Origin of the sequence: Methanofastidiosum sp., assembly GCA_035362715.1 — an archaeon.
GTDB lineage: Archaea > Methanobacteriota_B > Thermococci > Methanofastidiosales > Methanofastidiosaceae > Methanofastidiosum.
Genome location: DAOSDU010000005.1, coordinates 55,713 through 106,837, shown reverse-complemented (window position 1 = coordinate 106,837; position 51,125 = coordinate 55,713). Strand labels below are relative to the sequence as shown.

Annotated in this window: 52 protein-coding genes (1 of these 52 only partly in view); 29 read left to right on the top strand and 23 right to left on the bottom strand. The window is 31.9% G+C overall.

Annotated elements, in window-relative coordinates:
- On the bottom strand, positions 1-669 hold a 669-nt coding region (locus tag PLI06_05000; protein ID HOI76954.1), incomplete at its 3' end, for a hypothetical protein.
- A gap of 153 nt (positions 670-822) precedes the next feature.
- On the bottom strand, positions 823-1,725 hold the full coding sequence (locus tag PLI06_04995; protein HOI76953.1) for a DUF4897 domain-containing protein: 903 nt from the start codon (positions 1,723-1,725) through the stop codon (positions 823-825).
- An 86-nt stretch (positions 1,726-1,811) separates the two neighbouring features.
- Between PLI06_04995 and PLI06_04990 the strand changes: the two genes are divergently transcribed.
- From PLI06_04990 to PLI06_04975, 4 genes are all read left to right on the top strand, one after another.
- Positions 1,812-2,495, top strand: a complete 684-nt coding sequence (locus tag PLI06_04990) for a DUF4013 domain-containing protein (protein ID HOI76952.1) — start codon at positions 1,812-1,814, stop codon at positions 2,493-2,495.
- Positions 2,496-2,563: 68 nt separating this feature from the next.
- Positions 2,564-3,922 carry a deoxyribodipyrimidine photo-lyase gene (locus PLI06_04985; GenBank protein ID HOI76951.1) on the top strand — a complete coding sequence of 453 codons (1,359 nt, stop codon included), beginning with the start codon at positions 2,564-2,566 and terminating at the stop codon, positions 3,920-3,922.
- On the top strand, positions 3,900-4,403 hold the full coding sequence (locus PLI06_04980) for a hypothetical protein (protein ID HOI76950.1): 504 nt from the start codon (positions 3,900-3,902) through the stop codon (positions 4,401-4,403). Before PLI06_04985 ends, PLI06_04980 begins: the two co-directional genes overlap by 23 nt.
- A 2-nt stretch (positions 4,404-4,405) precedes the next feature.
- Positions 4,406-5,386, top strand: coding sequence for a DUF523 and DUF1722 domain-containing protein (locus tag PLI06_04975; GenBank protein HOI76949.1), 981 nt, complete (start codon positions 4,406-4,408; stop codon positions 5,384-5,386).
- Position 5,387: 1 nt separating this feature from the next.
- Here PLI06_04975 and PLI06_04970 read toward each other — a convergent pair whose 3' ends face one another.
- The gene (locus tag PLI06_04970; protein HOI76948.1) at positions 5,388-5,873 is read right to left on the bottom strand and encodes a pyridoxamine 5'-phosphate oxidase family protein; all 486 of its coding nucleotides are present in this window, start codon (positions 5,871-5,873) and stop codon (positions 5,388-5,390) included.
- Positions 5,874-6,019: 146 nt separating this feature from the next.
- On the opposite strand from PLI06_04970, the gene PLI06_04965 reads away from it, so the two are divergent.
- The 3 genes from PLI06_04965 to PLI06_04955 all read left to right on the top strand — a co-directional run bounded on the left by PLI06_04965 (position 6,020) and on the right by PLI06_04955 (position 9,556).
- Complete coding sequence (locus PLI06_04965; GenBank protein HOI76947.1) at positions 6,020-7,417, top strand: MATE family efflux transporter; 1,398 nt, start codon at positions 6,020-6,022, stop codon at positions 7,415-7,417.
- A gap of 98 nt (positions 7,418-7,515) precedes the next feature.
- A complete protein-coding gene (locus PLI06_04960) occupies positions 7,516-9,168 on the top strand; it encodes a DUF5711 family protein (protein HOI76946.1) in 1,653 nt (550 codons plus the stop codon).
- Between the two features lie 49 nt (positions 9,169-9,217).
- A complete protein-coding gene (locus PLI06_04955) occupies positions 9,218-9,556 on the top strand; it encodes a nascent polypeptide-associated complex protein (GenBank protein HOI76945.1) in 339 nt (112 codons plus the stop codon).
- Here the strand turns inward: PLI06_04955 and PLI06_04950 are convergent, their stop codons facing one another.
- Both PLI06_04950 and argJ read right to left on the bottom strand, forming a co-directional pair.
- A complete protein-coding gene (locus tag PLI06_04950; protein ID HOI76944.1) occupies positions 9,557-10,726 on the bottom strand; it encodes an aspartate aminotransferase family protein in 1,170 nt (389 codons plus the stop codon).
- 9 nt (positions 10,727-10,735) lie between these two features.
- On the bottom strand, positions 10,736-11,923 hold the full coding sequence (argJ, locus tag PLI06_04945; protein HOI76943.1) for a bifunctional glutamate N-acetyltransferase/amino-acid acetyltransferase ArgJ: 1,188 nt from the start codon (positions 11,921-11,923) through the stop codon (positions 10,736-10,738).
- 194 nt (positions 11,924-12,117) lie between these two features.
- Here argJ and PLI06_04940 point away from each other — a divergent pair, with 194 nt between their 5' ends.
- Positions 12,118-12,771 carry a molybdopterin-dependent oxidoreductase gene (locus tag PLI06_04940; GenBank protein HOI76942.1) on the top strand — a complete coding sequence of 218 codons (654 nt, stop codon included), beginning with the start codon at positions 12,118-12,120 and terminating at the stop codon, positions 12,769-12,771.
- A 46-nt stretch (positions 12,772-12,817) separates the two neighbouring features.
- Positions 12,818-13,624 carry a hypothetical protein gene (locus PLI06_04935; GenBank protein ID HOI76941.1) on the top strand — a complete coding sequence of 269 codons (807 nt, stop codon included), beginning with the start codon at positions 12,818-12,820 and terminating at the stop codon, positions 13,622-13,624.
- Positions 13,625-13,705: 81 nt separating this feature from the next.
- On the opposite strand, the gene PLI06_04930 is transcribed toward PLI06_04935, so the two are convergent.
- The gene (locus PLI06_04930; GenBank protein ID HOI76940.1) at positions 13,706-13,837 is read right to left on the bottom strand and encodes a hypothetical protein; all 132 of its coding nucleotides are present in this window, start codon (positions 13,835-13,837) and stop codon (positions 13,706-13,708) included.
- An 11-nt stretch (positions 13,838-13,848) separates the two neighbouring features.
- Positions 13,849-14,520, bottom strand: coding sequence for a rhomboid family intramembrane serine protease (locus PLI06_04925; protein HOI76939.1), 672 nt, complete (start codon positions 14,518-14,520; stop codon positions 13,849-13,851).
- Positions 14,521-14,795: 275 nt separating this feature from the next.
- Here PLI06_04925 and PLI06_04920 point away from each other — a divergent pair, with 275 nt between their 5' ends.
- Positions 14,796-15,341 carry an arginine decarboxylase, pyruvoyl-dependent gene (locus PLI06_04920; GenBank protein ID HOI76938.1) on the top strand — a complete coding sequence of 182 codons (546 nt, stop codon included), beginning with the start codon at positions 14,796-14,798 and terminating at the stop codon, positions 15,339-15,341.
- 82 nt (positions 15,342-15,423) lie between these two features.
- On the opposite strand, the gene PLI06_04915 is transcribed toward PLI06_04920, so the two are convergent.
- From PLI06_04915 to PLI06_04895, 5 genes are all read right to left on the bottom strand, one after another.
- Complete coding sequence (locus PLI06_04915; protein HOI76937.1) at positions 15,424-16,806, bottom strand: PAS domain S-box protein; 1,383 nt, start codon at positions 16,804-16,806, stop codon at positions 15,424-15,426.
- Positions 16,807-16,902: 96 nt separating this feature from the next.
- A complete protein-coding gene (locus PLI06_04910; GenBank protein ID HOI76936.1) occupies positions 16,903-17,631 on the bottom strand; it encodes a 4Fe-4S double cluster binding domain-containing protein in 729 nt (242 codons plus the stop codon).
- A 46-nt stretch (positions 17,632-17,677) separates the two neighbouring features.
- Positions 17,678-18,562: a DMT family transporter gene (locus PLI06_04905; GenBank protein HOI76935.1), complete on the bottom strand. Its 885-nt coding sequence runs from the start codon at positions 18,560-18,562 to the stop codon at positions 17,678-17,680.
- Positions 18,563-18,598: 36 nt separating this feature from the next.
- Positions 18,599-19,312 carry an alanyl-tRNA editing protein gene (locus PLI06_04900; protein HOI76934.1) on the bottom strand — a complete coding sequence of 238 codons (714 nt, stop codon included), beginning with the start codon at positions 19,310-19,312 and terminating at the stop codon, positions 18,599-18,601.
- A gap of 46 nt (positions 19,313-19,358) precedes the next feature.
- Positions 19,359-20,681 (bottom strand): sodium-dependent transporter, encoded by a 1,323-nt coding sequence (locus PLI06_04895; protein ID HOI76933.1) that lies wholly within the window; start codon positions 20,679-20,681, stop codon positions 19,359-19,361.
- A 270-nt stretch (positions 20,682-20,951) separates the two neighbouring features.
- Between PLI06_04895 and PLI06_04890 the strand changes: the two genes are divergently transcribed.
- On the top strand, positions 20,952-21,401 hold the full coding sequence (locus PLI06_04890) for a fasciclin domain-containing protein (GenBank protein ID HOI76932.1): 450 nt from the start codon (positions 20,952-20,954) through the stop codon (positions 21,399-21,401).
- 48 nt (positions 21,402-21,449) lie between these two features.
- On the opposite strand, the gene thsA is transcribed toward PLI06_04890, so the two are convergent.
- Positions 21,450-23,081 (bottom strand): thermosome subunit alpha, encoded by a 1,632-nt coding sequence (gene thsA / locus PLI06_04885; protein HOI76931.1) that lies wholly within the window; start codon positions 23,079-23,081, stop codon positions 21,450-21,452.
- 333 nt (positions 23,082-23,414) lie between these two features.
- Here thsA and PLI06_04880 point away from each other — a divergent pair, with 333 nt between their 5' ends.
- The 3 genes from PLI06_04880 (at position 23,415) to PLI06_04870 (ending at position 25,766) form a co-directional block, all read left to right on the top strand.
- A complete protein-coding gene (locus PLI06_04880) occupies positions 23,415-24,734 on the top strand; it encodes a 4Fe-4S binding protein (GenBank protein ID HOI76930.1) in 1,320 nt (439 codons plus the stop codon).
- A 157-nt stretch (positions 24,735-24,891) separates the two neighbouring features.
- Complete coding sequence (locus tag PLI06_04875) at positions 24,892-25,380, top strand: hypothetical protein (protein ID HOI76929.1); 489 nt, start codon at positions 24,892-24,894, stop codon at positions 25,378-25,380.
- A 17-nt stretch (positions 25,381-25,397) separates the two neighbouring features.
- Positions 25,398-25,766 carry a roadblock/LC7 domain-containing protein gene (locus PLI06_04870; GenBank protein HOI76928.1) on the top strand — a complete coding sequence of 123 codons (369 nt, stop codon included), beginning with the start codon at positions 25,398-25,400 and terminating at the stop codon, positions 25,764-25,766.
- A gap of 14 nt (positions 25,767-25,780) precedes the next feature.
- On the opposite strand, the gene PLI06_04865 is transcribed toward PLI06_04870, so the two are convergent.
- Positions 25,781-27,367, bottom strand: coding sequence for a hypothetical protein (locus tag PLI06_04865; protein HOI76927.1), 1,587 nt, complete (start codon positions 27,365-27,367; stop codon positions 25,781-25,783).
- A gap of 208 nt (positions 27,368-27,575) precedes the next feature.
- Here PLI06_04865 and PLI06_04860 point away from each other — a divergent pair, with 208 nt between their 5' ends.
- The gene (locus PLI06_04860; protein ID HOI76926.1) at positions 27,576-28,298 is read left to right on the top strand and encodes a HAMP domain-containing sensor histidine kinase; all 723 of its coding nucleotides are present in this window, start codon (positions 27,576-27,578) and stop codon (positions 28,296-28,298) included.
- Positions 28,299-28,306: 8 nt separating this feature from the next.
- Here the strand turns inward: PLI06_04860 and PLI06_04855 are convergent, their stop codons facing one another.
- Complete coding sequence (locus PLI06_04855) at positions 28,307-29,161, bottom strand: DMT family transporter (protein HOI76925.1); 855 nt, start codon at positions 29,159-29,161, stop codon at positions 28,307-28,309.
- Between the two features lie 82 nt (positions 29,162-29,243).
- Here PLI06_04855 and PLI06_04850 point away from each other — a divergent pair, with 82 nt between their 5' ends.
- Together PLI06_04850 and PLI06_04845 are read left to right on the top strand one after the other, a co-directional pair.
- Positions 29,244-30,062 (top strand): tyrosine-type recombinase/integrase, encoded by an 819-nt coding sequence (locus PLI06_04850; protein HOI76924.1) that lies wholly within the window; start codon positions 29,244-29,246, stop codon positions 30,060-30,062.
- A 40-nt stretch (positions 30,063-30,102) separates the two neighbouring features.
- Positions 30,103-30,741: an adenylate kinase gene (locus PLI06_04845; GenBank protein HOI76923.1), complete on the top strand. Its 639-nt coding sequence runs from the start codon at positions 30,103-30,105 to the stop codon at positions 30,739-30,741.
- A 16-nt stretch (positions 30,742-30,757) separates the two neighbouring features.
- Here the strand turns inward: PLI06_04845 and PLI06_04840 are convergent, their stop codons facing one another.
- From PLI06_04840 to PLI06_04825, 4 genes are all read right to left on the bottom strand, one after another.
- Entirely contained in the window at positions 30,758-31,357 is a 600-nt protein-coding gene (locus PLI06_04840) for a DUF4130 domain-containing protein (GenBank protein ID HOI76922.1), read from the bottom strand.
- A complete protein-coding gene (locus PLI06_04835) occupies positions 31,342-32,580 on the bottom strand; it encodes a putative DNA modification/repair radical SAM protein (protein ID HOI76921.1) in 1,239 nt (412 codons plus the stop codon). Before PLI06_04835 ends, PLI06_04840 begins: the two co-directional genes overlap by 16 nt.
- 91 nt (positions 32,581-32,671) lie before the next feature.
- A complete protein-coding gene (locus PLI06_04830) occupies positions 32,672-33,454 on the bottom strand; it encodes an isopentenyl phosphate kinase (protein HOI76920.1) in 783 nt (260 codons plus the stop codon).
- 42 nt (positions 33,455-33,496) lie between these two features.
- Positions 33,497-33,805, bottom strand: a complete 309-nt coding sequence (locus PLI06_04825) for a hypothetical protein (GenBank protein ID HOI76919.1) — start codon at positions 33,803-33,805, stop codon at positions 33,497-33,499.
- Positions 33,806-34,071: 266 nt separating this feature from the next.
- Here PLI06_04825 and PLI06_04820 point away from each other — a divergent pair, with 266 nt between their 5' ends.
- On the top strand, positions 34,072-35,496 hold the full coding sequence (locus tag PLI06_04820; GenBank protein HOI76918.1) for a response regulator: 1,425 nt from the start codon (positions 34,072-34,074) through the stop codon (positions 35,494-35,496).
- Between the two features lie 23 nt (positions 35,497-35,519).
- Here PLI06_04820 and PLI06_04815 read toward each other — a convergent pair whose 3' ends face one another.
- From PLI06_04815 to PLI06_04805, 3 genes are all read right to left on the bottom strand, one after another.
- Positions 35,520-35,702: a YegP family protein gene (locus PLI06_04815; GenBank protein ID HOI76917.1), complete on the bottom strand. Its 183-nt coding sequence runs from the start codon at positions 35,700-35,702 to the stop codon at positions 35,520-35,522.
- 56 nt (positions 35,703-35,758) lie between these two features.
- A complete protein-coding gene (locus tag PLI06_04810) occupies positions 35,759-38,227 on the bottom strand; it encodes a hypothetical protein (GenBank protein HOI76916.1) in 2,469 nt (822 codons plus the stop codon).
- Between the two features lie 78 nt (positions 38,228-38,305).
- On the bottom strand, positions 38,306-38,929 hold the full coding sequence (locus PLI06_04805) for a GyrI-like domain-containing protein (protein ID HOI76915.1): 624 nt from the start codon (positions 38,927-38,929) through the stop codon (positions 38,306-38,308).
- Between the two features lie 117 nt (positions 38,930-39,046).
- On the opposite strand from PLI06_04805, the gene PLI06_04800 reads away from it, so the two are divergent.
- The 11 genes from PLI06_04800 to PLI06_04750 all read left to right on the top strand — a co-directional run bounded on the left by PLI06_04800 (position 39,047) and on the right by PLI06_04750 (position 49,871).
- Positions 39,047-39,535, top strand: coding sequence for a hypothetical protein (locus PLI06_04800; protein ID HOI76914.1), 489 nt, complete (start codon positions 39,047-39,049; stop codon positions 39,533-39,535).
- A gap of 130 nt (positions 39,536-39,665) precedes the next feature.
- Positions 39,666-39,956 carry a PAS domain-containing protein gene (locus PLI06_04795; protein ID HOI76913.1) on the top strand — a complete coding sequence of 97 codons (291 nt, stop codon included), beginning with the start codon at positions 39,666-39,668 and terminating at the stop codon, positions 39,954-39,956.
- A 104-nt stretch (positions 39,957-40,060) separates the two neighbouring features.
- Positions 40,061-41,827, top strand: coding sequence for a PAS domain S-box protein (locus PLI06_04790; protein ID HOI76912.1), 1,767 nt, complete (start codon positions 40,061-40,063; stop codon positions 41,825-41,827).
- The gene (locus PLI06_04785) at positions 41,820-44,495 is read left to right on the top strand and encodes a PAS domain S-box protein (protein ID HOI76911.1); all 2,676 of its coding nucleotides are present in this window, start codon (positions 41,820-41,822) and stop codon (positions 44,493-44,495) included. The genes PLI06_04790 and PLI06_04785 overlap by 8 nt, the downstream gene beginning before the upstream one ends.
- Before the next feature lie 20 nt (positions 44,496-44,515).
- Complete coding sequence (locus PLI06_04780; protein ID HOI76910.1) at positions 44,516-45,070, top strand: ATP-binding protein; 555 nt, start codon at positions 44,516-44,518, stop codon at positions 45,068-45,070.
- Between the two features lie 12 nt (positions 45,071-45,082).
- A complete protein-coding gene (locus tag PLI06_04775) occupies positions 45,083-45,526 on the top strand; it encodes a response regulator (protein HOI76909.1) in 444 nt (147 codons plus the stop codon).
- A complete protein-coding gene (locus tag PLI06_04770; GenBank protein ID HOI76908.1) occupies positions 45,527-47,467 on the top strand; it encodes a PAS domain S-box protein in 1,941 nt (646 codons plus the stop codon).
- A gap of 116 nt (positions 47,468-47,583) precedes the next feature.
- Positions 47,584-48,294, top strand: coding sequence for a class I SAM-dependent methyltransferase (locus PLI06_04765; GenBank protein ID HOI76907.1), 711 nt, complete (start codon positions 47,584-47,586; stop codon positions 48,292-48,294).
- Positions 48,295-48,430: 136 nt separating this feature from the next.
- Positions 48,431-48,619, top strand: a complete 189-nt coding sequence (locus PLI06_04760; protein ID HOI76906.1) for a 4Fe-4S binding protein — start codon at positions 48,431-48,433, stop codon at positions 48,617-48,619.
- A 12-nt stretch (positions 48,620-48,631) separates the two neighbouring features.
- Positions 48,632-48,790, top strand: a complete 159-nt coding sequence (locus tag PLI06_04755; protein ID HOI76905.1) for a hypothetical protein — start codon at positions 48,632-48,634, stop codon at positions 48,788-48,790.
- A 19-nt stretch (positions 48,791-48,809) separates the two neighbouring features.
- Positions 48,810-49,871 carry a hypothetical protein gene (locus PLI06_04750; protein HOI76904.1) on the top strand — a complete coding sequence of 354 codons (1,062 nt, stop codon included), beginning with the start codon at positions 48,810-48,812 and terminating at the stop codon, positions 49,869-49,871.
- 141 nt (positions 49,872-50,012) lie between these two features.
- Here the strand turns inward: PLI06_04750 and PLI06_04745 are convergent, their stop codons facing one another.
- Positions 50,013-51,125: the 3' portion of a glycosyltransferase gene (locus tag PLI06_04745; GenBank protein HOI76903.1), read on the bottom strand. It continues 315 nt past the right edge of the window; 1,113 of the gene's 1,428 nt are visible here — the last part of the coding sequence; the start codon falls outside the window, past its right edge; the stop codon is at positions 50,013-50,015.

The window sequence follows — 51,125 nt, the reverse complement described above, 5'->3', positions numbered from 1 at the left end:
TTCTGACTTTTCTTTTTTTGATAATGTAAAGGCTTTAATTTCGTCCTTTAAGAAATATAGATCAATTTCTTTCTTTGCAATTTCGTAGTATTTTTCGCCAGATGTTTTATAGAATTCAAAATATTCTGAAGTCGCATGGTTCAAATTTTCGATAATATTTTTTTCATTTACAAAAAACATAGGTGCATTAAGACTATCAAATATAGTTAGATACTTATTTTTTTCATTAGTCATATACCGATTCTTAGATTGGAGGTCTTCAATAAGGTCTTTTTCACCTGATTCGCTCCATTCACTTGAAAATCCTATTTCTAGTCTGTCGAAGAATCGATTTATATATTTTAAATATTTGTTCTTATCGTTATTATCAAAATCCGTTTGTGATATTAAATCCAAGTAACTTTGCCTATAATATTTCATTAGCCCTAAAAACATTGAAAGAGTGACGCCTCTACTCCTATGTCTTTGTGCTTCGAGAATACCAAACGCAGCGATAGTGTCTTTAGAATAATCTTCATCAGGGCTTAAGTCTGGAATACCATTGTATTTTTTCAAACCTTCAATAAAACTTTCAGAAAGGCCAGATATAGAAAGTCTCCACGCTTCAACCAACGTTGAGGTATATTTAGTATAATCATTAGCTTTCGCATAATCAAGAATTCTCTGCATTAGCCAATCTCATTTGAAGATATTAAATCAATTAATTTGTTCATGGTTCTTAAAACAACTTACTATAAGTCTTTTTAATCTTTTCGAATTGATTATTTATATCATGATATTAGTAATATCATAATCATTTAAAATAATGATCCAATGAAAAAATTAATTCTTTAGGATTATTAAATTGTTTTTTCCATATTTCTGTTTAACTATTAATTCATTTTTCTCCATTTCAGAAATAATTTGGCTGATTTTGGATTTAGACATACCGGATTGCGAAACAATATCATTTTGAAAGCATTTACCTCCTGATGACCTTAGAATACTGATGACTTTTTCTTGATCAGATAGTAATATGGGCGTATTTTTCTTTTTTTTGTTCATGACAAAATAAAATGTCAGAACTATAACAATTACCAAAATACCGATAAAACCAAATAGAAAGATATTCAAAGAACCCAGTAATGATTTCTTTTCCAAGACAATTTTTGGTTCATTATTTAATAAGATTTTTGGACCGTACCAGAATATTGAATTTTCTCTTCTTTCGTTTGGCTCTGGATTAAGGCTAACAATTGAATATTCCTTGGGATATTCAATTACAAGAACTTCTCCTTCCTTCAAATGACTGCCTTCACTAAATGAGTCGCCTATCTGGATTATGTCTTTGTCTTTAAGGCCAAAGCCCTTCCACAAGAATTTGATATTTACAACACCATATTTTTTATTAATTGAATCAATAATCTGATAGTTCAAAGAAATATTCTCAATAGTCATTTCTCTTCCTGAAGAATAAGCTACTCTGTTTATTATGTTTTGAAGCGAATCTTTCTTTTTTTGAATAATAAAATTCTTATCCTCTTCTAATGCAGCCATGTATTCATTAAAGAAGTCAATATCTGCTTGAGTTTTTAGTTCAAATCTAGTTTCCAGATTCCACAATGCACTTCCATCTTCGTAAATTTTTATGTAGATGCTATTAGTTTCTTCACAAATCACACCGGGTACAGAAGAAAAAAATAAAATTGCGAAAATTCCAAATAGTGCTATGGCTTTATTTTTCATATTACCAACTTTTAATTGAATCTTATTAAACTTACTATGAAAATGATTCAAAAAACATATAAATGAATTTTTTTATCTTTCGTCTGATGGTAGACTATAATTTATCATTCAAAAAACCATTTTCTGACTTCAGAAAACTCCTTATTGGGATAGTTATCAATATAATCCCAATTGTGAACTTAATCTCGTATGGATACATACTTGAAAGTTCAGATATAAAGAGAGGAGAGCAGACTGACAAGATGGAAGAATGGGAAGATCTGGGTGGATTCTTTGTTAAAGGGCTTATGGCCTTTATAGTTTCATTGGTCTATGGTATCCCGGCTTTGATTGTTGCCGCCATTGCTTTCTTTGTAGCGTTTGGACCTTTGTTCGGCCAACTTATATCCATGGGAGCCCAAAGAGTTGAAATGATGAATCCCGAAGAGTTCATTCCAATGTTCATGCCATATTTATTGGCGGCATTGCCGTTGATAATAATTGTAGTTATCCTCATATTGATAGCTACATATGTGGCACCTGTTGCTGTTCTAAAATACATTAAAACAGATAAATTCTCCGAAGCTTTCAACTTCAAAGAAATATCCAAATATATATTTACTGGAGACTATATAATTGCATGGCTCTTAGTCTTGGTATTAAATTTAGGTTTAGTTGGGATATTATCAAATGTACCCTTCGTTGGAACTGCAATAGCATCTTTCATAACTGGCATGATAGGATTCTCTTTATACGCTGGAGTCATGATGGAAATAGATAAAAAGAATTAATTTTTATATTTTATTTTTTAACCGAAAATCATCTATACTTGAAAATCAATTTATTTTAAGGTGCAGAATTGATCCAAAATGAGCGAATAAAATTTTTAAATAACAAAAAAGAAAAAAACGGAGATTACGTTTTATACTGGATGCAAGCATCTCAAAGAACAGAGTACAATCATGCCCTAGAATATTCGATTATAAAAGCTAATTCTCTTAAGAAGCCAATTGTCGTATTTTTTGGATTAACAGAAAAATTTCCAAATGCAAATCTCAGAAACTTTTCTTTTATGCTTGAAGGATTATATGAAGTTGGAGAATCTTTGAAAGATATAGGAATTAAATTTGTTATTCAGAATATTTCTCCAGAAATCGGAGCAACAGAGATATCAAATGATGCATCACTTGTGATTGTAGACATGGGATATCAAAGAATTGAACGTCATTGGAGAAATTATGTTGCAAATAATATTGATTGCCCCTTAATTGAGATTGAAACTAACACAGATGTCCCCGTAGAAGAAGTTTCAACAAAAGAAGAATATGCTGCTGCTACTATCAGGCCAAAAATAAAAAAATTGCTAGACCGATATATTGTTCCTGTAGATTCGATTAAATCAATTAAAAGTTCTTTATCAATGGACTTTGACTCTTTAGATATAGACGACCCCGAGGAATTAATTAAATATCTAAAGATAGACAGAAGCGTAAAAGTTGTACCTAATTTATTTGGCGGGACATCAGAAGCCAAAAGCCATCTTGATTCCTTCATAAAAAATAAAATTGATAGATATGACGATTTAAGAAATAATCCAAATCTTGATTATTTATCAAATATGAGCCCATACCTACATTTTGGCCAAATATCTCCTCTCTACATTACATTGAAAATTATACAGGCTGAAAGCCCTGGAAAGGAATCCTATTTGGAAGAATTAATTGTAAGACGAGAACTTGCTATGAACTATGTATATTATAATCCTAACTATGATTCATATAAAGGATTGCCTGATTGGTGTAGACGAACATTAGAATTTCACGAAAAAGACCCTCGTGATTATATCTATTCTCTTAAAGAATTGGAAAATGCAAACACCCATGATCCATACTGGAACGCTGCCCAAAAAGAAATGGTATACACCGGTAAAATGCATGGATATATGAGAATGTATTGGGGGAAGAAGGTTATCGAATGGTCTAAATCCCCTATAGATGCATATAAAATCTTAATTCATTTGAATGATAAATATGAGTTAGATGGGCGTGATGCAAATGGGTATACTGGAGTTGCTTGGTGCTTTGGAAAGCATGATAGGCCATGGGCTGAGAGAAAAATCTTTGGGAATATCCGATATATGAACGATAAAGGATTGAAGAGAAAATTCGACCCGAATGCCTATGCGAAAAAGATAAATGACCATAGTACCAATATTTAGCTATGGAAAATCAAGAATTAATTGGAAAAATATTCCAAAAATAACTGCTTATTCTCTTGCTAAAACTGAAGTCAGGCTTCCAGATATGGCAATAGGAAAAGTCACTCTAATTGCAATTGCATTTGTTCGTCAGGCTCAAGAAATGATTGATTCTTGGGCTATTCCGTTTGAGAATAGATTTTCTAACAAAGAAAAGTATGCCTATTATGAAATACCGATGTTAGGTGGCATCTGGAGGGTATTCCGTGGTTCGATAGATGGGGGAATGAGGGCAGGGATTCCTAATGAAAAACATAAGAACGTCTTGACACATTATGGCAACTATAGAGACTATACTTCCTATCTTTTAATTGATAATCTAAATAATGGTCATGTTTTTCTTTTAGATAGAGAAGGTTTAATAAGATTCAGAGGAATGGGATTTCCATCTGAAAAAGATATAATAGAACTGATTCAAATTGTAGAAAGATTGGGTGAATAAATTTGAAAGATTTTTTAAAACCAAGAATTGTTATCAGCAAATGTATAGAGTTTGACGCATGTAGGTACAACGGGCAGATAATATCAAGTGATTTTGTAGAAAAATTAAAATCTTTTGCGGAATTTATCCCAATATGTCCTGAATTTGAAATAGGGCTTGGTGTGCCAAGAGACCCAATCAGAGTTGTTTCATTTGAAGGAGATTTAAAGCTGATACAACCAAAGACTGATGCAGACGTTACAAAAAATATGGTTGAATTTTCTAATTCTTTTTTAGACAAATTAACGGATATTGATGGATTTATTTTAAAATCAAAATCGCCTTCTTGTGGGATTAAAGATGTTAAGATTAATGCAGGAAGTGGAACTCCACCAAAAGAGTCCAAAGGCTCAGGATTTTTCGGCAAAGCTGTCTTAGAAAAATATCCCAATCTTGCGATAGAAGACGAGGGTAGATTACTCAATTCTAGGATAAAACAGCATTTTTTAACAAAGATATATTCATTAAGGAGGTTTAGAGAAATCAAAAAAGCAATGTCAAAGAAAGATTTAGTTGAATATCAGTCATACAATAAATTGTTGTTTGGTGCATACAGTCAAAAAGAAACAAGAGAACTGGGAAGAATTGTTGCAAATATGGATAAATATCCTCTGGAGAAAATATTTCAAAATTATGAATCTCATCTTTACGCTCTTTTTGATAAGCCTCCAAAATGCTCTCCTAATATAAATATACTGTTGCATGGATTTGGATATATATCTAAAAATCTAAATAAAAAGGAAAAGGAATTCTTTTTTGAAACTATAGATAAGTATAGAAATGGAAATGTGTCTCTAAGCGTACCAACTACTATTCTTAAATCCTGGGTTTTGAGGTTTGATGAAAAATATCTAGAAAATCAGAGTTTCTTTGAGCCATATCCTGATGAATTGTTATCTGTTGAAGATATTAACTCATGCGAAGTAAGGGACTATTGGGGATAGACTAGCTTTTCTTAAATGCTTTTATTTCTTCAACATCAGTTAGTTTCCAGACTATGCTCCTTTTTTCGTTAACAAGAGACTCTAAAGGTTCTTTAGGAGAATGACCGAGAGCTATCATTATATCTTTTGATAGATTTCTTTCTTTTATCATTTTAACAAAGCCTTTTCTGATTTCTTCATCATTTTTTTCATCATCAATCTGAACAAGTTTCCCTGAAAGAACCATGAAACTAAAATCCGAGAAATCCTTTTCATATTCCTCTATTTCTACAAGGACGTAAGGATACTCTCTAAAAAATGATATTTTTTTACCATAATTTGTTGATAAAAAGTACATATGACTCCCATCAAAAATATATAAAAGTGGTGCAATATATGGATATTTGTCTCCTCTAAAGGCAACTCTACAGAGGTATTGTTTTGAAATAAGTTTGTCATATTCTGTTTTCTCCATTTTTGGGAGTTTTACAATCTCATTCTTAATCATAATTACTATTAGGAATAAAACTATTAAAAATCTTTTCTTAAATATGTATTATATGGGATATTATTTAATATAATTTTTGCAAAAAATAGATAGATTTATAATTAGGATTTAGATTTGGAAGTCTATTAATTTGTATAGGCTTTCTTATGTCGGAAAATATTATTCAGAATCAACAAAAAAAACATACAGAGGGCATTAAGACACTTCTTGGTGATCCTAAAAGAGCAATAATAAAGTTAGCTATGCCGATGATTATAGCCATGTTTGTTCAAACTTTATACAATTTCGCTGATGCGTTGTGGGTTTCCTTTTTGGGGCCTGATGCGCTATCTGCAGTTGGATTTTTCTTTCCCTTCTTTTTCATGATTATGTCAGTTGGTTCTGGTATAGGGATGGGGGGAAGTGCTGCAATATCCCGATTTATTGGATCCAATAAGAAAGAAGAAGCCGATAATGTTGCCGCGCATACTATTGTATTAATGGTAATATTGGGAATTATTATTACAATCCCTTTTGTTGTATTTTCAAGAAATCTCTTTGATATAATGGGCGCTGGAAATGTAATTGACGACGCCACTATTTATGCTCAGATTATGTTCGCTGGGACATTACTTATCTTCTTCGCAAATGTTGCAAATTCGATCCTTAGGGGGGAAGGCGACGCAAAGAGGTCTATGTACGCAATGGCGTTTGGATCTGTATTGAATATAATACTTGATCCAATATTCATATATCCTCTGAAGATGGGGGTTGCAGGCGCAGCTTGGGCATCAATTATCTCAATGGCAATATCCTCTATAATCCTATTTTATTGGCTTTTCATCAAGAGGGATAGTTATGTTTCAATCAATCTTTCTAATTTTAGATTCCATAAATTTATTTTGTTAGATATATTAAGAGTGGGCGTTCCTTTCACATTATCTCAGTTACTTATGTCATTTTCTTTTTTAGGATTGAACTTAATTGTGGTAGCTGTTGCGGGAACAGATGGAATTGCAATATATACAACTGGATGGAGAATAGTAATGTTTGGATCACTACCCTTAATTGGGATGTCCACAGCAGTCACTGCTGTTACAGGTGCAGCATACGGTGCAAACGAAATAAAAAAATTAGATATTGCTTATATCTATTCTGTAAAAATAGGATTTTTAATAGAAACATTTGTTGCGGCAATAGTTTTTATCTTGGCACCACAAATTGCTTGGGTATTCACACAATCTGAAGGAGGATTTAGAATTCTTGAAAATCTTATCAGCTTCTTAAGAATAACTGCAATTTTTTATCCATTTGTGGCTTTTGGAATGTTTTCTTCAGCTTTGTTTCAGGGAACAGGCAAAGGGGTCAATTCTCTTATAGTTACTCTTTTTAGGACAATAATATTCTTGGTCCCTTTTGCTTATTTATTTGCTATACTTATGGATATGGGAATTAACGGCGCTTGGTGGGGGATTGTTACCGGAAATATTTTGGGAACATCAATTGCCTTCATTTGGGCAAGGCTATATGTTAAAGGATTATTCAAAAAGAAGTCTATTTCTTAATTTTCTATTAACTTGGTATATATTTTAACAATTTTCAAATTTGAATTGTTAATAGATAAATTCTTATACTAGTGTTTCTAAATATAATTGGTGTTTTAATGAAAAAAGTGTTAACTCAATCAATAGGAATTTCAATAGCATTAATATTGACTTTGTCTGTTTTGACTGTTTGTCTAGCAGATGAGACAGAAAGCACTTTTTGTTATCAAGTGCCTGACACTGTAAGAAGTCTATCTTTAGTTGCAAATGGATACTATACAGCAGCTGCAGCAGTAGGTGAAGATCCAGAAATATTCATTTGTGATAAAGATGGAGTTATATGGGGATGTAAAAAACGTGCCTTGGCCATACTTCTTACTTCTGATGGGAGATATACTGTTGTAGGAATGAACGATGGTGTAGAATTATATGATAACTCTAAAGCAGTGGACATTACAAAGAGTAGTTCTAGAGAAATTGTGGGGGGGCATTGGGAGCCATATTTGCCGGGAGATCCAGATTCAAGATATAGGTGGGTAGAGGATTATCATACAACCCAGAGCGCAAGTTATTCTTGTAATCCTTTATGGAAATATACTACTAAATTAGAAACAAGAATTCTTGCAATCAATGAAACTGCTTCATATATCCCTGTGGGAGCCGCCGATAAAGTATTTGTATTGGATAAACAAGGTAAATTATTCTGGGAATATCAAACAGACAGTTCAGTAAACTATATTTCAATAGTTGAAAACTATATCGCAGTAGGATCTCAGAAATCCGTTTATTTGTTCAAAACAAATGGAGATCTAATATGGACTTATTCTGTTAGCGGAACACCCGAAACAATAGCTATAAGTAGAACTGGGCCATATGTTAGTGTTGGAACAAATACCGGTAATATTTATTTACTTGATGCCGGAGGCATTCTTAAATGGAGCTATAAAAATAAATCTGCCATCAATACCATATCTATAACAGGATTAGGAACTTACATTGTTGCAGGTAGTGCTGACGGTTCAATCTTTTATTTTAATAGAGAAGGGACTAAATTATGGACATACAAGACAAATGGGCCTGTAAACAATATAGATATCTCTTCACAAGGGCAATACATTGCAGCAGGCGCAGATAAGGATGGATACTACCTCTTTGATTGGAACGGAAAGAAACTTTGGAACAGTTCAAATAAAGAGGTATATTTCTGGGCGATTCATGTAGCAGACGACGGGAAATGGCTTCTTGGGGGAAATGGAAAATATATGGGCGGTAATCCAGATATGAAAAATAGCAATAACGTTTGTTTCTTTAATACCGTTAATTTCGCTAAAGCTGGAGAACAACCAGATAAGAATACTGAAGTATCAACAACTCCTCAAGAAACTACCACCACTACTCAAACTACAAATAAATTTCCAACTGCAAACGCCGGAAGCGACTTTGAAACAAAAGTTGGCGATGCAGTTCATTTTGACGGAACAAAATCTACTGATGATGACGGAAACATAGTGGCGTACAAATGGGACTTTGGAGATGGTACTTCTTCAAATGACGCAGAACCCCTTCACCAATATGCAACAACAGGAGTATTTAAAGCAACACTGACAGTCACAGACGACAAAGGAGGCACTGGGCAGGATGTAATGTATGTAACTGTAAAAGAGGCGCAGTCCCAATCTCCAATCAAAGGCGTTCCTGGATTTGAACTACCAGGATTACTTGGGGGATCCACAGTTGCTTACTATTTAATATCCAAAAGAAAGAGAAAATAAATAGTTAACTTTATATTTTTTCTTTTATTTTAATTTTTTAGGTGATATAATGTATCCAAAGATGGATCAAAGAAAAATGCAGAAGATGATGAAACAGATGGGAGTATCTACAAAAGATATCCCTGCGGAGAAAGTTATTATTTTTACAAAAGATAAGAAAATGGTCTTTGAAAATCCTCAATTAACAGAAACTACAATGATGGGTCAAAAAACTTATCAACTTGCTGGTAACTACAGAGAAGAGCTAAAAGAAGTAGAGATTGCAATAAATGACGATGATATAGATCTAGTAGTTGCCCAAACAGGTGTAGATAAAGAAAAAGCAAAAAATCTTTTATTAAAAAATAAAGGAGATATTGCCGCTACTATCATGGAGCTTCAGAAATAATTATAATGATTTTTTCATTATTTCTATGGCTTCATCAATCTCCTTTTTTGATACTATTAATGGCGGAACAAGTCTAATTACTTTGTCTCGTGTGCAATTTATTAGTAGATTATTGTCAAAACATCTTTTTACAAAATCACTGCATAAATCATCAAATTCTATTCCAACCATAAGGCCCATACCTCTAAGATCCTTAACGTGGGGCATATCCAACATAAATTCTAGTTTATTAAGTAAGTAATCCCCCATCTTTTTAGAATTTTCAATTAATTTTTCTGATTCGATAGTGTTCATTACCGTTACTCCAACAGAGGTAGCTAGAGGATTTCCCCCAAAAGTAGTCCCATGATCTCCTGGTTTTAAAACATCAGATACTTCTTTTTTTGCAACAATCGCCCCTATTGGCACTCCTCCGCCAAGGGCTTTGGCTAAAGTCATTATATCAGGCTCAATATCATAGTGCTGGAATGCAAACCATTTTCCAGTTCTGCCTATACCACACTGTACTTCATCAAAAACAATCAATATTCCTTTATCCTCTCTAAGGTCAGAAAGTGTTTTCATGAATTCTTTTGAAGCGATATTAATTCCACCTTCCCCTTGAACAGGCTCAACTAAGAAAGCAGCAGTTTTACTATTAACTTTCTCAGCAATATCATTTACATCATTAAATTCTGCTTTAACAAATCCAGAGGGGAACGGTCCAAATCCTGCCCGATATTTGTCCTTGTCAGTGGTCATTAGTGTTGCAATTGTCCTCCCATGAAATGAATGTGAAAAATAAATTATCTCATCTTTTCCTTTCTGGGATTGAAAACGTCTTGTAAGTTTTATTGCTCCTTCATTAGCTTCAGCTCCACTATTACAAAAGAATGCCCTGTCAAGGCCAGACGTTTCACACAGTTTTTTCCCCAATAGGTACTGGGAAGGAATATGGTAAAAGTTACTCACATGAATTACTTTTCTCACCTGTTCGGATATACTTTTTACAATTTGTGGGTGTGCGTGTCCAAGACAATTAACGGCAATACCTGCTAAAAAGTCAAGATATTTTTTACCGTCTGTTGAATATATATAGCACCCTTCTCCCTTTTCCACTACCAATGGAAATCTTCCATATGTATTAAACACATAATTACTTTCCAATTTTTTTGCTTCTTCTAAGTTCATAATCTCACCTTAAGTATGGTATTCCGCATTAATTTTAACATAGTCATATGATAGATCGCAGCCCCAAGATTTGGAGGAATAATCCCCTAAGTTCATATTTATTACTATTTTAACAAAAGCCTTTTGTAGTGCTTTTCTCGATTCACTTTTGGGAACACCTGCTGCCTTTCCATTTTTTACAATCAATAAATCTCCGATCCATACGTCTAATTGAGTTAGGTCCATTTCAGCTCCTGAGTACCCCACGGCCGCTACAATTCTGCCCCAATTTGGATCTTCTCCAAAAATAGCGGATTTGACTAGGCTTGAGGAAATAACTGCTTTCGATGCTATATCTGCATCTTCTTGACTTTTGGCACCAATGCATTCACATTCTACTAGCTTTGTCGCCCCTTCTCCATCTCTTGCAATCTTCTTAGCTAACTCTATGCAGACATAGTCCAAAGATTTTTTAAAACTGTCAATTTTTTCTTTTGAATCAATATTTACGTTTGAAAGACCATTGGCCATTATAATCAATGAATCATTTGTGCTAGTGTCACCATCAACAGAAATGCGATTAAATGATTTGTTTACTGAGGATAAAAGTGATTCTTTTAGAATATCTGAAGGAACATTGGCATCTGTAAAAATAAAACATAACATAGTTGCCATATTTGGATGTATCATCCCACTTCCTTTTGTAATTCCAGATATTATATACCCGTCATTTTCGATTGTTATCTCTTTTTTAACAAGGTCAGTTGTTAAAATAGCTGTTGCTATATTCTCTGAAGCACAAGGAGAACTCTCAAGCATCGGTACAGTTTTTTCAATTGCACTTTTCATTACGTCCATTGGTATGGGCACTCCTATTATACCTGTAGAAAATACAAGACAGTTTTCATTTTTTATTCCTAATTTTTTACTTGCATACTCTGCCGTAAACAAAGCGTCTTTTATTCCTTCATCTCCTGTGCAGGCATTTGCAAACCCGCTGTTGCATACGATTGCTTGTGCCTTTCCATCAGAAAGAAACTCACGATCCACCATAACAGGGGCGGCCGCTGCTTTATTTTTAGTAAATACACCTGCAGCATTACACAATTTTTCAGAATAAATAATCGTGAAATCTAGTTTTTCTTTTTTAAAGCCGGCATGAACACCTTGGCCCTTTATTCCTTTTACCTTTGTGATACCACCATCCATAATATTCATTAAATCCCCTTTAATTAAGTATAATGAAAGATATATAAGATTAATGTTAATTTACTGACATTTTGAATATAAAAAATAAAAAAAGATAGGTATTTGAAATAAATTCTACGAATATATCTTCTAAATGTTTTATTTTATACGAAATACTGTTTTATAAATAAAAATATAACAATATAGCGGTATAAGGGGATAGTTTGAATAAAATAATTCTAGTAATTACTTTTTGTGCCGCAATATTGGCATCTGGATGTGCATCTCAAGAGAATATTAAGGAGTTGAAGTCTGTTGAGATTAGAGAATACAACGGAGAAAATCTTTCTTCATTTATAGAAGTTAGAGATGTTTCCATTAAAGGGCCACAGAAGATAGATATATCCACTTATAGATTGGAAATATCTGGATTAGTTAAAGAACAAAGAATTTACACATATGATCAAGTCATAAATACTCATCAAAAGTATCAGAAAGTTGTCCAAATAAATTGTGTTGAAGGCTGGAAATCAATAAATCTTTGGGAAGGAATATTACTAAAAGATATTTTTGATGAAGTCAGTCTAGACCCAAAAGCAAAAACCGTAATATTTTATGCATATGATGGTTATTCAACTTCACTTCCATTGGATTATATAATTAATAAAGACATAATCATCGGGTATAAAATAAATGGCGTAACGCTCACCCCCGATATAGGTTATCCATTCATTTTAGTTGCCGAAGATAAATGGGGATACAAGTGGGCAAAATGGATTACAAAAATTGAAATATCTGATAATCAGGATTTTAGAGGATACTGGGAGAGTAGGGGCTACAGTAATGATGCAGATCTAAACAACTCATTTTTTGATTAATTCACTTCTTAGAAAACCTTAAATCTTGTGCATTATACTTAATAACATGATGAATCCAAATAAAAAATCATTATTACAAATTTTTAATCTATTGGCAGTTTTTGCAACTATTTTTGTTAACTTTCTTGCAAATGCCCTTCCCTTGAATGGAAAGTATACTGGGGAGCTTTCTGATTCTTATCCAAATCTCTTCGTACCTGCGGGGCTTACCTTTGCAGTATGGGGGCTTATATACCTCCTTTTAATATTTTTCGGATTTTATCAGGCAAGAGATTTATTTAAAAAAGAAAAAATTTCTATGCCATTCTTAGATAAAATATCGTATTATTTTATCCTAGCAAGTATTGCCAATATCTTGTGGATTTTTGCTTGGCATTACGAAAAAGTGGCGCTGTCCTTAATACTTATGATGGTGCTTTTCTTATCACTTCTTACAATATTTTTGAGATTAGATATTGGGAAAACAATACTAGCAAAAAAAGAAAGATTTTTTGTCCAGATGCCATTCAGTGTTTATTTGGGATGGATCACAGTTGCAACAATTGCAAATGTTACAGCTCTCCTAGTATCAATTAACTGGGATGGATTTGGGGTCAGTCAAGTAATTTGGACAATGATTGTAATTATTGTTGCCCTAATTATCACGCTTTTGATGATTATCACAAGAAAGGATGTGGCTTATAGCCTTGTTGTAGTCTGGGCATTATTAGGAATTTACATTAAGAGAACTGATATCTCCTCTGGAATCCAAAATGATATAGCATTGACAGCTGCAGTATCTGCAATACTGATAGTCTTGGCAATAATTGTAGAAGTTGGAATGGATACCTTTATGAAAAAACAAAAATCTTAATTTTTATTCTTTTTCTTCACATTCAATGTGCACACATTAATAGGCATTATACTCCGATTGACTTATAGCTTTAACCATATCTTATCGTAATATTCCAGCTTTTAGTTCCGCAAGATTCTTTTCAATTGCAACATATATCAATGAGACTATAGAAGAATAAAAACTCCGTACTGATCTTCTTTTGTATAAGAGATTCAAAGGATTCTTCCTCATGAATAGTATCTTTAAGCTTTATCATAACGATTCTCCCATGTATACAGGGAATCGTTTTGAGCTCTTTTCTTTCTTCCACCAAATAGTATTATTAAAATAGCGCCCCCAACAAATCCACCAAGATGCGCCATATAAGCAACTCCTCCATATGGATCAGTAAAATTGAATAATAACTGTAGAACAAACCATATCACAAGGTAATAAAGGGCCTCAACTTTATATATTCTAATAAATCCAAAAGGTATTATTGTGCTAATTTTATTTTTTGGGTAAAGAATTATATATGCGCCTAGAACCCCCGATATCGCCCCGGATGCACCTACCGTTGGGATAATTGAATCAATATTAAATGCCATATGTGAAAAGGCAGCGATAATCCCACAGAGTAGATAAAAGATAAGGTATTTTGCCTTTCCAATAGTTGCTTCAATATTATCGCCAAATATTATAAGAAACCACATATTTCCTAAAAGATGGCCCCACCCGCCATGCATAAACTGATGAGTAATAATTGTCCAAGGTTCTATACCTAAAAGAAAATTTTTTGGAACAAAAGCAAATATGTTGTTTAATGAGTCTCCAGTAAGAAAATTAATTGCATATAAGACAATATTTGAGATTATCAATCCATATGTGATATAAGGTCTTTCCACCGAAAAATTTTCGTCTGCAATAGGGAACATATTACCTTGTCATTAATTAATATTTATAAGGTTTTAGAATATTAAAATAAATCTAATTTATTTACCCTTAAAAAGATTAATAATGAATTATAATTAGATTCTAAGTTATAAAATAACTCTATTTCTGATTTAAAGTTATAATTAATGTTTTATCTTTTTTTAATTAAGTTATTAGTAATCAATTTGATTAATACTTTCTATTAAAGGATTAAAGGTGTATTTGTCTAATAATTACGGCACAAAACGCTTAAATACCCATATTATAGTTTTGAATCATGGTGCCTAAAAGAGTGTTCTTTGTTAAAGGAAAAGGAGTTCACAAAGACCAACTTCAGTCTTTTGAGCTTGCACTAAGAGAAGCCGGAATAGAAAAATGCAATCTTGTTTATGTATCAAGTATTCTTCCCCCTCATTGTGAGATTATACCGAGAGAGGAAGGACTTAAATGCTTGAAAGCTGGACAAATCACTTATTGTGTAATGGCAAGAAATGCTACAGATGAGCCTCATAGACAATTATCCTCTGCAGTAGGTCTTGCTGTGCCAGCAGAGAAAGGAACTTATGGATATTTAAGTGAAGTCCACATGTTTGGGCAAGATGAAAAGTTTTCTGGAGATTATGCGGAAGACCTTGCCGCTACGATGCTAGCAACGACTTTGGGTATAGACTTTAATCCAGATACGGCTTGGGATGAAAGAAACGAGATATACAAAGCAAGTGGTAAAATAATTGACAGTGAAAGCATTGCCATTGCAACTAAAGGCGACGCATGTGGTAAATGGACAACCGTCTTAGCTGCTGCAATATTCTTGATGGATTAACATTTCTTTTATTTATTATAATACTAATTTTTATATCAACAATAAGACATTTATTATTTTCTATTTATATTTTCCAAACGAATTACATGAAACTTCTTAAAAAATCTTTTGTGTCTTCTGAATCAATCCATCCCCTGTCTAATCCCTCTATCAAATCTTCAATTTTGTCTACTTGATTTAGTATTCTTTTATTCATTCTTTCATCTTCTATTTTAAGTTCGGCGTAGCCACTTATAATAGATAAGGGATTCCTTATGTTGTCAATTAAAAAGGCAATATATTGTATATTTTCTTCAAGTTGAAGCTGAGCTTTTTTTCTATCTGTAATATCCATAATTGCGATAATGTTTCCATTTTTAGGATTTGATGGATCCAGGGGACTGCTTCTAAGATGGCAATCAAAAACACTTCCATTTTTTCTTTTCCATCTTGTTTCTATATCTACCATTTTATTTTCTTCGTGGCTCATTTCTAGTTCTCTGCCTACATGAGTATATTCTTTTTCTTGTTCATATAATAATTTAGTATCGTTATTATTAAGCTCTTCATAAGAATAACCAGTCATTTCGCACATTCTTGGATTACACCATTGTATTTTTCTATCATTAATAAGTCCAATACCAATAGGGGCGGCTGCGAATATTCCATTTAGAGTGTTTTCTCTTGTTTGAAGTTCTTCTTGAATTTTTTTCCTTTCTGTTATGTCAATGCCCATTTCTACAGTAAGCATAGTTCCATCATAATCTTTGAATGGAAAATCGTAAATTTGGTAAGTTTTTCCATTGATTTGAGTTCTTTCACTAATATTTATTTTATTAGTTGAGAACACACCTAAAACAGGGCATGATGAACACGGCTCTTGGCTTCTATCTTCTAAACCATGGAATATCTTATGACAACTTTTTCCATCAGCCAAATCAAAATTATCTCTTAGATATCTATTCACGAATTTCATTGAAAGATCTGGGCCATAAACACATACATATGCAGGTAATTCTTCCAATAGAGAATACAATCTTTGCCTACCTGCAGTTATTGCTTCTAGTACTGTTCTTTTTTCCTTAATATTATTTAAAATTAAATGGCCCTTTATGCAATGCCCTTTACTATCATAGGCAATTTTGCCATTAATAGAAAACAAAATTTTTTTGTCACACTTCTTTAATATTTCAAACTCTACATTTTTTGCAACACCTTCTTCAAGGAAATTGTCTAAAAAATTTGTAAAATCATCAAGATAGTCGGGGCTAATAAATTTATTTAAATAATTTCCAATAAGTTCTTCTTCAGAATAATTTAAGTATTCAAGACAGATTCTATTAGCTTTTATAATCCTCCCGTGTTTATCAATTGAGATATAACCCAGAGGGGCGTTATCAAAAAGAAATTTGTAGCATTGATAATCTTCTTTGAGTTGTGCGATATCTTCTAACAATTGTTCTTTAGATTTCTCTTCATCTTTCATTTATGTATTCCCTGCCTAAGATATATAAATATTTTAACATTATAGAATACTTTGTATTAGGATTTTTTGCATGCCAATTTATTTATATAACTCCAACTATTTATTAATTCTTCCCCAAGGGCACACCTTTAAACATATGCCACAAACCATAACATCTAAATCAGGATCTTTTGAAAATTCTTGAAGTTTCGAAACACATTTATCTATGTCAAGGGCAATTTCTCTTTTCTTGGGATAGTCCTTGAAACTAGTAATTTTTAATGCTCCAACAATGCAGCTATCAATGCAATTTTGACATTCGCCACATTTGTTCTCTAAAGGTTTCCCCATTTCAAGAGGGGCATCTGTCAATATTGATGCAAAACGGATTCTTGGGCCATATTCTTTGGTTATTAAATTTAATGATTTTCCAATCCAGCCTACGCCAGCAGTTCTTGCAATAGCCCGGTGGGATATAAAACTCCTCCATTTCAAGTCTTTGAGAGGTTTTGATGCAGGTATGGGGAGCGCTTTATATTTTTTGGATTCTAAAAATCTTGAAAGACTGTAAGCTATAAAATCTAATCTGTCATTAATCATAACATAATGTTTTGCATAGATTGGCCTACTTTCTGGAAGTTTTTCAATAACTTCGTCCGGAGCTTTTAATCCTATGCTAATACCTCTGGAATAGTTTTCTAGTAGATTTTTGGGGTGGGTGTCATATTCTCTTAGTAACTCTAGATCTGCAATTCCAAATGTGTCGACACCAAGTTTATATGCCTGCTCTATTAATTCGCAAGTTAGATCAGAATCAATTCCCTCAGACGTTTCACTTTTTTTCATATGAATAACGTTATTATACGTTATATAAATATATTGCAATCTTTTATTACTCTTTCATTGCCAAATAATTTGATATAAGAATTAATCCGCCGCCTACAAATATACTTGAATTAAGATACTGGCTAAATACTAACATGGCTACGATAGATGCAACAACTGGCTCCAGAAGGAGTATTATACCGGCTTTAGATGCTTCTACTTCTTCGATAGCTTTGTAAAATAAGGAGTTTGGCACGAATACAGCAATTAGACAAAATAAACCAAAATACGCCCAATAAATAGTTGGGAAATTATAAGACAGTCTTGTTAGGTATTCATTATTATAGAAAATTTTAATTACGGGGAATAAAACTATTAACCAAATTAGCGATATAAAAGAATAAGCTGATAAAGTATTTATGTAATAATCTTTATTAACTCCTGTCTTTCTAGCAAAGATGACCCATAAAGAGAGGAATATTCCGGCTAGTAAAGAAGAAATCAACCCTTTTGTACTACCAACATTACTAATATTCCAAGGAGAAAGAAGAAAAACGACGCCAAGAAATGCAACAGTCACTGCTAATAATTTCATTTTAGTTATTTTTTCATTAAGGATTAATCTCCCAAAAAAAGTTGTCCATATGGGTTGAGTGTAAAGTAATATGGCAACAATAGCCACAGGAGTCCCAAAAATAACCCCTCCATATTGTGTCAATTGCAATAAAGCACCAATAAGCCCATACAGTAAAAAAAATAAAATATTATCTCGATTAAGGGGAAATGTTTTTTTAATAGCAATTATGGGTAGAGTATACAAAAAAAGGAACAATAAAGGATAGACTGAGATATCATAAAGAGAAAAACCAAGATTTGAAAAAAACTGTCCTCCTGGTATTATTAGACCAAAAAAAATTGCAGAAATGACAATGGTCCAATAGTTTTTTTTCATGAAATGATGATAAATAATTTGCTTATTAAATTATTCCTAGTCTTCAAGAGCAAAGTATATTCTTCTGTTGTTTTTTCCCTTATTGACAGCTTCAAGGAATATAATCTTGCCGATTTCCTTCAAACTTTTTACATGGCATCCGCCATCAGCTTGAGCATCAAATCCTTTTATATCTACTATTCTTAATTTCTTAACTTCATGAGGAAAATCCATAGCTAGTTTGAATAGAGATGTATCCTTTTTAGCCTCTTCAATATCTTTGTAATAAATATCTACAGGTAGATCCTTCTTTATAATTTCATTTGCTTCATCAATTATTTTCTTGATAAACTCCATATCAAATTTTTCCATATTGAGATCAATTCTCCCTTTCTCGGATGTTAATTGATTGCCAGTTATTAATAAGTTGTAATTTCTATTAAATATACCAGAGATAAGATGGGCCGCTGTATGATATCTCATTAATCGGTATCTTCTGTTCCAATCTATAGTACAATGCACTTCATCTCCTAATATAAGCCCTTCTTCATCTGTTTCATGGCTTATCTCTCCTTCAAATTTACCCACATAGATAACCTTGTACTCTTTTCCATTTTTTTTACTTATGATTTTACCAGTGTCCCATTCTACCCCTCCACTATTTGGATAAAATGAAGTTTTGTCTAATATTATGTATTTCCCTTTAGCAGAGATTACATTTGCATCAAATTCTTTTAAGTAAGAATCTTCCATGTACAAACATTCAGCCATTGACTCACCAGAAATTTAAATCTTAAAAAAATAAAATATAAAAAATTTAGAATAGTCCAAATCCGCCTAAGATTATGATGAATATCGCTAAGGGAGCTACTATTCTGCATATCCATATCCAAATTGGCTGAAATGTGAATGGTCCATGTGCGGTAGTTTCTTTCTTTGCGATTTCGGGAATTATCCAACCAACAAAGAGCGATATTAATAATCCACCCACAGTTAATAAGATATTATTAGCCACGAAATCCAAGAAGTCTAAGAAACTCATTCCCAAAATGTTTATAGAAACTGCCCCTTGGGATAATGCAGATGGTATACCTAATAGAAGTATTGATCCGCCTATTATTAAAGCTGCCTTATGCCTTGGCCATTTGAGATTGTCTATTACATATGCTACGACCACTTCTAGTAATGAAATTGCAGATGTAATTGCAGCAACACATAGAAGTAGGAAGAACAATGCAGACCATATTTGGCCTCCGGGCATCATTGCAAATACCTTAGGTAGTGTAATGAATGTAAGCCCCGGTCCAGCGCTTGGTTGAGCCCCAAATGCAAAAACTGTTGGAAATATAACGAATCCGGCAAGAAAAGCAGCTCCAGTATCCAATAATGTTATAGTTGCAGCGGCTCTTGGTAATGATTCTTTCTTTGATTTTATATAACTACCATATGTAATCATACACCCCATTCCCAATGAGAGCGAGAAGAAAGCTTGACCAAGTGCAGCAAGAATAGTTTTTCCTGTAACCTTAGAAAAATCTGGATTAAGGTAGAAGTTTATGCCTGCAAGTGCTCCTGGCAATGTAACTGCTCTAATAATTAATATTGCTAAGAGTATGAACAATGCTGGCATTAATATTTTGCAAGTGTCTTCTATTCCTTTTCCAACGCCCCTATATACTACAAATATTACGATTGCCATAAAGATAGCGTGATACAAAACTGTTTGGGGTCCATTAGCAATGAAACTAAGGAAATAGCTTGTTGAATCAGTACTTGTAGATATCATGCCAGTAAATGAACTGAGTATATATTTTATTGTCCATCCACCAATTACAGAGTAATATGATAGAATAACAAATCCTGCAATTACTCCCATCCAACCAGCTATCTGCCATGGTCCACCTTTTAGTTTTTGAAATGCACCAACAGCATTTAGATTTGTGTGTCTTCCTATTGTAAATTCAGCTAACATGACTGAAATTCCAATAGTTAAAACAATTAACAGATATATAAAGACAAATGCAGCTCCACCGTTTGCACCGGTAAGATAAGGGAAACGCCATATATTACCAAGTCCAATGGCAGAACCAGCAGCAGCTAGCCAAAAGCCCATTTTACTGCCCCATGTTTCTCTTTCCATTTTTTCAAACCTCCTTTTTTTAGTCTAATAAACTAAGTTAAACTTAGTTTATCAAGACATTGTCTAATTTTTTATTAACTAGTATATAAGTTTTACCAATTTTCTTTTACTTTATCTAATATTTACCAAAAATAATTATTTTTCGTATTCCCGATAAATTAAATTATTCTAATTGTATTTATTATTTAATATAAATATATTTTCATTATTAATTTATTAAATAAGGGAAAAAGATAAATAATTTTGAGTATAGTATTATATGGTGAAAATATGAAAAATATTGTCGAAACGGCCATTGCGGCAGGAAATTTTAAAACGTTAGTTGAAGCGGTAAAAGTTGCGGGATTAGTAGATGTATTAAGTGGACCTGGACCATTTACAGTTTTTGCACCACAAGATAGTGCATTTGCAGCACTCCCCAAAGGTACAGTCGAAAGTTTACTTAAAGATAAGGCAAAGTTAACTGAAATATTGAAATATCATGTTGTATCCGGAAAACATGACCTTTCAGAATTAAGAAAACTTTCTGGAATGCATGGTGGACTGAACAAAGTAAAGACATTACAAGGCAAAGAGCTTAAAATATCTTCGGCCAAATCAACTGCAGGTTCAAATGAAATTGAAACGGTAATGCTTGAAAATGCAATTGCCATAAAACCTGACATTCTATGTTCAAATGGAATATGTCACATGATTGATAAAGTCTTGATTCCAAAATAAGAAAAAATTATTTTTATTTTTTAAAAATACAAAAAAATTAAAAAGTATTTAAGCAATTTGAGAGCCTGCGCTCATGTTTCTATAGGCTTCAGATTTTGCAAGTTCTTTTCCTGCCAAGACATCGTCTATTCTAAGTATCATTACTACTGATTCTGATGCACTTTTTATTGCCTGCTCTTTTAATTTTAAAGGCTCAACTACTCCTGCTTTTAACATGTCTTCTACTTTTCCATTTTTGATATTTATTCCCATTGATTTTCCATTGTCTTTATTGTGGGCCGCCCTAAGATTTACTAGCATGTCTATCATGTCAAGACCGGAATTGTCTGCAATCGCTTTTGGTATTCCTTCTAAAGCCTCAGCAAATGCCTTAACTGCAAGCTGTTCTCTACCTTTTACAGAATTTGAGAATGTAGCCAATCTTTTAGCAATTTCCATCTCTGTAGCTCCAGCTCCAGTGCAAATAATTCCTTCTTTGACAACAGTAATTAATACGCCTATTGCATCATCTAAGGCTCTTTCGACAGTTTCAACGAATTGCTTTGTTCCGCCTCTGATTAAGATACTTGCGGCTTTTGGATCGACGCAACCTTCGATAAAGGTCATATACTCATCGCCGACTTTTCTTTCTTCAACTAATTCTGCTTTTCCTAAATCGCTTGGTTCAAGGTCAAGGGCCATATTTACTATTCTAGCACCAGTGGCCTTTGATATCTTCTTTATCTCTTTTTCACTTACACTCTTTAGCGCATATGCGCCAGCTTTAGAAAGATAGGATAGTGCGCCGTCATCTATACCTTTTTGACATATTATAACATTTGCACCAGCGTTGATAATTCTATCAACCATTCTTTTTAGCATAAAATCTTCTTGATCTATAAAGCCCTGTACGTTTGCAGGTGAAGTTATTCTTATTTTGGCATCGATACCTGTTTTTTTAACTTGAATTGGGCTTGTGAGTATAGCTATTTTTGCATTTTTGATTTTTTGAGGCATTGAGTCATAGGCTCTATTTTCATCTACAAGTAGTCCTTTGACAATAGCAGAATCCTCTAAGCCGCCCCCTTCTTTTATTGTAATCTTTATATCGTTTTTAGAAACTGAATTTATTCCCTCTTTGGTATTTGTTGCTATTTTCACTGCCTCTACTGCTATTTTGGCTAACTTTTCAATCGATTTTTCAGCACCTTTGCCGGTCATAGAAGTTTTTGCTATTTCTAGAAGGATTTTGTCATTATCCATTGATATTTTTTCCCCTATCTCTTTTAGGATGCTAAGTGCTTTTTCTGTAGCGATATTGTATCCAGTTGTTATCGATGTTACGTGAACATCTTGGTCAATTAAAGATTCTGCTTTCTTTAGTAATTCTCCTGCCAATACAACCGCTGTTGTAGTTCCGTCTCCTACTTCTTGATCTTGAGCCCTTGCAACTTCAACAATCATTTTAGCTGCTGGGTGTGATATGTCTATTCTATTAAGAATAGTCGCACCATCATTAGTTATCATTACATCTCCAGAGTTTTCCACAAGCATTTTGTCCATTCCTCTGGGTCCTAAAGTAGTTTTTATTATTTCGGCAACGATTCTGCCGGCCATAATATTCATTCTAAGAGCTTCTTTTCCCTTAAATCTTTGAGATCCTTCTGGCTGGATTCCAATAGGTTGTTTCATATTTGCCATATTATCACCTTTTATTTTTAAGTGAATAATTAATTGTTCTAAATAACGCACTATCCAAATAAAAATACTATTATTTGTTCTAAGTAACTAAAAACTATTTAAAAAATTAACGGCGTATTTTTATCTGTTATACAATTTGATATTCTGAAATGATCTAGTCGAATTTTGATTCTAAACTGTCCAGCACCACTATTTTTTTATATTTAAATATTTATTTAACCATACTTTGTTTTATTTTATTTCATTTTTTATATAAAAGAATTAGTCGGCATAATATTATTTTTATTTCTTAAAGTATTGTAATCTCAAATATGGCTTAATTTGGGAATAAATTTGGAATATCTTTTTAAAAGAATTGAATTTGATTTGATTATCGATTTTATGAGAAAAACATCAATTTTTTTATTAACTTTATTTATATTTATTATTATTGATCTTAATTTTGTCTATTCGTGGGATGATTGCCCATTTGGGGAAACAGATTCTAATTGCGTTTATCCTGGCGATTGTGGGAAATATGTTGATACTAATAATAATATAGTATGTGATAGATCAGAGCCGACCCCGGGCACAATTCAAAATAAATCTTTAATAATCCCACAAGATGTAACTCTTCCCGAGATCAAAGGTAATGTAATTAAAACTATGTCTATCGAAGAAGTTGCTAATGCTTATTCTATTGATACCAAAGAACTGATGGATAGATTAAAAATTAATGTTTCACCTAAAACAAGAATAGAGAGCCTAAGGCCATATGGTATTACCAATAGCCTGGTAAAGGAACAGGCCGAGGCATTATTTATAGAATCCAATAAAAAAATATATGGCGATAGTACTATAATAAATTCTGGTCATTTTAATGACGAATTAGAACCAATAAATCATCTAGAAAAAATATTGAAAGAAGATCTTTTAGTCACATTTGGGTTAATGTTATTAGGCACGCTCTATTTTTTCAAATTAAGAAGAAAAGAAATAAGATATTTGGCATTGGCTATATCTTTAATATATCTTGGATTTATTCGTGGCGGATGCCTTTGTGTAGTGGGGTCTTTACAACAACTTGCTTTGTATTTAATAGGGGCTACAAGAGGTAATTATATTTACTGGTCTTTATTATTCATATTGCCAATAGGATTCTCCGTTGTATTTGGTAGAGTATTTTGTGGATATGCCTGCCCTATCGGCGCTTGGCAACAGCTTTTGGCAGAAATAGGTAACAAATTAACAAAATTCAGAATGCCACAAAAATTAGACAAAGTTCTAAAATATTTCAAATATTTTTTTGCTTTAATAATCGTGGCGATAGTCGTGTCTACCAAGTATCCTTTTTTCCAAAAAATTGATCCATTTTCTTACCTGTTCTCATTTAATTTTACATTATATGGGATAATTTCCATAGCTATCGTCTCTGGAGCATCACTACTAATCTCAAGGCCATTTTGTAGATATATTTGTCCATATGGGGCCGTATTAGCTATATTTTCCAAATTCTCGATATACAAAATAAAAGCGAAGAACGGTTGCAAGAACTGTACACTTTGTGATAGAGTGTGCGAAACAGAAGCAATTACAAAAGGGATTGTCGATCAATCTGAATGTATACGATGCAAAAAATGCATTGATACCTGTAAATTTGGCGTTCTAAAATAAATTTACCTTTATTAAGATTCAAATTGTATTATTTCTAATTTTATTTTCATGTTAAATAAATCTTAATTTTTTTAAATTTAATCCAAGGAAAACTTTAAATATCATAAGTTCAAATGTGAATTGAATTTAAATTGCTAAATTCTCAAAGGTGAATTAAATGGACATCAATGTTAAATTGAAATATACAAGCACTATTATGAATGCTTGGCTTTACGGAGTTGAAAATACCGCAAATATATTCTTTGATAAACCAAAACTTTTTTACAGGAGATGGGGGACCATAGCTATTAAGCCATTTATCGAATCTTGGAAAGACCTTGGCATGGAATTCCAAAAAGGGCTTAGCCCATACAATACTGCAAAAATGTTTATTGAAGCACTTGTCAAAGCAGAATTTTTTAATAGTGCTGATTTTGAAATGGCAGGCGACGACAATAATTTTACTTTTAAAGCAATTAATTGCCCATACAAATCTCACTGCACGAGACTAATTGACGAGGGAAAAGAAATAGCATGTCTTAGGGCTATAACATTACTTGGGGCAATGGAATTCAACAAAGAAGGTGAATCTCTAAAATATATGTATAAATTTGAATTTAACAAAGAAACTCCTTGTTTAGTTTCATTTGAAAAATTTAAAGATTGATATAAAGATGTGATCTAATGGCCAGTCGAATAGAAAAATTAACTGAAATGTTAAAAGATCTAAGTGGGGCATCTCCCGATATAGAAGCATCAGCTATAGTTTCAACAGATGGATTGGTAATAGCTAGTGCTTTACCTCATGATGTTGAAGAAGACCGTGTCGCTGCAATGTCTGCAGCTATGCTTTCGCTAGGTGAAAGAACTTCAAAAGAGCTCATGAAAGGAAGTCTTGAAGAAGTTTTTGTCAAAGGGCAGAATGGGTATATACTTCTCATGGGCGCAGGTGAAGAAGCAGTTCTCACTGCTTTAGCTAGAAAAGATGCGAAATTGGGATTAGTTTTCCTAGACATGAAAAGGGCTGCTGAAGAGATAGGGAAAGTAATCTGATGGCCTTATATAGTCTAAGGAAAATGTTCAATCAACTTTTTATAGATTGTATTTATCTCTTTTAGTTTTTCTTCCGCCTTTTTTATAGTTGCGTCACTTTTATTTAGATTTTTATCGGGGTGTAGAAGATCAACCCAATACCTATACTGTTCTTTTATCAATTCTTTGGTTATGGTTCCATTATCGTCCAATTCAAATTTGATAACTAGCTCTTTAATTGATATTTCATCAATTACGCTTTTTTTCTTTTCATGTTTCTCTTTCTTCTCTTCTCTTGTATACTCTTGATATTTTTCATAAGACTTCTTGTGACCTTCTTCTGTTCTTTGATTTCTTATTCTTTCAAAATATGTTCTTATAGTGTTTTCATCAAAATTAATAGAGTTATATCCACTTCTTATAAGACTTAAAGCGATGTCAAGTATTTCCTTCATTTTCTGAGAATTATAATTTTTAGAAGCTGCTTCATATTGAGTTTTTAATATTAAAAACAGTTTATCTGTGACATAACTAATTCTTATTTTGTTAACTTGATGTTTCGATGCTATCTTCAATGCTTTTTCTAAATTGAGGATAGCTTCTTCATATTTGTCATATTCTTCATATGCACATGATTTTTGGTAGTACGATTTAATTATTCCATCAATCGAATCGTTTATGTATCTACTAGAATGGCCCTTATCCTCTTTTGCCAGTTCTAGAGATTTTTCAAATGTTGAAATTGCATCATCATATCTGCTCTTTTCAAGAAAATTTTTACCTTTTGTATTGTATCCTCTAATCAGATTATTTTTTGATTCAATGTAGTCTTCTGAATCATTTCCGTATATTTGCAGTGTCATGTCCAAAATTTTTTTTAGATTAGATATGGCTAAATCATAAAGCCCTTTATCTATTTGATTAAAAGCAAATAAAGTTAGTATTTTTGCTATATTTTTTTTTGCAGATTTTGCAGTCTCTGTTTCAATGCCCATATCATTAGTAATTTCTATCGCTTTATCTATGGCATTGATCGCATCTTCAAATCTGTCCCGTTTAGCGAAATATTCTCCCTTTTGATTGTAGCACATTATTAAATTGTTTAGAGCTTCTTTAGTTTCCTCAGATTTTTTGCCACTATTTTCCACACAAAAATCTAAGATTTTTTTAAACGAAACTATCGCATCATCAAATTTATTCTGATTTAAGCTTGAAGATCCTTTTTCAAAATAGGATTTTTTTAAACTTTCTTTTATATTTTTTATTTCTTCTGGTTTAATCGTGGGAATATTTAATGATTTTTCTAATGCTATTTTGAAATATGAAATTGCCTCATCATAAGAAGAATTCTGTAAATAATCAAGGGCCTTTTTTTCAAATAGCCAAACTACTTCCTCTTTTGAAATAATATCTATTTCTTTCTTTAATTCATGAATCTTATCATTAATTTCATTTGTTTTTTTATAATTTCCTTTATTCAAATATTTCTCATAAAGGGATGTATATTCAGAAATAAGTACATTTCTTATGAATTTTACTTTCTCCGGATCTTTATTTTCTTGTTTCTCCTTTACAAGTTGGTCTTCCCAAAAGGATACGGGAACTTTTTTTTTCTTTGCCACACCTTAGCCTCCAAATGTATACTTGTAATAGTCTATTCTTTATATAATGAAGATTAATAAATCATGTTTTAAATCTTATTGAAATAATCATTTATTCTCTTTTTTAGCTTATCTAAATTCTATTTAGGAAAATTATAAACATATAAGGAATATTTATATAGTAATTTAATGAATCTAGTATAATTTTCTTATCGGGGGAACTAAGATCATGGATACAATTCCTAATCAGAATCCAAATGAAGAGATAATCCGCTTATCTATGGAGTTGCAAAAAGAAAAACAGAATAATTTAAAATCGAATAAAAGAATAGAAGAATTACACGAAATTTTGAAAGTGACCAATAAAACACTACGCCATGATATTCTCAACCATTTAGCCACTGCAAGTATGGCTTTAGAAATTTATGAAAAGAAAAAAGATGAAAAATATATTAATAGTGCATTCAAAGGTATTCATCGAGGAGTTGATTTAATTAAACAGATGAAGGAACTTGAACCCCTAATTGAATTTGGGCCTGAACCTCGTCCTATAAATATTAGAGAGATAATAGACTCTGTAATGCCTTCTTATAAAATAAATTATTCAATAAGCGGAGACTGTCAAGTATTAGCTAGCCAAGCAATCACTTTAGTTATTGGAAATCTAGTTAGAAATGCTATTAAGCACGGGAATACAGATCGGATTGATTTCAATTTGGTAACTAATGAAAAAAGTTGCGAGATTATTATTTCAGATTACGGAATAGGAATTCCTTTGGAGTTAAGAGAAAAGCTATTTGATGCAGGATTTAGTCATGCTGAGACTAGGGGCGCAGGAATTGGATTATTCATAGCAAAAAAATTTATAGAACTATATGGGGGAAATATTAGAGTTCAGGATAGTTTACCCCAAGGAACAACTTTTGTTATTACTTTGGAAAGGGCGGTGTGATATCTTTATTAAATAAATAATAGCCATAGGCCAATAAGCATTATGGCAACGCCTAGCAACCTTTCTTTTATATTCTCTTTTAGTATTTTCCCTGCCAAAATAACTGTGATAATCATAGCAGTCATTGAAGCGGGCTCAGCAATACTAACTTCAATGCCTGTAAAAGCAATTAATAAGAATAAGTATGAATATGCATTTAATCCTCCACTTAAAGTTGCAATTTTAGTTTTTTCTTTAAATAATTTAATTGTAGTTGATAAATTTCTTTTAGCTATAATATGTACAAGCAAGAAAAGAGATATGCCTAAATTGAGGTAAAACGCATAGAGTATCGGGGGTGTAATTTTTATCGCATTACCATCAATTGTTCTACCAACCGCAATTAAAAGTGATGCAATTATCATGTATTGGCATGATTTGTCTAGAAGAATTGCTTTAAATGATTCTATAATATTTCTTTTTCTGTTTAGAAATGAAACGCCATAAAATAAGAATAATAATCCAAGTACTTTGAAAAGAGATAATTTCTCGCCTAGAAAAGTCACTGCCAATATCAATAGGAAGAATACATTGAAATTGTATAGTGGGCTTACTAAAGAGGCTTCGCCCTCTGATAATGATTTAACATATAGCCAAAATGCAATCGAATAAACAAAACTACTCAAAGTAACATAAAATAAGATTGAAGTATTAAGTACAATATCTACAAAAAAAAGTGCAGGAAGTAAAAATATTGTTCCCAAACCAAAAAATAGAAAAGTACCACTAATACTATCTGATTTTTCTCCAAGTTTTTTTACTAGAATTCTTTCCCACCCTAATAGAATAATTCTGCCACCTAGGGCGAGATAGGGGATTAGCATAAGATGAGGTATGATAACGAGTATATAAATCTTTAATAAATTATGCGCAAAATTTATATATATCTAAATGCTTACTGTATTTATGTTTGAAGACTATCTGATGGAGCTAGAGCTTCGAGGTCAATCTAAAAATACAATTAGAAATTATGGTTACACTTTGTCCAATTTTTTCGATTTCACGAATAAAAATCCCGAATCAGTTTCTGAATTGGACATTAAACGTTATATGATCCATCTAAAAAATGAAAAAAATGCGACTAATAGAACAATTCATAGGCATCTCAACGCATTGCGTTCTTATTTTAGATACCAAAATATTGACATTGCAGACAAAGTAATGCTGCCAAAACTGTCCAAACCTTTGCCCAAATTTTTAACTAAAGAGGAAATTAAAATTCTTCTCGAGGAGCCTGGTAAATTACGTGATAAATGCTTAATCCGATTGTTGTATTCTACTGGTTTAAGGGTGTCAGAGTTAGTTAAACTTAATAAAAATGATATAAAAACTGAATCAATCCATGTTGTATCTGGTAAAGGATCTAAAGATAGGATCGTATTTGTAGATTCTAAAACTAGAGAAATGTTAGATCGTTATATATTAGAGAGAAACGATACAAACGAAGCTCTTTTTTTGAGCAATCATAATGAAAGAATATCTGCAAGGACAATTCAATGGTTGATAAAGAAATACTCTAAAGAGGCGGGAATTGAAAAAAAAGTTACGCCGCATGTATTGAGGCATTCATTTGCAACTCACATGCTAGAGGGCGATGCGGATATAGTAGTGATAAAGGAACTTCTTGGGCATTCCAATTTGTCTACTACTCAGATTTATACCCATGTAACAGATGAAAGAAGAAAGAAAGTTTATGATAAAGCACATCCTCTATCTAATGAATAAATTTAAAAGCATTTACCAGAGTCTTTAAATTGGTGTTTTTATGAGAATAATTCTTTTAGGTCCGCCAGGTTGCGGAAAAGGAACCCAGGCCGACATTATTTCTAAGGATTTTGATATACCTCATATATCTACTGGAGATATACTTAGAGATAATGTCAAAAGAGGAACAGATGTAGGTAGAAATGCAAAAGAATATATGGATTCCGGATGCCTTGTTCCGGATGAAATCATTATTAGCATGATGAAAGAAAGATTTTTAGAAGATGACTGTACAAAAGGATTTTTGCTTGATGGATTTCCAAGAACCATAGCTCAGGCTGAAGCTTTAGATGATTTGTTAGATCAAATGGATATGTCCTTGGACTATATTGTAAATATTGATGTCAAAGATGAAGATATAATCAATAGAATCTCAAAGAGATTATCATGTCCAAACTGTGGAGAAGTCTATAATTTACTTTTCAAGAAACCTAAGAAAGAGATGTCATGTGACACGTGTGGAGGAAAGCTTCATCAAAGAGATGATGATAAAGAAGAAGTGATAAGAAATAGACTTGATGTTTACAGAAAGCAAACTGCGCCTTTGATATCTTATTACAAAGAAAAAATAAAAAATGTAGACGGTAGTAAGAATATCGGTCAAGTCACAAAAGACATTTTTAAGATTCTAAAATCTTAATTTTATTTATTTTCTATTAATCAGAAGATATATACTCGTCCAAAGTCTTAGTGTTTAACCTTAGTTCTATGTTGTTCCCCGTCGATTTAAGATGTTTTTTTGGCATGTTTTTATAGAAGAGTTTGTGATTTTCTCTTTCTTTTATATATTGGGATTCGTAGTAGACTTGCCATATTTTTTCTATGTCAACTTCCTCGTCTGACCCTATTAATAACTTTACTTTCTCTATTATTTCATCTAGACTCCTTGAATCTTCATATCTTTTGTAGAAATTATCCGAATAATAAGATGCCCAAACTCTATGATCATTGCCTAGGATAATCAAATTCTTTTGAAATCTTCTAGCAAAAATATCTGTAACTAACCTTCCTATTTTATGTTCAGGCTTCATATAACCAAAAAGTATCTTATCATTAATTGAATTGAATCTAACAAATCCCCTCATTCGATGTATCTCTGATCTAACTTCCCCAACTTTTCTTCTAATCTTTACTATTTCAGAATCTGCTGAAGTGTTCAAGTCATGCCAAGATATTTTTGTTGATATTTCTAAAAGAATTGTTGGAACATTCTTATTCATTAAAAGATATTCTGATACACTTATTGAGTCTGACATCCAACCCACCGGTCCAATCTAGAATATTCTCCGCCATTTATTTTCAAAAAAGGCGTGGCATTTTTTACTCGTACTCCTAAGTTTAGAAGCTGCTCTCTTTTGTAAATTTTGTTCTTTTTCCTGTAATTCACAATTCTATAAGCGCTTTTTGGCCCTATCCCTGGAACTCTCAAGAGTTCATCATATGATGCATCATTTGGATCAATGGAGGAATCGAGAGTATTCAATGCAATGAAAAGTTTTGGATCTTTATTATTTAGAAATCCCTCTTCATCAAAGGCTATTTTAATTTCATTTTCAGAAAATTTGTACACTCTATATAACCAATCCATCTGATACAATCTGTGTTCCCGCCATGTTGGCTGTGCAGATAATCCTTCTAAAGATGTTGCGGTGATGGGATTAAAAACTGAATAATATACTCTTTTTAACATCATTTCTTTATATTCTTTAAGGGTCCTTTTGAATATATCAAAATCACTTTCCCCACAAGCGCCTACAACTAGTTGAGTTGTCTGGCCGGCGGGCAATTCTTTTTTTAATTCCAATTTTTTGATGTAATGCTGCCTCTTTAAGATATCATTCACATAATTTTTGGTACTACTTAATTCTGAAAGATAATTCTTAGAGGGAGTTTCAATATTTACGCTTAATCTATCGGCCATCTCGGATGCTTGCTTGATATATTCATAGGACACCCCAGGCAAGACCTTAAAGTGGACGTAACCGGCAAAACTATATTTGTCATTTAAAATTTTTAGAGTCTCTATCATTTTTTCCGTAATAAGATCCTCATCTGAACTAACACCAGAACTTAAAAAAAGCCCTTCTATGTAATTTCCCTTGTATAGTGAGATTGTTATCCTTGCTAACTCTTCTGGAGTATACGAGTAAATGCTTTTAGGGCCTTTGTAATCTGTTGAATTTTGGCAGTATTTGCAGTCATGGGTGCAGTAGTTTGTGAATAGTGTTTTGAACATAGAAACACAACGACCATTTGCAGTAAAAGAATGACAAATTCCTGACCTTGTTACATCACCCAAAACTTCATTTTGGTCAACAACTCTCCTAGTTGACGAAGAGGTACAAATATCGTGTTTAGTTCCTTGGCCCAAGGCATCTATTTTTGACAAATCAATATTCTCAAATATTTTTCCCTCATCCCCGATACAATCATACTCGCTTTGAGTTGCAAGATGAACTATTTTTTCAAGGGAAGTCATAAAAAACTGCTATTATCTTTTAATATATAAACTTAGAGAGAATTATTTTATTTTTGAGATAAAGAAATAGATATTATTTAAAATAAAACTTTTATTTTGAAAGATTCTTCTTTTTAATTACAGTTCCGTTTACATTTCCTCTAAGCGCTTCTATCAAATTACCTTTTTTAGTTAAATTAATAACATCTATTTCTATGCCCATGTCAAATATTGGAAGTATCTCTGAAAATTTACCTTCCATACCGCCGGAAGCATCTCCAGTATCTTTAGCAAATTTAAAAACTTCTTTGATATTGTCTTCTGTTATGGTATCAATTAATTTAACATTTTCTTTCTTCGGGTCCCCCGTATATATTCCATCTACATCTGTTCCGAATATAACTCTTGAAGGCTTAAGTAGTTTTGATAGGTAAGATACTATCTGATCTCCTGATAATATTGAGAATACTCTAGTTCTATCAAAGACAAGATCTCCAGTAAATACAGGCAGTAGCCCAAGTTCTATCGCCCTTAGCAAAGGTTCTTTATGGAATTCAACAATCCTGCCGTTAGATGTAATAAAGTTAGAAAAAGTACCTATCTTTACAGGTGTTAATCCATTTTGCATCAGAGATTTTAGTACAATGCTGTCAAGTTCACTTATACTAGCTCGTGTTTCAGAAAAACCTTTAAGTTGATAATCATCAAAATAACCTTTTCCCAAAGAATATTTCTTTGCAATAGGGTGCCCATAAGAGCCAGCTCCGTGAATCAATATCGATACTCTTCCAGCCTCTTTAATTTCTTGAGCAAGAGTAGAAATTACTTCCATATTTGGGGTAAAGTCTTCACTTTTTTTAGTGATTGCTGAGCCGCCTGCTTTTATTATAATCATAAAAATAGAATTATATATGTTAATAAAAAGTTTCCTATTGGGCTAATAATTTGCATACAAAGGATTAGAAGATTTATTTAAAGCCTCAACTTTTTCAATAAAGATTCCCATTAGAAATCCAAGGATAAAAAAGAATCCCAGAAGCATAAAGCTAAGCATTACTATAGACGTCATGAAAAGATTGAAAACAAACATCTCAAATCCTATAATGCATCCCAAACTGAAAACAATTAGCGAGCCTAAGTTTGACATTTGCATATCTCTTTTTTGTGGCACCTTGTCTATAACATCATCGATGAGTGTCTTGACTTCATTTATTAATTGTAAATCATCATGTTGCTTGGAAGCCATAGGATGTATAATCTAAATATCCTTTATAAATTTTGTGGTTTAATAGCTATTTTACGGCCATATATTAGTAAATATAACTAAAATATAGATTCTTCAAATAACCTAAAATTGTTCAATATATTTTTCAATACTATAAAATAATTTATAACTATTAAAAGTCAATAATAAACCGAAAAGTTTATATATATGAATACTGATACTTATTTAAGTATTACAACTTTTCAATTTTTTTGTTTTAGCTATTTATATCAAAATGAAGTCAAAAAATGAATGGACCAGTAATTATGTTATCATTCTTAGATAAAGAGTACCTCGATATGACTATTTCTAAAGATGATTTATCTAGAGAATCTCTAATTATTTTAGATTTAGTTCCAGGAATAATTCATGAAATTAATAATTCTTTGGCTTCAGCTATGGCTAGTACTGAAGTACTACAAGAAGAAATGATTAAATTAAGAAAAGAAACAAGTGAAAACAACATTAATATTAATTTAGTTAATCACATAGAAAAACTTTCTATTCTAAACAAAAATGGCACTCTAAAAAATCAAAATATCATAACGGCTTTGTTGAAGGAAGAAATTAATACCCTAAAAGATCAATGCCACAAAAAGAACACAGAAGATCCAAAATTCGATCTTCTCCAAAATCTATTAGACTTAAACATGAGAAGTGCAAAAAGAATAGAATTAATAGTCAAAGCGTTCAGAAAATTAGTTTACTTTGAAGATGATATAAATCTAATAGATGTAAATGAAGTAGTTAATACTAGTATACTCCTATTAGCAGAACAGTTAAAAAATAAATATACAATTCGAGAAGATTTTAGTAAGCTACCTTTGGTTAGTTTCAACTTTCATCAATTAAACTATATTATTATCTGTATATTATTAAAAACTATTGAGGTTATGAATTCAGGTGAACTTCACTTTAAAACATTTGAAACTGATAGTGATGTCCATATTATAATTGAATTAAACGCAGGAGAAATATCTCAAAAAAATCTTGACGCCATGATAAATCAAAACAATCCAGAATCAAAAATTGATATAGGTTCAATAAACAAATTGCTTCAATATAAAAGTGGAACTTTAGATATAAAAAAGCTAAATGAAAAATTCAGTTTAGATCTCAAAAATAATATGAGTGCAGGATTAGTATTTGATATAAAATTAGATAAGACTACTACCATAAATTCCAACTTAGATAAAAATATTGTATCAAAAGTAAATATAGACGAATATAAATTGAATGAAAAAGAATTTCAAGAATTTAACTTGGACTCAGCTCTCGAAACAAATAAAGAAAAAGGGAACTCAAAAAATATTTTGATTGTAGATGATAATCCTGAAACATTAGTTAGTTTATTTTTAGCATTAAAAAATCTAGATTTAATTAATAAAGTTATTATCGCTAAAAATGCTGAGGCTGCATTAGAACAATTTCAAGAACTTGATTTTAATTTAGTCATATCTGATTATAAACTACCAGGAATGAACGGAATTAATTTTTTAAGTTGTATAAAAGATAAATATCCAGATACTACTAGAGTTCTTATAACAGCATTCCTGAATAATTCATTAAAAGAAGAAGCTGAAACTAAGGCATCAGTAAAACTTTTACTAGAAAAACCTTGGGCCAGAGATAGCTTGAATAAGTTAATACAAGAAATCGTTGAAACAAATTAAAATAAATATAAATAAAATGAATACTATTTTTCTATTTCAACAATTGCGGCAGTAGGTGCATTCTTCTTTATACTTTCAATTCCGTTCATGCAAGATGTTTTTGATTTATATCCTTCGCTAACAGCTATAACTTGCCCGTTCCCCGCTTTTAATCTAAATCTGTACTCCCCTGCTTTATCTTTATACACTTCAAATTTTGTCATAATTACACCATTTCTGTTTTCTTTTTCATATTTAAAAAGTTAACTAATAAAAATTAAATTCAAAAATATGCCGGTATCATTTCCGTTTTTTTGTTTCCATTTTCATTATACGATATTTCCCATTTTGGGATCCAGGCCAATGAAATCATTTTGATTTCTATGTCCGATTTTTTAGGCTGAATTATGACTTCTTTGACTTCACTTATTTCTTTTTCTCTTCTTTGTTTTATGATTTCTATTTGGGCTTTTAGTTCATTTTCCAACGATTCCATTTCTTTACCAAGAGATACTATGTCCTTCTGGGCTTTATCTATATCAGCAGAAACTGTTTTGCTCTTTTGGTATTTGGTCATTGCTTTGGAAGCAGAACGAGTAGATCGCCTTCCCATAAACATACCAACAACAGATTCTCCCGCAGACAATAAAGCCTCTTGTTTCAATGAGCTAGCAGAAGCTTGTTTTTTCATAAGAATATCTTGGGCCTTGCTCTGTTTTACTTTGAGTTTTTCAAATTCTTTGGCATATTTTTGTTCAATTTTGTCAACTTCGTCATCTCTTGTCTCTCTTGCCATCTGATTTATTTTTAGAATAAAATCTCCTTTAGATTCATTAGGTTTTGAATACAATTTTAGGAGGGGGCTGTGGTAAAGTTTGAAATTACTGTTGTAAAATAGAAAATCTGTAAAACTTTTCTTTAGCTCATTAAAGTCTTTGGGATCATTTAAATTGCTTGGAATCTCTGAGAATTTTGCGTTTCCTTCCGGATCACTTAAAAAATTCGATATTTTTATTTCTTCAGATTTTTCCCAGTTCATAAATTCAGATGAGTACAGCATTAAATTTCTTTCTTGGTCTTCTTTTAATTCAATATTTTTATCTTGGAAATGAATTACTGCTTTTCCAATTACTCCTGGATTATAGATAAGAGATGGTTCTCCAAAAGATAGCTCTTTTTGATTTCTGTTCTTTATCTCTTGAATGGCAAGAGCTGAGCTTTTGATTAAAGGAACAAATATTTGTTGAATTTCGCTTGAAATAGTAGGGGGCGCACCAGTGCCCTTGTTTGAGGAGATTTGAGAAGGTGGTGTTTTAATAGTTGAAGAAACTTTAATTTCTTGAACTTTATCCTTCATTATTAATTTTACCTCACTCTTAGTCATTGGTCCCCTCAAGTAACTCATCGCCCATCTTGTCTGGAAAATAACTGGATTTTTTGCGTGAACACTATGGAAAATAAATACTCTTTTTCCGAGATTTGAAATTAACTTATCCATCTGTTCTCTATTTACAGATTCGTTAGAGCTAGAACTAATAGTATCTAAACCTTCGAGTAATCTTAGTTTATCTCTTTCTGTTTGAAGTCTACCTATAAACCATGTGCCTGCATTACTCAATCCTTTGTAATCTAAATCCACGGGATTTTGGGTGGCTAACATAATTCCAACTCCAAATGCCCTAGCCTGTTTTAATAAAGTAAGAAGTGGTTTTTTACTCGGAGGATTAGAAACCGGAGGGAAATACCCGAATATTTCATCCATGTATACCAACGTTCTAAGGCTATTAGTTCCACTTTGTTTTCTCATCCATGATATGATTTGATTAAATAAAAGAGTAACAAAGAACATTCTTTCCGAATCACTTAGGTGCGCAATATAAAAAATTGAGTGTCTTGTTTTGCCATCTTTATTTGTTATAAACCCTGAAATATCAAGTGGATGGCCTTCAAGCCAATTTTTAAAACTTGGAGATGCAATAAGGCTATTGAGTCGCATTGATAGAGACATCCTATCCTTTTTTGCGAAAAAAGTATCAATTTCAAAGACCCCTAATGTTCTAAAAGGTGGATCTTGAATTGAAAGAATTAGTTTTGCGATATCTAGATTTTGGTTTTTGCTCCAGAAATGTTCAAATATATTTGATAGTAGAATATGTTCACGAGAGTTAATGGGATCGGCTTCAACTCCAATTAAGCCTAGTATTCCACTGACAATTCCCTGTATCTGCTCTCTAATGAGTTCTGAGTCTTCTTCCCAGTCAATTGAAGGTGCATCAAAAGAATGCAAGATTGAAACAGGGGCACCAGCTTCACTCCCTGGTGTGTATATCACGAACTCAGCGTTCTCTCTTAACATTTTAATCCTATTCTCATCTTGCCCCCAGTCTGCCAATCCCTTTTTCCACATCTCTGCTTGCTGGGCTGCATAATCCTCAACACTCATTCCTTTTCTTTTTGCCTCGTCTGGGTCTACCCATTGAGAAAAATTTTCTTTTTTTAATTCTGGAAAAGTCAGTAATAAGTTTGTTATATCTCCCTTTGGGTCAATTATTATTGCCGGGATATTATCTATAGCTGCTTCTTCTAAGATATCTATGCAAAGACCAGTTTTCCCACTTCCCGTCATACCAATGCATACCGCGTGAGTTGTAAGGTCCCTTGAATCGTACATAACTAGTTTATCTGTCAGTGTGTTATTCTTCATATCATATTCTTTACCCAAATAGAATGAGCCCAATTTTTCAAAGTCCATTTTTTGTCACCTACCTAAATAGCGATTATGTTATATATTTTATTTTTGTAGTTAATAAATCTATACCAAAAAGTTATACTAAATTTTTTTAATAGGCTGTCTTAGAACTGTTTTGAGTGAATTTGGAGATATTTTTCTAGGGTCTGACAAATATATTTCATGATGCAGTCCATTTTCGGTAAGATTATTATCTTTGATAAACTCTTTCATTTTTTTTATTGTTTCTTTCTCTTCATCATAAGAACCAACATGCATTATCTGAACAGAAAGGCCCTCATCATATGATTCAAATTTTATCTTATCAATTGAAGGATTGTCTTTATTTCTTTTTGATGACTCTATTGCCGATTTCACAATTTCATTGTTGACAAATTCAGGTTGCATGATCATTATTTTCCATTCAAATCTATCTTTCTCCGTTAAATTGAATTCTTCTCCACTGATCCACCAAAGCCCTTCAAGGGGAGGAACTACATATTCAAAATATCCTTTAGGGGCAGTACCTTTTTTTGGACTCATTTTTATAGAATATGAAACAGTATAAAGAGCTTCGACAGCTTCCTGAAACTCTTCGGATTTATTGGGATTTCCTTTTCCTATAATTGTTAGAAAGTTCATTGTTGGGACATTAACAATTGTAAAATCATTTTGTGACGGTAAGTATAGATCTTTTAATGTTTTTTTAAAATCAATTTTTTCCATAATTATAATTAAATGATTTACTTATTAAAATTTATTATGAAAACTAATTGTGGCATGCCAACATTTAAATAACATTTTATTTTCAATAAAACGTCTATGTTCTTATTTGGGATTTAAATGGAAACTGAAAAAAGATTGAAATATGTTGGAGTAATAATGAACGCATGGCTTTATGGGGTGGAAGATACTGCAAACTTATTTTTTGATAAACCAAAACTATTCTATAGAAAATGGGGCGCAATTGCCATTAGGCCATTTATAGAGTCCTGGAAGGATTTAGGTATAGAATTTCAGAAAGGGCTAAGCCCTTATAATAATGCAAAAATGTTCATTGATGCACTTGTAAAATCTAATTTCATGAACGAAGACGATTTTGATATGTGTGGTGACGATAATAAATTTGTATTTAGTGCAATTAGATGCCCATATAAAGAACATTGTGGAAGATTATACTTTGAGAAAAAAGAGCTGGCATGTCTAAGGGCCATAACTCTCTTAGGGGCTATGGATTTCAACAACGAAGGGGATTCATTGAAATATAAATATGATTTTGAATTTATACTAGAAAATCCCTGTACCCTTATTTTTGAGAAATTCAAAGATTAATAATCCTATTTTTTTAATATCTTTATGCAATTTACCCAATATTTTGGGATAACTTAATATATGCTTAAAACTAGTAATAATTGTAATAAAAACTAAACTAGAAATAATTATATCATTTTAAATGATTTTTATGAATACCGAATTTAGTATTCCTGACGAAAAAAATAATTTTGAAGAGTATTTCTCTATTTTTGAGAATATTAATGAAGCAGTATGCATCAATACAAAAGAAGGCATAATATTTTTTGTTAATAGGTCTACCTTAGATTTATTTGAATATTCGATAGACGAAATAATTGGCATGAATATAACTGATCTTTATGCCAATCCTGAAGTTAGGCCAGAAATAATTAATATTTTAGAGAACAAGGGTGAAATAAAAGATTTTCCTGTTAAATTAAAGAAAAAAATGGTGAAATAATTAATTGTGAATTTAATACCAAAGTTAAAAAAGATGAAAAAGGAAATAAAATATTTTATGGATTTATTAGGGATATAACTAAAAGAAAAAAAATTGAAGATAAAATAAGAGAAAGTGAAGAGAAGTATAGGACTTTATTTGAAAATGCAAGTGATTCTATCTTTCTCCTTGAAAATGGAATTTTTATTGATTGTAATTCTAAAACATTGGATATTTTTCACTGTAGGAAAGAAGATTTGATTGGTAAGAGTCCCGTTCAAGTATCCCCCTCTATACAACCTGATGGCATGAAATCAAAAGATAAAGCTAAAGAAAAAATACAAGCTGCATTAAAAGGTAATCCTCAATTTTTTGAGTGGAGACATAGGAGACCTGATGGAACACTTTTTGACACTGAAGTAAGTCTAAATGTCATTGATATGTCCAAAGGGAGGTATATACTCGCGATAGTAAGAGATGTCACTGAAAGAAAAATTATTGAAGAAAGAATAAGGAAAAGTGAAGAGAAATTTAGGACAATCTTTGAAGCATCGGCAGATATTATTACTTATGTAGACCGAAATGGAAATATAATTGATACGAATACAAAGGTAAAAGATATCCTTGGATATACAAGGGACGAGATTGTTGGAAAAAATTTTAGAGAGTTAAAACTTATAGGTATTGAAGAATTACCTAAATTGATTAAACTCTTCATAAAAACAATTAGAAGTGGAAATGTTTCAGATAAAACTGAAATTACCCTTAGGAATAAGAATGGAACTAAAGTGCAATTTGAAGTTGCAACTAAATTTATTAAAGAAGAACAGCATATTGTAGGGGCCGTATCTGTTCTTAGAGATATAACTGAAAGAAAAAAAATAAAAGATGTGTTAGAAAAAGAAAAAGAAAAGCTATATTCACTACTAAATGAATTGCCTGGGTACGTATGTTTGTATACTTCTGACCTATCGATTAATTTTTCCAACAAATATCTAAGTGAGAGGTTTGGCAAAGTAGAAGGAAGAAAATGTTTTGAAATCTTTCATGGATATAAAGACCAATCATTAGCCCCTTGTAATAATTGCCCTGTTTTAAGGATATTTACTACAAAAATCCCTGAAACTTCTGAAAGAATACAAAATGATGGTCAAGTCTACGAAGTTCATAATTATCCATTTTATGATAGCGACGGCAATATGTTAGTATTGGAATTTGGAATTGACATCACAGAAAAAAAACTTGCAGAGGATAAAATTAAAGAATTAAACGATGCTCTAAGGTTGCTGAATAAGATTTTGAGACATGATATCCTGAATAATCTCATGGTAATTAGTGCTAATATCGAAATGGTGGACACGGAAAACAAAGATAGGATAAACAAAGCCTTTGAATATATAGACAAGAGCGCAAAATTGATTAATAGAATGAAAGAACTTGAATTATTAGTTTCAAGTGGATTTGAACTAAAAAGTTATGATGTTAAATCAATATTAAAAGAGATTTCTAAAAACTATTCTGGAATTAAAATAAATATTAAAGGAAATTGTTATGTTTTAGCAGATGATGCATTAAGTTCTGTATTCGATAATATAATTAGAAATGCCATTATACACGGCGGTACAAATAAAATTGATATTCAAATAAGCATTGGAAAGTCTTACTGTGAAATAAGATTTATTGATTATGGTATTGGGGTGCCTGACAATGTGAGGGACAGAATATTTGAAGAAGGATTTGCCTATGGTGGGAATAAAGGAACTGGACTAGGATTATATATTGTAAAAAAAACTCTTGAACGATATGGTGCAGCTATTAGAGTTGAAAACAATTTACCTAATGGGGCAGTATTTATTCTGAAATTTAGAAAAGGGGGTATGGGCAATGGATAATAATACCCCTGAAAAATTATTAAAAAGAATTGATCAGCTTAAGGAAGAAATAAGATTCTACAAATCCATAGCTGATTATACATATGATTGGGAATATTTAGTAGACATTAATGGAAATATCCTATATGTTTCACCATCATGTGAAAGAATAACTGGATTTACTCCGGCCGATTTTATTGAAGATACTAAATTATTGGAAAAGATTGTCCACAAAGAAAATAGATTTGAGATATCAAGGCATTTTAAAGAAGAATTAAAATCTGATGACAATTATTCATTTGAGTTTCGTATCACTTCAAAAGACGGCAAAGAAAAATGGATTGAGCATAAATGTCAAGCAGTATATGACGAACAACATAGTATAATAGGAAGAAGAGCTTCGAATAGGGATATTACAGAAGGAAAATATAGATCGTTATATGCATTAATGAACGAAGGGATGGCTTTACATCAAATTGTTTATGATGACACAGGTAATCCAATTGATTATTTAATCTTAGATGTTAATCCTGCATTTGAAAAAATTACTGGCCTTAAAAAAGAAAATATTATTGGGAAAAAGGCTACAGAAATCTATAAAATTACTAAGGCCCCTTATCTTGATATCTACTACAAAGTTGCGATTAATGGAAATCCAACTAGATTTGAGGTAGATTATGAACCAATGGGGAAAAGTTTTAGTATATCTGCATTTTCTCCAGAAAAAAATAAGTTTGCTACCGTCTTTGAAGATATAACGGAAAGAAAAAAAGCCGAACAATCTCTCAAAAAAATAGAATGGCTCTTGACAAAAAGTAGCAATATAGAAATAACAAACAAAGAGGAAGCTCAACCCTATGGCAATTTGTTAGAATTAAACACCAATCGTTTGATATTAGATTCAGTTGGAGAAGAAACTCTTTCATATATTGTAGGGGATTATCTGGATTTATTAGAAACTTCTTCTGCCATATACGAAAAAAATGGGGACTATGCTTATGGGATATTTAGTTCGGGATGGTGCAAACAACTAGATAGAGCTTCACGAGAACTTTGTAATACTAAAGACAATAAAGAAGCTTTGGCAAGTGGCAAGTGGCATTGTCATGAATCCTGTTGGGTTAAATCTTCCAAAGTAGCAATCGAGACAGGAAAACCATCTGACATCGAATGTCCTGGAGGTATCCATCTTTATGCAGTTCCCATCTTTGCCAAGAAACAAATCATTGGTTCAATTAATTTTGGATATGGTGACCCCCCCAAAGATCCAATTAAATTAAAAGAAATCTCAAAATTGTATAATTTAAGTATTGAAGAATTATTCAATGAAGCGGATAAATATGAAACTAGACCAAAATTTATTATTGACATAGCAAAAAAACGGTTACATACATCTGCAAAATTAATTGGTGAAATAGTTGAAAGAAAAATCACCGAAGAAGAACTAGTAAAAAACGAAAGAACATTAAGGGTATTATTTGATTCAGCACCTATTGGAATATGTCTGTTGAAGGATCGAAGATTTCAATGGATTAATAGAAAAATGGCCGAAATATTAGGATATAGTCCAGAAGAATTAGTGGGACAAAATACTAGGGTGCTATATGATAATGAAGAAGAATATGACCGAGTTGGTAAAATATTATACCCTTCAGGAAATAATGCCAATTCTATGGGCGTTGAATCGATACTCAAAAGAAAAGATGGTACTCTAATCAATTGTTCTACTAGCATAAGTGCTTTAGATCCTTCAGATTATTCAAAAGGATTCATAACAACTTTAATGGACATAACTGATAAGAAAAAGCTGGAACAACAAATTATTAAATTAGCGAAATTTCCATCTGAAAATCCAAATCCAATTCTTAGAGTTTCATTGGATGGTGAATTGCTATATGCAAATAACTCAAGTTCTGAATTATTATCTTTTTGGAAAATTAATACGGGAAATAAATTACCAAATGAGATTATTAATTTCATAAATGAAGCTTTATTATCTAAAAAACAACTAAAGAAAGACATTATTGTGCACGATAGGATATTTTCCGTTACTTTTGTTCCGTTTCTGAATGAATCATATATTAATATATATGGTAAAGATATCACTGATGAAAGAAAGGCTGAAATGGCCTTAAGGGAAAGCGAAGAGAAACATCGCTTACTCTTTGAAACAATGATCCAAGGAGTAGTATACCAAGATTCTGAAGGAAATATAATATCTGCCAACCCATCTTCTGAAAAGATTCTTGGACTAACTATAGATCAAATGAAGGGCAGAACCTCAATGGACTCAAGATGGAGAGCGATACACGAAGACGGAACAGATTTTCCTGGGGATATTCACCCTTCAATGATTTCTTTAAAAACTGGAAACATAGTTAGTAATGTATTAATGGGTGTCTTTAATCCAAATTATGGGGAGTATAGGTGGATCAATATAAATGCAGTTCCATTATTCAAAAATAATTCTAAAAAACCATATCTGGTATATACTACTTTTGAGGATATTACTGAAAGAAAGAAGTCTGAAGCAGAGATACTAAAATACCAAAATCATTTGGAAGATTTAGTTGCAGAAAGAACAGCTAGACTTGAAATCATAAATAAAGAATTAGAGGCTTTTTCATATTCTGTTTCACATGATTTAAGAGCACCTTTAAGGGCTATTGATGGATTGGTCAAGCTTTAGATGAAGAATATGGGAATGAATTGGGTGAAGAAGGAAAGCACTATCTCAAAAGAATTCGTAATGCTACAATCAAGATGGGAAATCTAATAGATGATATGTTAAAATTATCTAGAATTTCAAGGTCTACAATGAAATATGAAGAAGTTAATCTAAGTCAAATGACAGGAGAGATACTATCCGAATTAAAAAAATCTGACCCCAAAAGAGAAGTAAAAATCAAAATTGTAAAAGATGCAATAGTTAATGGCGATTCTGGTTTATTGAGAATTATGTTAGAGAATCTTTTGAATAATGCGTGGAAATTTACTTCTAAAAAAGAGAATTCAATCATAGAATTTGGGATTTTGGTAAAAGAAGAGAAAAATATATATTTCATTAGAGACAATGGGGTAGGATTTGATATGGAATATGCAGATAAGCTATTTACTCCTTTCCACAGGCTCCATTCGGATGAGGAATTCACTGGAACGGGGGTAGGACTTGCAAATGTTAATAGAATCATTAATATGCATGGGGGAAAAATATGGGCAGAAGGGAAAGTTGGGGAAGGAGCAACATTTTATTTTACAATTTGATTGGAGGTGTTTATGAAAAACAAAACAATATTATTGGTAGAGGACAATCAAGACGATATTGAGCTTGCAATTAGGGCATTTAAGAAGAATAATATAGCAAATAATATCGATGTAGTAAAAGATGGGGAAGAAGCTTTAGATTATCTATTCCAAAAAGGAAGATATTCTCACCTAACTGTTGACGACTATCCTGAACTAGTTCTTCTAGATTTAAAACTTCCAAAGCTAGGTGGATTAGAAGTGCTTAAAAAAATCCGTGAGAATAAAAAAACTTCATTAACTCCGGTTGTTATACTCACATCTTCCAGAGAAGAACAGGATTTGTTAAATGGCTACAAAAATGGAGCAAACAGCTATGTCCGAAAACCTGTAGATTTTAATCAATTTATAGATTCAGTAAAACAGCTTGGTTTGTATTGGTTAGTAATAAATGAACCCCCTCCTAAGGAGATTTAAATGGAAAAGCCACAACTTAGAATACTATTGGTAGAAGATTCAGTAGACGATGCTGAACTATTAGCGCGATTAATAAAAAAAGGTGGCTATTCTGTTTACTATGAAAGAATCGATACTGCAAAACAAATGGTGGAAGCTTTAACAAATAAGCAATGGGATGTTATAATATCTGATTACAAAATGCCTAATTTTTCAGGGATCAAAGCTTTAGAAATTTTAAACGAATTTGGTATAGACATACCTTTTATCTTAGTTTCAGGAACAATAGGAGAGCAATTGGCCGTCGAAGCAATGAAAAAGGGTGCAAATGATTACCTCATGAAAGATAATCTTTCAAGATTAGTTCCAGCAATTGAGAGAGAGCTTAAAGAATGTAAAATTCGTAATAATGAAAGAAATGCACAAAAAGAAATAATCAAGCTAAATAGAATCTATACTATTCTAAGTGACATAAATCAAATGATAGTTAGAAGTCACGATAAACAAGAGATTTTTGATAAGGCATGTCAAATAGCCGTTGATAAAGGACAATTTGTTTTGGCATGGATTGGTTTATTGACCGAAGATGAAGAGACCTTAAAACCAGTTGCCTTCGCGGGATTAGGGGATTTTGAATCTTTATTTGGCAAAGCAACTTCTGGAGATACTAACTGGTCAAACAGCTTTACCTTTAATACACTAAAAAGTGGAGAAACTAAGGTTTTTAATGATATTCAAAAATATCCAGAATTAAATAAATGGAAGGAACATTTAGATAAAACAGGGTTAACTTCCATGGCAATTGTTCCTCTAAAAATTAAGGGAAAGTCAATTGGGGCATACTTCTTACATTCAAATGAAATTGATTTTTTTAATAAAGACGAGATAAAACTTCTTGAAGAACTTGCAGACGATATATCATTTGCCATAGAATCAATTGAAAGAGAAACTAAACGAAAAGAAATTGAAAAAGCATTAATTGAAAGTGAAAATAAATTCAAATTGATATTTAATAATGCAGCAGTAGGCATAGACCTCATGGACAACAATTATAACTTTGTTGAATTGAATGATAAATTATCTGAAATCTTAGGATATGAAAAAAATGAACTAATTGGCAAAAGTATTTTAGAAGTAACGTACCCCGATGATTTTGAAATTACCAAAAATAGTCTAAATGCTCTTGTTAATGGCGATCTAGAATCATATTTTGTTGAGAAAAGATACAAAAAAAAGGATGGGAGCGTATTTTGGGGTGAGTTATTCGTATCCGGTATACGAAAAGAGGATAAAGATTTCCAATCAATTGTGGGTGTTATTGTCGACATTAACAAGCGCAAGCAAGCTGAAGAATTACTAAAGAAAAATGAAGAAAAATATAGAGAACTCGTAGAAAATGCTAATAGCATAATAGCCAAATTCGATAAAGATGGAAGGATTATTTCAATGAATGAATTTGGATTAAAACTTTTTGGTTATAAGCAAGAAGAACTAATTGGAAAAACTTGGGCCGAAACAATATTGCCCAAAGTAGAAAGTACCGGTAAACTTCTGGAAACTCTAGCAATAGACATTATAAAGGACGTTGATAAATATAGTGTTAATCTAAATGAAAATGTAAAGAAAAACGGAGAGCGTATATGGGTATACTGGACAAACAGACCAATAAGAGATAAAGACGGGCAAATAACTGGAATTCTTTCAGTAGGCACAGATGTAACCGATAAAATTATAGCAGAAAAACAAATGGAGAAAAATGTAGAATACTTCGCCCACTTAGTCGACCATATTAGAAATCCTCTAGCAATACTAAGTGGATTTATCCAAGTAAAAGTAGATAATGAAGAAACAAAGGCTAGACTGATAAGACAAATAGACAGAATAGATGATATGATAAAGCAACTTGACAAAGGCTGGATTGACACAGAGGAAACTAGAAAGTTTCTAAAAAAACATAGATAATTCTTTAGATATTTTAGGCATATTTATATTTCTTCCAGTATTAAAGATATCACTTGATCGAGTAAGGTATCACTTTAAAATCCATGATGCAAAATGGTGATATTAGGGGAATTAATATGGAAGATACAGAAAAACTCTATAAAAACTACTATTTTAACGAATTCAAATCTCTTGGAACAGATTATAACGATCCCGAAGAGATTAGAATATATGATGAAAGAATGGGTAAATTAAGAAATATCAAAAAGGAAATTGATGATACTATAAAAATAATTGACCTTAAAAAAGGAGACATCCTTTTAGAAATTGGATGTGGAACTGGAGAATTTTGCATCGAAGCAGCAAAAAGATGTAGTAAAATTATTGCATTGGATGTATCTAAGAATATGCTTGAGTATGCAAAAAATAAGGCCAGTAATAAGGGGATTACCAACATTTCTTTTGTCAACGCAGGATTTTTATCATACGAACATGAAGGGAAACCAGTAGATTTAGTAGTTTCAAGTATAGCTTTACACCATCTCCCTGATTTCTGGAAGTTAATGGCTCTAAAAAATATTAATTCTATGCTTAAAGAAAAAGGCAAATTTTACCTTCACGACGTTGTTTTTTCATTTGATACTAACAATTTTGAAAAGGCAGTTGAATGCTGGATTAATCAAACAAATGATGACAGAATGAAAAAGAATATGGTAAATCATATTAGCGAAGAATTTTCTACAACAAATTGGATAATGGAGAAAATCATCGAGCATGCGGGGTTTTCTATTGAATCTAAAGAATATAAAAATGATTTTTTTGCTTCATATTTATGTACAAAGAACTAAAGATATGGGAGCTTATAATCCCAATACAAGATTCTATTATACATTAAAAATTAAAATTGAAAGACAATTATTTTGAGAATTATATAGTCAATAATCTTATAAAATATAATCTTAGTATTTTTTATAAGGTTGCAATATGAGAAGAATAGTTAGAGTTGATGAAGAAAAATGTAATGGATGTGGAGTATGCTCCATCATATGCCCACTAAAAATCGTTTCAATTGAAAACGGAAAGGCTGTGCTAGATGAAGATTTATGCGATGGTCTTGGAGGATGCGTAAGGAAATGCCCTCAAGAAGCCATGAGTCTAGTTGAAATTGATTAGGGATATAATTTAATGATTTCTTTTAATAATAAATTTTGCGAATGTGGTACTGACAAAGAAACAGAGAAAATAGAAAGAATTTGTTGTTCTTTAGCTACAGTTACATACAAATGCCCTAAATGTGGGAAAAGAATAAAAAACATTGAATACACTTTAGAAGAGGATAAATAAATATGCTAAGGATGTAAAAATGAATCAAATAGTACAAATATTATTCATAATTTTTTTAATTTCTTTCTCTAGTTTTTTCTTTATTTCTCTAATTCAAGCTCAGGGCGAAAAATCAAACATTCAAATAGCAGATATAACATGGTTTCCTAAAAATCCAAAAAAAGATGAAAATGTTGAATTTATAATAATAATCAATAATAGTAAGGGCACCAACTATAACAATATAAATTTGGAGTGCTACTTGAATAGTGATCTAATTGAATCAAAAACAATAAAAGAAATAAAAGATAGTTCTACGTTCGAATATAAATTTACATGGGTAGCCACAACTTCTGATTTTAAAATAACATCTATAATTTATGATAAAAACTATGATAAATTATCCTCTTTCAGTAAACTTTACTTTTCTGGTTACCCTTGGTATATTAAAAATAGTATAGATCAAAGAAAAGGGCCTAGTTTTAACTATTGGTCAGAAAGCGATGAAAATGTATGGATTGATGAAAAAGGGTTACATCTAAAGATAACAGAAAAAGGAGGCCGATGGTATTGTTCTGAAGTTTATTCCGAGGATTCTTTTGGTTACGGGAAATATATTTTTTATCTTGATGGTAGGCCTGATCTATTTGATAGAAATATTGTTTTAGGTCTTTTTACTTATTATTACAACTCTCAAATTTTAGATGAGAATGTAGAAATAGACATTGAATTTAGTAAGTGGGGATCAAACTTACCAAATCTTCTTGCTAGAAATTCCCAGTATGTAATTCATCCATTAAAAAAACAAACTATTCACAGATATAAAATGATATTAAACGGAGATTATTCTGTGCATTATTTTGACTGGAAAAAAGACTCAATAGAATTTAAGAGTTTACATGGACATAACGAGGCAACTAATGATAGGAGATTTATAATAGCTGACAAAAAATTCTTTGGGAAAAACATTCCTGTACCTACAACAGAAACAAAAGTGCATATTAATCTCTGGTTATATGATTCAAATGAAGATAAAAAGGGGGATTTTCCTTTTGATGGGGAAGAACCTGAGATAATTATAAAGGCCTTTAGATTTGAATAATTATTTTCTCCAATACAAGAGCAGTACTGCCATAGGTCAATCGATAAAGTCAGAATAGACTATATGGAAAAGAGCATAGCAGGCAACGTAGCAATATTTTTGAGTCTTGTTAAACTAGCAAAAGAGTACTTCAAACTTTAATTATTTATATTTTTTTAAGTCCTCTTCATTGGATTCAAAAGTACTCTTCTCTAATTGTCCCCATTTTTTTCTTCTAAAAAGAAGGAGTAGGGTAGCTTTAACTCTCCACCATGCAGTTATTTGTCTGTACCCAAAATTTTCTAGAAGAGCTATCATTACTAATTTGAATACATCAAAAGGTCTATTGTACCTTCTTACAGTGAATTCTTCTATTAATAATGAAAATAAAGATATGAGAATTCCAAAAACTATGGCAAGTAAAAAGAATAATATTGCAAAGGTTATATTTAATAATCCCAGTAGATACCCACCAATAAATGCAATATAACCAGTTATTTCAATTATTGGGCCTAAAAATTCAAAAATAAAAAAATAGGGCATCCCGATAGTTCCAACAGTTCCATATTTTGGATTGAATATCATTTTCCAGTGGATACGAAGAGTTTGAATTAATCCCTGATGCCATCGTATCCTTTGTAGTTCTAAAGTTGAATATTTTTCTGGTACTTGGGTCCAGCATACAGGCTCTGGTACAAAAACAACATCGTATTCTTTTTTTATTTTTCTCATATGTTTATGTAGTCTTACAACAAGTTCCATGTCTTCTCCAAGTATATTCGTTTTGTATCCACCAATATTCACAACTGTTTTTACCTCGAATAGACCAAATGCTCCTGAAATAATAAGAAGATTTTTAAGTTTGCTAAATCCCGCTCTCCCACAAAGAAATGCTCTTATGTACTCTACAATTTGGAATCCAGGAAGGATTTCTTTTGGCATTCTGGCTTCCAATACTTTTCCACTTTCAATTCTAGAGCCATTTGCGACTCTAACTATGCCCCCAATTCCGACAACTTTTGAATCTCTTTCAAGATAAGCTTGAATCATTTTGTCTATAGCTTCGGGATCTACTATTGAGTCTGCATCCACAGCTAAAAACAATCTACTTCTAGCGTAATTAAGTCCAGCATTTAATGCATCGGCTTTTCCACCATTTTCTTTGTCTATTACTAATAATCTTTCATCTATTGCAGATTTGAACACATTTGTGACTTTTTTAGTTTGAAGTTTCTCGTTTACGGCTCTAGAATCTTTGAATAAGTTGTATGATCT

Excerpts from the sequence above, each read along its gene's own strand:
- PLI06_04995 (HOI76953.1), bottom strand. The coding sequence starts at position 1,725 with ATGAAAAATAAAGCCATAGCACTATTTGGAATTTTCGCAATTTTATTT.
- PLI06_04990 (HOI76952.1), top strand. The coding sequence starts at position 1,812 with ATGGTAGACTATAATTTATCATTCAAAAAACCATTTTCTGACTTCAGA.
- PLI06_04980 (HOI76950.1), top strand. The coding sequence starts at position 3,900 with ATGACCATAGTACCAATATTTAGCTATGGAAAATCAAGAATTAATTGG.
- PLI06_04970 (HOI76948.1), bottom strand. The coding sequence starts at position 5,873 with ATGATTAAGAATGAGATTGTAAAACTCCCAAAAATGGAGAAAACAGAA.
- PLI06_04965 (HOI76947.1), top strand. The coding sequence starts at position 6,020 with ATGTCGGAAAATATTATTCAGAATCAACAAAAAAAACATACAGAGGGC.
- PLI06_04960 (HOI76946.1), top strand. The coding sequence starts at position 7,516 with ATGAAAAAAGTGTTAACTCAATCAATAGGAATTTCAATAGCATTAATA.
- PLI06_04955 (HOI76945.1), top strand. The coding sequence starts at position 9,218 with ATGTATCCAAAGATGGATCAAAGAAAAATGCAGAAGATGATGAAACAG.
- PLI06_04950 (HOI76944.1), bottom strand. The coding sequence starts at position 10,726 with ATGAACTTAGAAGAAGCAAAAAAATTGGAAAGTAATTATGTGTTTAAT.
- argJ (HOI76943.1), bottom strand. The coding sequence starts at position 11,923 with ATGAATATTATGGATGGTGGTATCACAAAGGTAAAAGGAATAAAGGGC.
- PLI06_04935 (HOI76941.1), top strand. The coding sequence starts at position 12,818 with ATGATGAATCCAAATAAAAAATCATTATTACAAATTTTTAATCTATTG.
- PLI06_04930 (HOI76940.1), bottom strand. The coding sequence starts at position 13,837 with ATGAGGAAGAATCCTTTGAATCTCTTATACAAAAGAAGATCAGTACGG.
- PLI06_04925 (HOI76939.1), bottom strand. The coding sequence starts at position 14,520 with ATGTTCCCTATTGCAGACGAAAATTTTTCGGTGGAAAGACCTTATATC.
- PLI06_04920 (HOI76938.1), top strand. The coding sequence starts at position 14,796 with ATGGTGCCTAAAAGAGTGTTCTTTGTTAAAGGAAAAGGAGTTCACAAA.
- PLI06_04915 (HOI76937.1), bottom strand. The coding sequence starts at position 16,806 with ATGAAAGATGAAGAGAAATCTAAAGAACAATTGTTAGAAGATATCGCA.
- PLI06_04910 (HOI76936.1), bottom strand. The coding sequence starts at position 17,631 with ATGAAAAAAAGTGAAACGTCTGAGGGAATTGATTCTGATCTAACTTGC.
- PLI06_04905 (HOI76935.1), bottom strand. The coding sequence starts at position 18,562 with ATGAAAAAAAACTATTGGACCATTGTCATTTCTGCAATTTTTTTTGGT.
- PLI06_04900 (HOI76934.1), bottom strand. The coding sequence starts at position 19,312 with ATGGCTGAATGTTTGTACATGGAAGATTCTTACTTAAAAGAATTTGAT.
- PLI06_04895 (HOI76933.1), bottom strand. The coding sequence starts at position 20,681 with ATGGAAAGAGAAACATGGGGCAGTAAAATGGGCTTTTGGCTAGCTGCT.
- PLI06_04890 (HOI76932.1), top strand. The coding sequence starts at position 20,952 with ATGAAAAATATTGTCGAAACGGCCATTGCGGCAGGAAATTTTAAAACG.
- thsA (HOI76931.1), bottom strand. The coding sequence starts at position 23,081 with ATGGCAAATATGAAACAACCTATTGGAATCCAGCCAGAAGGATCTCAA.
- PLI06_04875 (HOI76929.1), top strand. The coding sequence starts at position 24,892 with ATGGACATCAATGTTAAATTGAAATATACAAGCACTATTATGAATGCT.
- PLI06_04870 (HOI76928.1), top strand. The coding sequence starts at position 25,398 with ATGGCCAGTCGAATAGAAAAATTAACTGAAATGTTAAAAGATCTAAGT.
- PLI06_04860 (HOI76926.1), top strand. The coding sequence starts at position 27,576 with ATGGATACAATTCCTAATCAGAATCCAAATGAAGAGATAATCCGCTTA.
- PLI06_04855 (HOI76925.1), bottom strand. The coding sequence starts at position 29,161 with ATGCTAATCCCCTATCTCGCCCTAGGTGGCAGAATTATTCTATTAGGG.
- PLI06_04850 (HOI76924.1), top strand. The coding sequence starts at position 29,244 with ATGTTTGAAGACTATCTGATGGAGCTAGAGCTTCGAGGTCAATCTAAA.
- PLI06_04845 (HOI76923.1), top strand. The coding sequence starts at position 30,103 with ATGAGAATAATTCTTTTAGGTCCGCCAGGTTGCGGAAAAGGAACCCAG.
- PLI06_04840 (HOI76922.1), bottom strand. The coding sequence starts at position 31,357 with ATGTCAGACTCAATAAGTGTATCAGAATATCTTTTAATGAATAAGAAT.
- PLI06_04835 (HOI76921.1), bottom strand. The coding sequence starts at position 32,580 with ATGACTTCCCTTGAAAAAATAGTTCATCTTGCAACTCAAAGCGAGTAT.
- PLI06_04830 (HOI76920.1), bottom strand. The coding sequence starts at position 33,454 with ATGATTATAATAAAAGCAGGCGGCTCAGCAATCACTAAAAAAAGTGAA.
- PLI06_04825 (HOI76919.1), bottom strand. The coding sequence starts at position 33,805 with ATGGCTTCCAAGCAACATGATGATTTACAATTAATAAATGAAGTCAAG.
- PLI06_04820 (HOI76918.1), top strand. The coding sequence starts at position 34,072 with ATGAATGGACCAGTAATTATGTTATCATTCTTAGATAAAGAGTACCTC.
- PLI06_04810 (HOI76916.1), bottom strand. The coding sequence starts at position 38,227 with ATGGACTTTGAAAAATTGGGCTCATTCTATTTGGGTAAAGAATATGAT.
- PLI06_04805 (HOI76915.1), bottom strand. The coding sequence starts at position 38,929 with ATGGAAAAAATTGATTTTAAAAAAACATTAAAAGATCTATACTTACCG.
- PLI06_04800 (HOI76914.1), top strand. The coding sequence starts at position 39,047 with ATGGAAACTGAAAAAAGATTGAAATATGTTGGAGTAATAATGAACGCA.
- PLI06_04795 (HOI76913.1), top strand. The coding sequence starts at position 39,666 with ATGAATACCGAATTTAGTATTCCTGACGAAAAAAATAATTTTGAAGAG.
- PLI06_04785 (HOI76911.1), top strand. The coding sequence starts at position 41,820 with ATGGATAATAATACCCCTGAAAAATTATTAAAAAGAATTGATCAGCTT.
- PLI06_04775 (HOI76909.1), top strand. The coding sequence starts at position 45,083 with ATGAAAAACAAAACAATATTATTGGTAGAGGACAATCAAGACGATATT.
- PLI06_04770 (HOI76908.1), top strand. The coding sequence starts at position 45,527 with ATGGAAAAGCCACAACTTAGAATACTATTGGTAGAAGATTCAGTAGAC.
- PLI06_04765 (HOI76907.1), top strand. The coding sequence starts at position 47,584 with ATGGAAGATACAGAAAAACTCTATAAAAACTACTATTTTAACGAATTC.
- PLI06_04760 (HOI76906.1), top strand. The coding sequence starts at position 48,431 with ATGAGAAGAATAGTTAGAGTTGATGAAGAAAAATGTAATGGATGTGGA.
- PLI06_04755 (HOI76905.1), top strand. The coding sequence starts at position 48,632 with ATGATTTCTTTTAATAATAAATTTTGCGAATGTGGTACTGACAAAGAA.
- PLI06_04750 (HOI76904.1), top strand. The coding sequence starts at position 48,810 with ATGAATCAAATAGTACAAATATTATTCATAATTTTTTTAATTTCTTTC.